General features: G+C 41.4%; 55 protein-coding genes and 4 pseudogenes (1 of these 59 running past the window's edge). 55 read left to right on the top strand and 4 right to left on the bottom strand.

Annotation, left to right across the window (positions count from 1 at the left end):
• From asnS to FJR77_RS02755, 13 genes are all read left to right on the top strand, one after another.
• Nucleotides 1-2, top strand: a 2-nt sliver of a protein-coding gene (gene asnS / locus FJR77_RS02815) for an asparagine--tRNA ligase (RefSeq protein WP_023943275.1). 1,342 nt of this gene lie to the left of the window's left edge; just 2 of its 1,344 coding nucleotides fall inside the window; the start codon falls outside the window, past its left edge; only part of the stop codon is in view: it crosses the left edge, with 2 bases visible at nt 1-2.
• A gap of 152 nt (nt 3-154) precedes the next feature.
• The gene (gene rpsF, locus FJR77_RS02810; protein ID WP_001151784.1) at nt 155-445 is read left to right on the top strand and encodes a 30S ribosomal protein S6; all 291 of its coding nucleotides are present in this window, start codon (nt 155-157) and stop codon (nt 443-445) included.
• 11 nt (nt 446-456) lie between these two features.
• Nucleotides 457-927 carry a single-stranded DNA-binding protein SsbA gene (ssbA, locus tag FJR77_RS02805; protein WP_000609602.1) on the top strand — a complete coding sequence of 157 codons (471 nt, stop codon included), beginning with the start codon at nt 457-459 and terminating at the stop codon, nt 925-927.
• Nucleotides 928-958: 31 nt separating this feature from the next.
• Nucleotides 959-1,198 (top strand): 30S ribosomal protein S18, encoded by a 240-nt coding sequence (gene rpsR / locus FJR77_RS02800; RefSeq protein ID WP_000068664.1) that lies wholly within the window; start codon nt 959-961, stop codon nt 1,196-1,198.
• Nucleotides 1,199-1,347: 149 nt separating this feature from the next.
• A complete protein-coding gene (locus tag FJR77_RS02795) occupies nt 1,348-1,851 on the top strand; it encodes a GNAT family N-acetyltransferase (protein WP_033680529.1) in 504 nt (167 codons plus the stop codon).
• Nucleotides 1,852-1,932: 81 nt separating this feature from the next.
• Nucleotides 1,933-3,333: a bifunctional Cof-type HAD-IIB family hydrolase/peptidylprolyl isomerase gene (locus FJR77_RS02790; protein WP_140833060.1), complete on the top strand. Its 1,401-nt coding sequence runs from the start codon at nt 1,933-1,935 to the stop codon at nt 3,331-3,333.
• Nucleotide 3,334: 1 nt separating this feature from the next.
• A complete protein-coding gene (locus FJR77_RS02785) occupies nt 3,335-3,697 on the top strand; it encodes a S1 RNA-binding domain-containing protein (RefSeq protein WP_023943268.1) in 363 nt (120 codons plus the stop codon).
• A 52-nt stretch (nt 3,698-3,749) separates the two neighbouring features.
• The gene (locus FJR77_RS02780) at nt 3,750-4,499 is read left to right on the top strand and encodes a tRNA1(Val) (adenine(37)-N6)-methyltransferase (RefSeq protein WP_000390771.1); all 750 of its coding nucleotides are present in this window, start codon (nt 3,750-3,752) and stop codon (nt 4,497-4,499) included.
• Nucleotides 4,489-4,773, top strand: a complete 285-nt coding sequence (locus FJR77_RS02775) for a GIY-YIG nuclease family protein (RefSeq protein ID WP_000349610.1) — start codon at nt 4,489-4,491, stop codon at nt 4,771-4,773. The genes FJR77_RS02780 and FJR77_RS02775 overlap by 11 nt, the downstream gene beginning before the upstream one ends.
• Before the next feature lie 85 nt (nt 4,774-4,858).
• Entirely contained in the window at nt 4,859-5,794 is a 936-nt protein-coding gene (locus tag FJR77_RS02770) for a manganese-dependent inorganic pyrophosphatase (protein WP_000036049.1), read from the top strand.
• 54 nt (nt 5,795-5,848) lie between these two features.
• Nucleotides 5,849-6,361, top strand: a complete 513-nt coding sequence (locus FJR77_RS02765) for a YiiX/YebB-like N1pC/P60 family cysteine hydrolase (protein ID WP_140833062.1) — start codon at nt 5,849-5,851, stop codon at nt 6,359-6,361.
• On the top strand, nt 6,345-6,995 hold the full coding sequence (locus FJR77_RS02760) for a DUF1803 domain-containing protein (RefSeq protein ID WP_140833064.1): 651 nt from the start codon (nt 6,345-6,347) through the stop codon (nt 6,993-6,995). The genes FJR77_RS02765 and FJR77_RS02760 overlap by 17 nt, the downstream gene beginning before the upstream one ends.
• Nucleotides 6,996-7,094: 99 nt before the next feature.
• Nucleotides 7,095-7,286: a CsbD family protein gene (locus tag FJR77_RS02755; RefSeq protein WP_000051184.1), complete on the top strand. Its 192-nt coding sequence runs from the start codon at nt 7,095-7,097 to the stop codon at nt 7,284-7,286.
• A gap of 44 nt (nt 7,287-7,330) precedes the next feature.
• Here the strand turns inward: FJR77_RS02755 and FJR77_RS02750 are convergent, their stop codons facing one another.
• Nucleotides 7,331-8,776: a UDP-N-acetylmuramoyl-L-alanyl-D-glutamate--L-lysine ligase gene (locus FJR77_RS02750; protein WP_140833066.1), complete on the bottom strand. Its 1,446-nt coding sequence runs from the start codon at nt 8,774-8,776 to the stop codon at nt 7,331-7,333.
• Between the two features lie 105 nt (nt 8,777-8,881).
• Here FJR77_RS02750 and FJR77_RS02745 point away from each other — a divergent pair, with 105 nt between their 5' ends.
• The 33 genes and pseudogenes from FJR77_RS02745 to FJR77_RS02590 all read left to right on the top strand — a co-directional run bounded on the left by FJR77_RS02745 (nt 8,882) and on the right by FJR77_RS02590 (nt 48,093).
• Entirely contained in the window at nt 8,882-10,504 is a 1,623-nt protein-coding gene (locus FJR77_RS02745) for a putative polysaccharide biosynthesis protein (RefSeq protein ID WP_140833068.1), read from the top strand.
• Nucleotides 10,505-10,707: 203 nt separating this feature from the next.
• Entirely contained in the window at nt 10,708-12,666 is a 1,959-nt protein-coding gene (locus FJR77_RS02740) for a peptide ABC transporter substrate-binding protein (protein ID WP_140833070.1), read from the top strand.
• A gap of 141 nt (nt 12,667-12,807) precedes the next feature.
• Nucleotides 12,808-13,902 carry a cystathionine gamma-synthase gene (locus FJR77_RS02735; protein ID WP_140833072.1) on the top strand — a complete coding sequence of 365 codons (1,095 nt, stop codon included), beginning with the start codon at nt 12,808-12,810 and terminating at the stop codon, nt 13,900-13,902.
• A 7-nt stretch (nt 13,903-13,909) separates the two neighbouring features.
• The gene (locus FJR77_RS02730; protein WP_140833074.1) at nt 13,910-15,076 is read left to right on the top strand and encodes a MalY/PatB family protein; all 1,167 of its coding nucleotides are present in this window, start codon (nt 13,910-13,912) and stop codon (nt 15,074-15,076) included.
• A gap of 92 nt (nt 15,077-15,168) precedes the next feature.
• Nucleotides 15,169-18,267 carry a DEAD/DEAH box helicase gene (locus tag FJR77_RS02725; RefSeq protein WP_140833076.1) on the top strand — a complete coding sequence of 1,033 codons (3,099 nt, stop codon included), beginning with the start codon at nt 15,169-15,171 and terminating at the stop codon, nt 18,265-18,267.
• Between the two features lie 47 nt (nt 18,268-18,314).
• On the top strand, nt 18,315-18,932 hold the full coding sequence (locus FJR77_RS02720; protein WP_140833079.1) for a cystathionine gamma-synthase: 618 nt from the start codon (nt 18,315-18,317) through the stop codon (nt 18,930-18,932).
• Nucleotides 18,933-18,942: 10 nt separating this feature from the next.
• Nucleotides 18,943-20,277, top strand: coding sequence for a UDP-N-acetylmuramate--L-alanine ligase (murC, locus tag FJR77_RS02715; protein WP_140833080.1), 1,335 nt, complete (start codon nt 18,943-18,945; stop codon nt 20,275-20,277).
• A gap of 9 nt (nt 20,278-20,286) precedes the next feature.
• Nucleotides 20,287-20,736, top strand: a complete 450-nt coding sequence (locus FJR77_RS02710) for a GNAT family N-acetyltransferase (protein WP_140833082.1) — start codon at nt 20,287-20,289, stop codon at nt 20,734-20,736.
• A gap of 8 nt (nt 20,737-20,744) precedes the next feature.
• The gene (locus tag FJR77_RS02705) at nt 20,745-21,239 is read left to right on the top strand and encodes a GNAT family N-acetyltransferase (RefSeq protein WP_140833084.1); all 495 of its coding nucleotides are present in this window, start codon (nt 20,745-20,747) and stop codon (nt 21,237-21,239) included.
• Between the two features lie 79 nt (nt 21,240-21,318).
• Nucleotides 21,319-21,652 (top strand): annotated as a pseudogene (locus FJR77_RS10495) (endolytic transglycosylase MltG); the annotation flags it as partial.
• A gap of 71 nt (nt 21,653-21,723) precedes the next feature.
• A pseudogene (mltG, locus tag FJR77_RS02700) lies at nt 21,724-23,061 on the top strand (endolytic transglycosylase MltG); the annotation flags it as partial.
• A gap of 61 nt (nt 23,062-23,122) precedes the next feature.
• The gene (gene greA, locus FJR77_RS02695) at nt 23,123-23,605 is read left to right on the top strand and encodes a transcription elongation factor GreA (RefSeq protein ID WP_000818750.1); all 483 of its coding nucleotides are present in this window, start codon (nt 23,123-23,125) and stop codon (nt 23,603-23,605) included.
• A 76-nt stretch (nt 23,606-23,681) separates the two neighbouring features.
• Complete coding sequence (locus FJR77_RS02690; RefSeq protein ID WP_181146649.1) at nt 23,682-25,046, top strand: amino acid permease; 1,365 nt, start codon at nt 23,682-23,684, stop codon at nt 25,044-25,046.
• A gap of 100 nt (nt 25,047-25,146) precedes the next feature.
• Entirely contained in the window at nt 25,147-25,557 is a 411-nt protein-coding gene (locus FJR77_RS02685; RefSeq protein ID WP_140833088.1) for a GNAT family N-acetyltransferase, read from the top strand.
• A 197-nt stretch (nt 25,558-25,754) separates the two neighbouring features.
• Nucleotides 25,755-25,964, top strand: coding sequence for a helix-turn-helix transcriptional regulator (locus tag FJR77_RS02680; RefSeq protein WP_001107501.1), 210 nt, complete (start codon nt 25,755-25,757; stop codon nt 25,962-25,964).
• Nucleotides 25,954-26,427, top strand: coding sequence for a DUF6773 family protein (locus FJR77_RS02675; RefSeq protein ID WP_000797309.1), 474 nt, complete (start codon nt 25,954-25,956; stop codon nt 26,425-26,427). Before FJR77_RS02680 ends, FJR77_RS02675 begins: the two co-directional genes overlap by 11 nt.
• On the top strand, nt 26,417-26,905 hold the full coding sequence (locus FJR77_RS02670) for a DUF6773 family protein (protein ID WP_140833090.1): 489 nt from the start codon (nt 26,417-26,419) through the stop codon (nt 26,903-26,905). Before FJR77_RS02675 ends, FJR77_RS02670 begins: the two co-directional genes overlap by 11 nt.
• Nucleotides 26,906-27,020: 115 nt before the next feature.
• Nucleotides 27,021-28,481, top strand: a complete 1,461-nt coding sequence (locus FJR77_RS02665) for a nicotinate phosphoribosyltransferase (RefSeq protein ID WP_140833092.1) — start codon at nt 27,021-27,023, stop codon at nt 28,479-28,481.
• Nucleotides 28,478-29,302, top strand: coding sequence for an ammonia-dependent NAD(+) synthetase (gene nadE, locus FJR77_RS02660; RefSeq protein ID WP_140833094.1), 825 nt, complete (start codon nt 28,478-28,480; stop codon nt 29,300-29,302). Before FJR77_RS02665 ends, nadE begins: the two co-directional genes overlap by 4 nt.
• 155 nt (nt 29,303-29,457) lie before the next feature.
• Entirely contained in the window at nt 29,458-30,009 is a 552-nt protein-coding gene (locus tag FJR77_RS02655; protein ID WP_140833096.1) for a GNAT family N-acetyltransferase, read from the top strand.
• A gap of 237 nt (nt 30,010-30,246) precedes the next feature.
• On the top strand, nt 30,247-31,122 hold the full coding sequence (locus FJR77_RS02650) for an Rpn family recombination-promoting nuclease/putative transposase (protein WP_000603343.1): 876 nt from the start codon (nt 30,247-30,249) through the stop codon (nt 31,120-31,122).
• A 318-nt stretch (nt 31,123-31,440) separates the two neighbouring features.
• Entirely contained in the window at nt 31,441-32,151 is a 711-nt protein-coding gene (ccdA2, locus tag FJR77_RS02645) for a thiol-disulfide oxidoreductase-associated membrane protein CcdA2 (RefSeq protein ID WP_140833098.1), read from the top strand.
• A gap of 13 nt (nt 32,152-32,164) precedes the next feature.
• On the top strand, nt 32,165-32,728 hold the full coding sequence (locus FJR77_RS02640; RefSeq protein WP_140833100.1) for a redoxin family protein: 564 nt from the start codon (nt 32,165-32,167) through the stop codon (nt 32,726-32,728).
• Nucleotides 32,729-32,737: 9 nt separating this feature from the next.
• Nucleotides 32,738-33,850 carry a peptide-methionine (R)-S-oxide reductase MsrB gene (msrB, locus tag FJR77_RS02635; RefSeq protein ID WP_140833102.1) on the top strand — a complete coding sequence of 371 codons (1,113 nt, stop codon included), beginning with the start codon at nt 32,738-32,740 and terminating at the stop codon, nt 33,848-33,850.
• A gap of 70 nt (nt 33,851-33,920) precedes the next feature.
• Nucleotides 33,921-34,655 carry a response regulator transcription factor gene (locus FJR77_RS02630; protein WP_140833104.1) on the top strand — a complete coding sequence of 245 codons (735 nt, stop codon included), beginning with the start codon at nt 33,921-33,923 and terminating at the stop codon, nt 34,653-34,655.
• The gene (locus tag FJR77_RS02625) at nt 34,655-36,346 is read left to right on the top strand and encodes a cache domain-containing sensor histidine kinase (RefSeq protein ID WP_140833106.1); all 1,692 of its coding nucleotides are present in this window, start codon (nt 34,655-34,657) and stop codon (nt 36,344-36,346) included. The genes FJR77_RS02630 and FJR77_RS02625 overlap by 1 nt, the downstream gene beginning before the upstream one ends.
• A gap of 114 nt (nt 36,347-36,460) precedes the next feature.
• Nucleotides 36,461-37,024, top strand: coding sequence for a TIGR01440 family protein (locus tag FJR77_RS02620; protein ID WP_061759378.1), 564 nt, complete (start codon nt 36,461-36,463; stop codon nt 37,022-37,024).
• A 2-nt stretch (nt 37,025-37,026) separates the two neighbouring features.
• Nucleotides 37,027-43,449: a ZmpA/ZmpB/ZmpC family metallo-endopeptidase gene (locus tag FJR77_RS02615; protein WP_140833108.1), complete on the top strand. Its 6,423-nt coding sequence runs from the start codon at nt 37,027-37,029 to the stop codon at nt 43,447-43,449.
• Between the two features lie 60 nt (nt 43,450-43,509).
• Complete coding sequence (gene pabB, locus FJR77_RS02610; RefSeq protein ID WP_061759161.1) at nt 43,510-45,231, top strand: aminodeoxychorismate synthase component I; 1,722 nt, start codon at nt 43,510-43,512, stop codon at nt 45,229-45,231.
• A pseudogene (locus tag FJR77_RS10255) lies at nt 45,232-45,330 on the top strand (alpha/beta fold hydrolase); the annotation flags it as partial. It lies immediately after the preceding gene.
• Between the two features lie 58 nt (nt 45,331-45,388).
• Nucleotides 45,389-46,075 (top strand): annotated as a pseudogene (locus tag FJR77_RS02600) (excalibur calcium-binding domain-containing protein); the annotation flags it as partial.
• A gap of 117 nt (nt 46,076-46,192) precedes the next feature.
• On the top strand, nt 46,193-47,152 hold the full coding sequence (locus tag FJR77_RS02595) for an ROK family glucokinase (protein WP_140833110.1): 960 nt from the start codon (nt 46,193-46,195) through the stop codon (nt 47,150-47,152).
• Nucleotides 47,153-47,253: 101 nt separating this feature from the next.
• Nucleotides 47,254-48,093, top strand: coding sequence for a thymidylate synthase (locus FJR77_RS02590; RefSeq protein ID WP_140833112.1), 840 nt, complete (start codon nt 47,254-47,256; stop codon nt 48,091-48,093).
• 49 nt (nt 48,094-48,142) lie between these two features.
• Here the strand turns inward: FJR77_RS02590 and FJR77_RS02585 are convergent, their stop codons facing one another.
• The gene (locus tag FJR77_RS02585; RefSeq protein WP_001051777.1) at nt 48,143-48,313 is read right to left on the bottom strand and encodes a DUF3042 family protein; all 171 of its coding nucleotides are present in this window, start codon (nt 48,311-48,313) and stop codon (nt 48,143-48,145) included.
• 120 nt (nt 48,314-48,433) lie between these two features.
• On the opposite strand from FJR77_RS02585, the gene miaA reads away from it, so the two are divergent.
• From miaA to FJR77_RS02560, 5 genes are read left to right on the top strand one after another with little or no spacing between them, the layout of a single operon-like run.
• Nucleotides 48,434-49,318, top strand: coding sequence for a tRNA (adenosine(37)-N6)-dimethylallyltransferase MiaA (gene miaA, locus FJR77_RS02580; protein WP_140833114.1), 885 nt, complete (start codon nt 48,434-48,436; stop codon nt 49,316-49,318).
• The gene (gene hflX, locus FJR77_RS02575; protein ID WP_140833116.1) at nt 49,311-50,549 is read left to right on the top strand and encodes a GTPase HflX; all 1,239 of its coding nucleotides are present in this window, start codon (nt 49,311-49,313) and stop codon (nt 50,547-50,549) included. The genes miaA and hflX overlap by 8 nt, the downstream gene beginning before the upstream one ends.
• The gene (locus FJR77_RS02570; RefSeq protein WP_140833118.1) at nt 50,542-51,165 is read left to right on the top strand and encodes a cystathionine beta-lyase; all 624 of its coding nucleotides are present in this window, start codon (nt 50,542-50,544) and stop codon (nt 51,163-51,165) included. Before hflX ends, FJR77_RS02570 begins: the two co-directional genes overlap by 8 nt.
• 14 nt (nt 51,166-51,179) lie before the next feature.
• Complete coding sequence (rnz, locus tag FJR77_RS02565) at nt 51,180-52,109, top strand: ribonuclease Z (protein WP_140833120.1); 930 nt, start codon at nt 51,180-51,182, stop codon at nt 52,107-52,109.
• Nucleotides 52,110-52,129: 20 nt separating this feature from the next.
• Entirely contained in the window at nt 52,130-52,885 is a 756-nt protein-coding gene (locus FJR77_RS02560) for an SDR family NAD(P)-dependent oxidoreductase (RefSeq protein ID WP_140833122.1), read from the top strand.
• 53 nt (nt 52,886-52,938) lie between these two features.
• Here the strand turns inward: FJR77_RS02560 and FJR77_RS02555 are convergent, their stop codons facing one another.
• Nucleotides 52,939-53,847 (bottom strand): LysR family transcriptional regulator, encoded by a 909-nt coding sequence (locus FJR77_RS02555; protein ID WP_001222592.1) that lies wholly within the window; start codon nt 53,845-53,847, stop codon nt 52,939-52,941.
• Between the two features lie 63 nt (nt 53,848-53,910).
• Here FJR77_RS02555 and FJR77_RS02550 point away from each other — a divergent pair, with 63 nt between their 5' ends.
• Together FJR77_RS02550 and FJR77_RS02545 are read left to right on the top strand one after the other, a co-directional pair.
• A complete protein-coding gene (locus FJR77_RS02550) occupies nt 53,911-54,180 on the top strand; it encodes a YqgQ family protein (RefSeq protein ID WP_000051783.1) in 270 nt (89 codons plus the stop codon).
• Entirely contained in the window at nt 54,180-54,563 is a 384-nt protein-coding gene (locus tag FJR77_RS02545) for a rhodanese-like domain-containing protein (protein WP_140833124.1), read from the top strand. The genes FJR77_RS02550 and FJR77_RS02545 overlap by 1 nt, the downstream gene beginning before the upstream one ends.
• Before the next feature lie 34 nt (nt 54,564-54,597).
• On the opposite strand, the gene FJR77_RS02540 is transcribed toward FJR77_RS02545, so the two are convergent.
• On the bottom strand, nt 54,598-55,323 hold the full coding sequence (locus FJR77_RS02540) for a 16S rRNA pseudouridine(516) synthase (protein ID WP_140833126.1): 726 nt from the start codon (nt 55,321-55,323) through the stop codon (nt 54,598-54,600).
• A 161-nt stretch (nt 55,324-55,484) separates the two neighbouring features.
• Here FJR77_RS02540 and typA point away from each other — a divergent pair, with 161 nt between their 5' ends.
• Both typA and FJR77_RS02530 read left to right on the top strand, forming a co-directional pair.
• The gene (gene typA, locus FJR77_RS02535; protein ID WP_000164108.1) at nt 55,485-57,326 is read left to right on the top strand and encodes a translational GTPase TypA; all 1,842 of its coding nucleotides are present in this window, start codon (nt 55,485-55,487) and stop codon (nt 57,324-57,326) included.
• A 19-nt stretch (nt 57,327-57,345) separates the two neighbouring features.
• The gene (locus FJR77_RS02530; RefSeq protein WP_061759174.1) at nt 57,346-57,600 is read left to right on the top strand and encodes a DUF3165 family protein; all 255 of its coding nucleotides are present in this window, start codon (nt 57,346-57,348) and stop codon (nt 57,598-57,600) included.
• The last annotated feature ends 71 nt before the right edge of the window (nt 57,601-57,671 follow it).

The following is a 57,671-nucleotide window of genomic DNA, read 5'->3' as shown; positions in this document are numbered from 1 at the left end:
AAGAACAGGAAAACGCCCATGTGGCGTTTTTTCGCATTTCAGTGTTTTTACTTGCGTAAAAAATTGTTTTCTAGTATAATAGTTTATTGTGAGCGAACCTCACTTACCCCTTGCAAAGTCTGGGGGTCATTAGACCAAAAGGAGGAACATATCAATGGCTAAATACGAAATTCTTTATATCATTCGTCCAAACATTGAAGAAGAAGCTAAAAACGCTTTGGTAGCACGTTTTGACTCTATTTTGACTGACAACGGTGCAACTGTTGTTGAATCAAAAACTTGGGAAAAACGTCGTCTTGCATACGAAATCAAAGATTTCCGTGAAGGACTTTACCACATCGTTAACGTTGAAGCAAACGACGACGCTGCTCTTAAAGAGTTTGACCGTCTTTCAAAAATCAACGCTGACATTCTTCGTCACATGATCGTCAAAACTGACGCGTAAGAAGGTAAACTATGATTAACAATGTTGTACTTGTAGGGCGTATGACACGTGACGCTGAGTTACGTTATACCCCATCAAATGTAGCAGTTGCGACTTTTACTCTTGCAGTAAACCGTACATTTAAGAGTCAAAATGGCGAACGTGAGGCTGATTTTATCAATGTCGTTATGTGGCGCCAACAGGCTGAAAACCTTGCTAACTGGGCTAAAAAAGGCTCACTTATCGGGGTGACAGGTCGTATCCAGACTCGTAGTTACGATAACCAGCAAGGACAACGTGTCTACGTGACAGAGGTCGTGGCTGAGAATTTCCAAATGTTGGAAAGCCGTAGTGTGCGTGAAGGTCATACAGGTGGAGCTTATTCTGCACCAAGTTCAAACTATTCAGCGCCTACAAATTCAGTACCAGACTTTTCACGTGATGAAAATCCATTTGGAGCAACAAATCCATTGGATATTTCAGATGATGATTTACCATTCTAATGGACAACTAAAATTATAAAGGAGAAAAAACATGGCTCAACAACGTCGTGGCGGATTCAAACGCCGTAAAAAAGTTGATTACATCGCAGCAAACAAAATTGAATATGTTGATTACAAAGATACTGAGCTTCTTAGCCGTTTCGTTTCAGAACGTGGGAAAATCCTTCCACGTCGTGTAACAGGAACTTCAGCTAAAAACCAACGTAAAGTAACAACAGCTATCAAACGCGCTCGCGTAATGGCTTTGATGCCTTTCGTAAACGAAGATTAAAAAAGAGGTCCGGGTGGACCTCTTTTTCATGAGCTTGGAAACAAGAAAGCGAATTAAGACCCGGGTGGGTCTTTTTTCACGAGATAGTTTTTTTCTGACCTTGGCGTGCTATAATGGTAATAAAAAGAGTAAAGGTGGGTAAGTCAAAGATGAATTGTACGATTAGAAATATGATTAAGTCTGATATTGAATCCTTATCTCATGGATTTATGAATCAAGGTTGGCCTGGTAGAGAGGAAATTTTGGCTAGATATTTTCTGGAACAGGAAAGTGGGGAGAGAGAAGTCTTAGTTGCAGAGATTGATGGTGCTGTAGCGGGCTACGTTACCATTTTGCCCTCTGCTAAACATGGTCCTTTTGCAGAAGTCTATCCAGAATTATCAGATTTTAATGTGTTTGAGCCTTTTCGAAATCAAGGGATTGGGAATCAACTGCTAGAAGAAGCAGAAAAACGAGTCAAGGTTGTTTCGAGTAAGGTTACTCTTGGTGTAGGTTTGCACTTAGGCTATGGCCCTGCCCAGAGATTGTATATCAGACGGGGCTACATTCCAGATGGGACAGGTGTCTGGTATAGAAATCAACCCTTGGAAATGAATGCAACTAGCCAAAATAATGATGATTTGGTTTTGTATCTAGTAAAGGAATTCGGATAAGAGACAAGGATTTTATTGGGGATGTGGGATTTAGCTACTTTATGGTATAATGGAAAGAGTTAGATTGAAAGAGGTAGTGATATGGATGCGAAATTAAGATACAAGGCAAAAAAGATTAAGATTGTCTTTTTTGATATTGATGATACATTGAGAAATTCCAAGACAGGTTTTATTCCAGCTTCAATCCCAACTGTTTTTAAGCAATTACGTGAGAAAGGAATTTTGACAGGTATTGCTTCTGGACGAGGGATTTTTGGTGTCGTGCCAGAGATTCGTGATCTCAAGCCTGACTTTTTTGTGACCTTAAATGGGGCTTATATCGAAGATAAAAAAGGTCATGTCATTTATCAGCATCAGATTGAGAAGTCAGATGTTGAGGAGTATATCTCTTGGGCTAAGCAAGAGGGAATTGAGTATGGCTTGGTTGGGAGTCATGATGCCAAGTTGTCGACTCGCACCGATATGATTAGTGAAGCGATCAATCCAATTTATTCTGATTTGGATGTAGATCCCGATTTCCATGAAAAAGAAGATATCTATCAAATGTGGACTTTTGAAGATAAGGGAGATGACTTGCACTTGCCTGATAGTCTCTCAGACAAACTTCGCATGATTCGTTGGCACCAACATTCGTCTGATATTGTTCCGATTTCAGGCTCCAAAGCGATGGGTGTGGAAATGGTTGTAGAACACCTTGGCTTGAAACCAGAGAACGTCATGGTTTTTGGAGATGGACTCAACGACTTGGAACTCTTTGATTATGCTGGAATCAGCGTTGCAATGGGAATTTCTCATGATAACATCAAAGAAAAAGCAGATTATATTACAAAAACATTAGAAGAAGATGGCATTTTTGATGCCTTAGAAGGATTTGGTATGGTAGAAAAAGAATTGCATTTCCCACAAGTAGACATTGAAACAGTAGAAGGTCCTCTTGCGACTATTAAGACTAATCATGGAGACTTGCGTATTAAGCTCTTCCCTGAACATGCTCCTAAAACAGTAGCTAACTTTGTAGCTCTTTCAAAAGATGGCTACTATGATGGTGTCATTTTCCATCGTATTATCAAGGACTTTATGATCCAAGGTGGAGATCCAACTGGAACTGGTATGGGTGGCGAGTCAATCTACGGCGAATCATTTGAGGATGAATTCTCAGAAGAACTTTACAATATCCGTGGTGCTCTTTCCATGGCCAATGCTGGTCCAAATACCAACGGCAGCCAGTTCTTTATCGTGCAAAATCAACATTTGCCTTATTCTAAGAAAGAAATTGCTCGTGGAGGTTGGCCAGAACCGATCGCAGAAATCTATGCCAACCAAGGTGGGACACCTCACCTAGACCGTCGTCATACTGTTTTTGGTCAGCTAGCTGATGAAGCTTCTTACGCTGTCTTGGATACCATTGCTGCTGTTGAGACAGGGGCTATGGACAAGCCAGTTGAAGATGTTGTGATTGAAACAATTGAAATCGAGGACTAAGATGAAAATCGGTGATAAGCTAAAGGGCCGTATTACAGGGATTCAGCCCTACGGTGCCTTTGTTGAGCTAGAGACGGGTGATACGGGGCTGATTCACATTTCAGAGATTCGGACAGGCTTTATTGAAAATATCCATGAAGCCTTGAAAGTCGATGAAGAGGTTCAGGTTCAGGTAGTGGATTTAGATGAATTTACAGGGAAAGCTAGTCTTTCTATCCGCACTTTGGAGGAAGAAAAGCACCAGTTTCCGAGACGGAGACGCTTTTCAAGCGACCGCTTTAACTACGGCTTTGCGCCTCTCAAAAGAATGATGCCAATTTGGACCAAGGAAGCCCTTCAACATTTGAAGAAGCAGAAGAATTAGTTAGAAATCTATATTATTTGTAATGTTAATATAAATTTGCTATAATAGAACCATGGAAGAAGAACAATTATTAAAATCAGGAGAGCGCATTAACCAGCTCTTTTCGACAGATATTAAAATCATTCAAAATAGAGAGGTTTTTAGCTATTCGGTGGATAGTGTTCTCTTGTCACGATTTCCACGTTTTCCTAAAAAGGGCTTGATAGTGGATTTCTGCGCTGGGAATGGAGCAGTGGGGCTTTTTGCCAGCACCCGTACTCAGGCACAGATTTTGGCTGTTGAGATTCAGGAGCGTTTGGCGGATATGGCTGAACGCTCTGTCCGTTTGAATGGTTTGGAAGAGCAGATGGAGGTCATCTGTGATGATTTGAAAAATATGCCTTCTCGTATACAGGGAAGTAAGGTGGATATGATTTTGTGTAATCCGCCTTATTTCAAGGTGGATCCTCATTCAAACCTGAACGAGAGCGAACATTATCTCTTGGCGCGCCATGAAATCACGACCAATTTGCAGGAAATCTGTCGTAGTGCCCAGAGTATTCTCAAGTCTAATGGACGGTTGGCCATGGTTCATCGTCCTGATCGACTTCTGGATATTTTGGATACCTTACAACGGCATAATCTAGCCCCTAAGCGCCTGCAGTTTGTTTATCCAAAAAGAGAAAAGGAAGCCAATATGCTTTTGATTGAGGCTATCAAGGATGGCTCAACAAGCGGTTTTAAGGTCTTGCCACCTCTCATTGTCCACAATGATGATGGCTCTTATACGCCGGAACTCGAAGAGATTTATTATGGATCATAAGGCTTATATGTACGTGCTGGAGTGTCGTGATGGATCTTACTATACAGGCTATACGACTGATGTGAGAAGACGCCTCGCTGTCCACAATAGTGGGAAGGGAGCCAAATACACACGAGCACGCTTGCCAGTCAAACTCATCTATGCTCAAGGTTTTGCCAGTAAGGCAGAAGCCATGTCGGCTGAAGCCCTTCTAAAGCGTAAGAAGAGGTTACAGAAGGAGCAATTTTTATCTGAAAATCAAGATAGAAATTTGCTCAGTTATTTTGAAGAGTAGCGGGGAGTCCTTTGACTCCTCTTACTTTTGTCAAAAAGCGAAAAAAATGCTACAATAAAGAGAATAAACAAAATGAGGTATTATCATGTCTAAGATTCTAGTATTTGGTCACCAAAATCCAGACTCAGATGCCATCGGGTCATCTGTAGCCTTTGCCTACCTTGCAAAAGAAGCTTACGGTTTGGATACGGAAGCTGTTGCCCTTGGAACTCCAAATGAAGAAACAGCCTTTGTCTTGAACTATTTTGGTGTGGAAGCACCGCGTGTTATCACTTCTGCTAAAGCAGAAGGCGCAGAGCAAGTTATCCTGACTGACCACAATGAATTCCAACAATCTGTATCAGATATCGCTGAAGTAGAAGTTTATGGTGTTGTAGACCACCACCGCGTGGCTAACTTTGAAACTGCAAGCCCACTTTACATGCGTTTGGAGCCAGTTGGATCAGCGTCTTCAATCGTTTACCGTATGTTCAAAGAACATGGTGTAGCTGTGCCTAAAGAGATTGCAGGTTTGATGCTTTCAGGTCTGATTTCAGATACCCTTCTTTTGAAATCACCAACAACACACCCAACGGATAAAGTGATTGCTCCTGAATTGGCTGAATTGGCTGGTGTGAACTTGGAAGAATATGGTTTGGCTATGTTGAAAGCTGGTACCAACTTGGCTAGCAAATCTGCTGAAGAATTGATTGACATCGATGCTAAAACTTTTGAATTGAACGGAAATAATGTCCGTGTTGCTCAAGTAAACACAGTTGATATCGCTGAAGTTTTGGAGCGTCAAGCAGAAATCGAAGCTGCAATGCAAGCTGCTAACGCAGCAAATGGTTATTCTGACTTTGTCTTGATGATTACAGATATCGTCAACTCAAACTCAGAAATCTTGGCTCTTGGTGCCAATATGGATAAGGTTGAAGCAGCCTTCAACTTCAAACTTGAAAACAATCATGCCTTCCTTGCTGGTGCTGTTTCACGTAAGAAACAAGTGGTACCTCAATTGACTGAAAGCTTCAATGCTTAAGAGTTTGAATTATATCGAAAGGAGTTTCGGCTCCTTTTTTTCTAGGAGTGAAGCATGTTAGAAAATGGAGATTTGATTTTTGTGAGAGATGGGTCGGACATGGGACAGGCAATTCAGACTTCCACAGGTAACTATAATCATGTTGCCATTTATTTGGATGGGATGATTTACCATGCTAGTGAACATGCTGGTGTGGTTTGTCAAGAACCGGCAGACTTCTTTGAGTCTAATCATTTGTACGACATTTATGTCTATCCAGAATTAGATATCCAGTCTGTGAAGGAAAAAGCTTGCAAACATCTGGGAGCACCCTACAATGCTTCTTTCTATCCAGATGGAATTGGTTTTTATTGTTCTCAGTATATGGTAGAAATCCTCCCCATTTTTGAAGCGATTCCTATGAAATTTGGAGATGGGGAGCAGGTCATTAGTGATTTTTGGAGGGAATATTACAGAGAAATAGGTCTTCCTGTTCCTCTGAACCAAGCTGGGACCAGTCCTAGTCAGTTGGCAGCATCGCCTCTGTTAGAATGTAAAGAAAGGAATCTTCATGATTCAGATTTTTAATCCATCTCGTTTGACGAGACAGCCATTTTTTAGAGAATTGATCCGCTATCTGGACCAGCATGAGGATGTTATTTTGCGAGAAATTAAGGCTCAATTTCCAGATGTTGCAGTTGATAAACTCATGGAAGAGTATATAAAGGCTGGCTTGATTCTAAGGGAAAATAAGCGCTATTATCTCAATCTTCCTATGCTTGAATCACTCAATAGTCTCGAACTGGATCAAGAGATTTTTGTCAGCGAAGATAGCCCGATCTATCAAGCCTTGTTGGAGCAGCGTTTTGAGACGGAATTGCGCAATCAAACCAATGCAGCTATTTTAGTTGAAAAGACGGACTTTGCGCGAACTAAAATGACCCTTTCCAATTATTTCTACAAGGTCAAACATCAGTATCCTTTGACAGAAAAACAGCAGGAACTCTATGCCGTTTTAGGAGATGTTAATCCTGAGTATGCTCTCAAATATATGACGACTTTTTTGCTAAAATTTCTCAAAAAAGACCAACTGATGCAGAAACGCCGTGATATCTTTGTGGATAGTTTAGTTATCTTAGGCTATATTGTGCAAAAGGAAGATGGAAAGTATGAGTTAGTCGTCGATTTTGACAAGGAGAGTCTAAGTTTTTATCTAGCATAGAATTCTGCTCTGAGCAGTTTGTTTGACTTGATGACATAATAAGTATATACTTAAAGCAACGATAACACTTATCGGAATAAAGCAAAAGGAGACAATCATATGTCACTTGAAAACAAATTGGAACAAGCAACAGGCGCTATCAAAGAAGGATTTGGTAAAGTTACTGGGGATAGCAAGACTGAAGCAGAAGGCGCTGTAGAAAAGACAGTTGCTAAGGCAAAAGAAGTAGTTGAAGATGCTAAAGGTGCTGTAGAAGGTGCCGTTGAAGGTTTGAAAAACGCTTTTAAATAAAGATAGAAAAAATCAAGGGTTTCATTTCCCTTGATTTTTCTATCTTATAAATAATTTTCTGCGACGGCTGCATCTCCTGGATAGGCTTCTTTCTTGCCTTGAACGATTTGGTAGCAATCAGCTCCCTTACCTGCAATAATCACAGCGTCTAATTCGTGATTTGTGATAGCCATTGCCGCCTTGATGGCTTCTTGGCGATCCGCAATCTTTTCAACAGGATGATTGATGTAGCTACTAATTTCATCCGCAATGGCCATTGGGTCTTCATAGTTGGGGTCATCAGCAGTCAGAAAGACTTGAATCTCAGGGTGTTGATTAAGGAGGAGGCCAAAGTCCTTACGACGGCTTTCTCCCTTGTTTCCTGTCGAACCCAGAACCAGAGCAATTTTTCCAGTTTGATGAGTTTCAACCACATTGATGAGTTTTTTCAGACTATCACCATTGTGGGCGTAGTCGATGAAGACCTTAGCTCCATTTTTCTGAGTGAGGACTTCCATACGACCAGGAACTCGGGTTGTAGCGATTCCTTTTTTGATGTCCTCAAGACTAGCTCCGAGACGGAGGCAAGCAAGTCCAGCAGCAACGGCATTTTCTTGGTTAAAGTGGCCAATGAGTTGAATATCATAATCTCCAGCGAGTTTACCCGTAGCTGAAAAGCTAAAGGCTTTGGAATTCTTGATTTGGTTATCAGACTGGCTACCGTAGAAATCATGGTCTTGATCTGCGACTTGTTCTTTTAGTACAGAGAAGTGGTCCATGTCACTGTTAATGATGACTGCTCGGCTATTTTTCATCAAGAGACGCTTGTGGTAGAAGTAGTCTTCAAAGCTAGGGTGTTCAATCGGGCCGATATGGTCGGGGCTGATATTGAGGAAAACTCCCACATCAAAGGTTAGACCATAGACACGTTTGACCAGATAGGCCTGACTGGATACTTCCATGATGAGGTGAGTACGGCCATTTTGCACAGCTTGATTCATCATATCAAAGAGGTCAATACTCTCAGGGGTTGTTAATGCAGACTTAAAGAAAGTCTTGCCATCTAGAGTTGTATTCATGGTCGAGAGCATAGCAGGTCGATGCCCTTGAGATAAAATGTTATAGGCGAAGTAGGCTGCTGTTGTTTTACCCTTAGTACCAGTAAAGGCAAGGAGTTTGAGTTTTTTCTGTGGATTGCCATAAAATTCCATAGCTACCAAACTCATGGCTTTCTTGATATCACTGACGATGATGGCAGGAATACCAACCTCATAGTCTTTTTCAGCCACATACCAACCGAGGCCTTGAGAGATGGCGGAAATCAGAAATTCCTTCTTAAAGGCAGCACCTTTAACGAAAAAGAGGCTCTTTTCTTTAGCCTTGCGGCTGTCATAGCAGATGGTGTCAAATATGACATGGCTGTAGTTGTAGTGATAATGTCCTTGGTCGATAATCTCACGGAAGAGATCATCTTTCTTTAAAATATCTAATACGGTTTCAATCTTAATCATACTTTCTATTGTAAACCGAAAGTCGTAAATTTACAAGTGACAAGGAAAAGTTTATAATGGAAGATGAGGAATTTTTCCTAGTGATTAAAATTAAATGAGGAATCTATGTCTAACGAAAACAATCACCAGCAGGCCCAGATGTTACGGGGGACTGCTTGGCTAACGGCTAGTAACTTTATCAGTCGTCTACTCGGTGCCATTTATATTATCCCTTGGTATATCTGGATGGGATCTTATGCGGCTACAGCAAATGGTCTCTTTACTATGGGCTACAATATCTATGCCTGGTTCTTGCTGGTTTCAACAGCGGGTATTCCAGTTGCGGTGGCCAAGCAAGTGGCCAAGTACAATACCATGCGAGAAGAAGAGCATAGCTTTGCCCTGATTCGGAGCTTTTTGGGCTTTATGACTGGGCTAGGTCTGGTTTTTGCCTTAGTCTTGTATGTCTTTGCTCCTTGGCTAGCAGACTTATCTGGCGTGGGCAAAGACTTAATCCCAATCATGCAGAGCTTGGCTTGGGCAGTATTGATTTTCCCATCTATGAGTGTGATCCGAGGTTTCTTCCAAGGGATGAATAACCTGAAACCTTATGCTATGAGCCAAATCGCTGAGCAGGTCATTCGTGTTATCTGGATGCTCTTAGCTACCTTTATCATTATGAAAATTGGCTCAGGAGATTATCTAGCAGCGGTTACCCAATCCACCTTTGCTGCCTTTGTCGGCATGGTAGCTAGTTTTGCAGTTTTGATCTATTTCCTTGCCAAAGAAGGTTTACTTAAAAGAGTTCTTGAAACAGGAGACAAGATAAACAGCAAGCGTCTTTTGGTCGACACCATTAAGGAAGCCATTCCTTTTATCCTTACAGGGTCTGCTATCCAGCTTTTCCAGATTTTGGACCAGATGACCTTTATCAATAGTATGAGCTGGTTTAGCAACTATAGTAATGAAGATTTGGTTGTCATGTTTTCTTATTTCTCAGCCAATCCTAATAAAATCACTATGATTTTGATTTCTGTTGGGGTTTCGATTGGGAGTGTCGGTTTGCCACTTTTGACTGAAAACTATGTCAAGGGAGACTTGAAGGCAGCTTCTCGTCTAGTTCAGGACAGCATTACCATGCTTTTCCTATTCTTGCTACCAGCAACGGTTGGAGTGGTCATGGTAGGAGAACCTCTCTATACTGTCTTCTATGGCAAGCCAGATAGTTTGGCTATGGGATTGTTTGTATTTGCAGTTTTGCAGTCTACTATTTTAGGCTTGTACATGGTCTTGTCTCCAATGCTTCAAGCCATGTTCCGCAACCGCAAGGCAGTTCTCTATTTTATCTATGGTTCTATTGCCAAGCTAGTCTTGCAAATACCTACCATCGCTCTCTTTCACAGTTACGGGCCTTTGATTTCTACAACAATTGGTCTAATCATTCCTAATATTTTGATGTATCGGGACATTTGCAAGGTAACTGGTGTTAAGCGCAAGGTGATTTTGAAACGAACCATTTTAATCAGTTTGTTAACTCTTTTCATGTTCCTAGTAGTTGGGATATTGCAGTGGATTTTAGGATTTGTCTTCCAACCAAGTGGACGTTTGTGGAGTTTTCTTTATGTAGCCCTTGTCGGTGCCATGGGTGGAGGAGTTTACGGAGTCATGAGTCTTCGTACCCATTTGTTGGATAAGGTGATTGGAAAAACCCAAGCAGATCGCTTACGAATCAAATTAAAGTTAACTTAAAAAATATTTATAAATAAAAGGGATAATTTGAACGTTTCTATCATGAAATGTTCAAATTATCCCTTTTTTATTAATTTATAGAATAATAACTAAATTTTGTAGATGGTAATTTTATTTTTCTTAAATTTTACTTAAAAAACTATTGACTAAATAAAACATGAGTTGTATAATAAGACAAATATTTAAATCAGGAGGTTCTAGAGATGAAAAAGTCTAAGGCCAAGTATGCAACACTTGCAGGTATCGTTTTAAGTGCAGGTATTTTATTAAGTGCGTGTGGAAATTCAAGTACAGGGTCAAAAACATATAGCTATGTTTATACCAGTGATCCGTCTAGTTTGAACTATCTAGCAGAAAACCGTGCCACTACCAATGATATCGTGGTTAATCTGGTAGATGGGCTCATGGAAAATGACCAGTATGGGAACTATATCCCATCCTTGGCAGAGGATTGGAGTGTATCCAAGGATGGTTTGACCTATACCTATAAACTGCGTAAAGATGCTAAATGGTATACTGCAGATGGGGAAGAATATGCTCCTGTAACTGCCCAAGATTTTGTGACAGGTTTGAAATATGCGGCTGATAAAAAATCAGAAGCCTTGTACTTAGTGCAAGAATCCGTTGCTGGTTTAGATGACTATATCACTGGTAAAACAAGCGACTTTTCAACTGTTGGAGTTAAGGCTCTTGATGACCAGACAGTTCAATATACTTTGACTCGACCAGAACCTTACTGGAACTCAAAAACAACTTCAACGATTCTATTCCCTGTTAATGCGGAGTTCTTGAAATCAAAAGGAGATGATTTTGGAACAGTTGATCCTTCAAGTATTTTGTACAATGGACCTTTCTTGATGAAATCCTTTGTTTCAAAATCTGTCATCGAATTCAAGAAAAATCCTAACTACTGGGATGCTAAAAATGTCTTTGTAGATGATGTGAAATTGGCCTATTATGATGGTAGTGACCAAGATGCACTGGCTCGTAACTTTGTGGAAGGTGCTTATAGCTACGCTCGTCTTTATCCAAATAGTTCAAGTTTTGAAGGAATTAAAGAAAAGAATAAGGACAATATCATTTATAGTTTACAAGATGCTACTTCTTACTTCTTAAACTTTAACCTTGATAGAAAATCTTATCAATTTACTTCAAAAACAAGTGATGCTGAAAAGAAATCGACTCAGGAAGCGGTTCTTAATAAAAACTTCCGTCAAGCTATTAATTTTGCCTATGATCGTACAGCTTATGGCGCTCAATCTCAAGGAGAAGATGGTGCAACTAAGATTTTGCGTAACCTAGTAGTCCCACCAACATTTGTAAGTATTAACGGAAAAGACTTTGGTGAAGTAGTAGCCTCTAAGATGGTGAATTATGGTAAGGAATGGCAAGGAATCAACTTTGCGGATGCCCAAGATCCATACTACAATGCTGAAAAAGCCAAGGCTAAATTTGCAGAGGCTAAGAAAGAACTCCAAGCTAAAGGAGTTCAATTCCCTATCCACTTGGACATGACAGTTGACCAAGCTGCTAAAAAGGGTGTCCAAGAGGCAAATTCTATGAAACAATCTATTGAAGCAGCCTTAGGTGCAGATAATGTTGTAATTGATATTCAACAACTCTCCACTGAAGACTATGATAGTACAAGCTATCTGGCTCAGACTGCTGCTCAGAAAGATTATGATCTTTACAATGGTGGTTGGGGATCTGACTATCAAGATCCATCAACTTATCTTGATATTTTCAATGTGAAGAGCGGTGGAGTGTTGCAAAATCTGGGTATAGAGCCTGGTGAATCTAATGATAAGGCTAAAGCTGTTGGACTGGATATCTACACTCAAATGCTGGAAGAAGCCAATAAGGAGCAAGATCTTGCAAAACGCTATGAAAAGTATGCTGAGATCCAAGCATGGTTGGTAGATAGCGCTTTAGCGATCCCGAATGTTTCTAAGGGTGGAACACCAGTATTGAGAAAAACAGTTCCTTTCTCAGAACCATATTCATTAGCTGGTAATAAAGGTATCGAATCATATAAATACCTCAAAGTACAAGATAAAACAGTCACAAAAGATGAATATGAAAAAGCCAAAGAAAAATGGTTGAAAGAAAAAGAAGAATCTAATAAAAAAGCCCAAGAAGAATTGGCAAAACATGTCAAATAAGAATTTTTCAAGAAAAACGATGGTTTCGAAGGAAACTGTCGTTTTTTATATAGTTTGAAACTATAACTAGCTCTTGAAAAGAAGAAAATGAGTTGATGAAAATAAGTGGTACAATAGTTACTATAGATTTGGAGGAATTGTATGAGCAAGGAATTACACATTAACACAATTTTGGCCCAGGCGGGTATTAAGTCAGATGAAGCGACAGGTGCATTGGTGACACCGCTTCATTTTTCAACGACCTATCAGCATCCAGAGTTTGGTCGATCTACTGGGTTTGACTATACGCGTACTAAAAACCCAACTCGTAGTAAGGCTGAGGAAGTCTTGGCAGCTATTGAGTCAGCAGATTATGCCCTAGCTACTAGCTCAGGGATGTCAGCTATTGTACTGGCCTTTAGCGTCTTTCCAGTAGGAAGTAAAGTCTTGGCTGTCCGTGACCTTTATGGTGGTTCTTTCCGCTGGTTTAATCAAGTGGAACAGGAAGGCCGTTTCCATTTTACCTATGCCAATATAGAAGAAGAATTGATTGCTGAGTTGGAAAAGGATGTTGACGTTCTCTATATCGAAACGCCAACCAATCCTTTAATGTTGGAATTTGACATCGAAAAACTGGCAAAATTGGCTCATGCTAAGGGTGCCAAAGTGGTGGTAGACAATACCTTCTACAGCCCTATCTACCAACGTCCAATTGAAGATGGAGCGGATATCGTTCTTCATTCAGCAACCAAGTATCTAGCAGGTCACAATGATGTCTTGGCTGGAGTGGTTGTGACCAATAGTTTAGAACTATACGAGAAGCTCTTTTACAATCTCAATACGACAGGGGCAGTTTTGTCTCCATTTGACAGTTATCAATTGATTCGTGGTCTCAAGACCTTGTCTCTTCGTATGGAGCGCTCAACAGCTAACGCTCAAGAAGTGGTTGCCTTTTTGAAGGATTCTCCAGCGGTTAAGGAAGTTCTCTACACTGGGCGTGGAGGGATGATTTCCTTTAAAGTAGCAGATGAAAAACGCATTCCTCATATTTTGAACAGCCTCAAGGTCTTCTCTTTTGCGGAAAGTTTGGGTGGGGTGGAAAGTCTCATTACTTACCCAACGACACAAACTCATGCTGATATTCCAGCAGAAGTGCGCCATTCTTATGGTTTGACAGACGACCTCTTGCGCTTGTCAATTGGAATTGAAGATGCTAGGGATTTGATTGCAGATTTGCGCCAAGCCTTGGAAGGATAAGACGAAGATGGGAAAATATGATTTTACAAGCCTGCCCAATCGTTTAGGACACCATACCTATAAATGGAAAGAGGCAGAAACGGATAGCGAAGTCTTACCAGCTTGGATAGCGGATATGGACTTTGTGGTCTTGCCTGAAATCCGCCAAGCCGTGCAAACTTACGCTGATCAACTGGTTTATGGTTATACTTATGCCAGTGAAGAGTTAATTAAGGAAGTTCAAAAGTGGGAAGCCACACAGCACGGTTACCACTTTGACAAAGAGGATCTTGTCTTTATCGAGGGTGTAGTTCCAGCCATCTCAACAGCTATTCAAGCCTTTACAAAAGAAGGCGAGGCGGTTCTGATTAACACACCTGTCTACCCACCATTTGCTCGCAGTGTCAAGTTGAATAATCGCAGATTGATTACCAATTCTTTGGTGGAAAAGGATGGTCTGTTTGAGATCGACTTTGACCAACTTGAGAAGGATTTGGTGGAAGAGGATGTCAAACTCTATATTCTTTGCAACCCTCACAATCCTGGTGGACGTGTTTGGGAAAAAGAAGTGTTGGATAAGATTGGCCAACTCTGCCAAAAACACGGTGTTTTATTGGTTTCGGATGAGATTCACCAAGATTTGACCCTCTTTGGTCACAAACATCAGTCTTTCAATACCATCAATCCTGCCTTTAAAGAATTTGCAATCGTCTTGAGCAGTGCCACTAAAACTTTTAATATTGCTGGGACAAAAAATTCCTATGCCGTTATTGAAAATCCTAAGTTGAGACTGGCCTACCAGAAACGCCAGTTGGCCAATAACCAGCATGAAATTTCAGGTTTGGGCTATTTGGCGACAGAAGCTGCTTATCGCTATGGGAAGGATTGGTTAGAGGAACTCAAGCAAGTCTTTGAAAACCACATAAATTATGTAGTGGATTTATTTGGAAAAGAGACTAAAATTAAGGTCATGAAGCCGCAAGGAACCTACTTGATTTGGCTTGATTTTTCAGCCTATGATCTGACTGATGAAACATTGCAAGAGCTGTTGAGAAATGAAGCCAAGGTTATCCTCAACCGTGGTTTGGATTTTGGGGAGGAAGGAAGTCTCCATGCCCGCCTCAATGTAGCTATGCCTAAATCTCTGCTGCAAGAAGTGTGTCAGCGAATTGTGACGACTTTTGCCAAACTTTAAAAATCCAGCCTTCTAGGAGAAAAGTCTTCCTAGAAGGCTATTTTCATAGGGGAAAATATGGTATAATAAAAAGATAAGGTAAAGGTAAAAATATGGCTAAATTGATTCCAGGGAAAGTCCGTATCGAAGGCGTTGCCCTTTATGAAACTGGTAAGGTTGACATTATCAAGGAAAAGAACAATCGGCTCTACGCTCGCGTTGCAGAAGAAGAACTGCGCTATAGTTTAGAGGATGATTTGGTTTTTTGTGCCTGCGATTTTTTCCAAAAGAGGGGCTACTGCGTGCATTTGGCAGCTCTGGAGCATTTTCTGAAAAATGATGAGCGTGGTCAAGAAATCTTGCAGAGTCTGGAAGAAGGTCATGAAGAAAAAGAGGCCGTTGAAACCAAGGTGACCTTGGGTGGTAATTTTTTGGACCGAATCTTGTCTCCAAAAGCAGAACGCGCCTATGAATTGTCGGCTGTAGGACAAGTGGAAGCAGGGAGCAATCATATCTTGTGGACCCTGAGAATCGGGCAAACCAATAGTCAAAAATACTATGTCATTCGGGATATCCCACTCTTTTTAAAAGTTGTTGAGAAGAGAAAACCTTATATGATTGGGAAAACCTATGAGGAGTCTCTGTCTTGGGAATCCTTTGATGAGGCAAGTCAAGAGCTTCTGACTTTCTTGCGCGGACTAATGGAGGAAGGACAGGCTTCAGATCTCTTTTTCCAAAACCAAGGTCGGCACCTCTTTTTTCCTCTGACCTTTTTTGAGCAGGGTGTGAATTTACTGATGGCCTTGCCCCATTTTCAATTTGACCATCAAGTGGATAGTTACCAAACCCTGCTCTTTCAGGATTTGCATGCGAATGCTAATCTATTTGCCTTTACAGTAACAGCATACTCGGATTATTTTGAAATGGAAATCAGTGAGAGTCCAAGGGTCAATGTCTTTTATCAGGGAGCTGTGCTTTTCCATAAAGGACAGGTTTATTTTCTAACAGACCAGCAGATGCGTCTTCTCAAGGAAATTAAAGCGTTGCCCTTGGATCAGCATGGAAAGAAATACCTGCAATTTGATAGCAGTGACCGCGATAAGTTGGCTTCTTGTTTAACTCTTTTTAGCCAGATGGGGACCGTTTCAGCTCCAGAACGTTTACAAATTAAATCCTTTGCACCCTCTTTTTACTTTGACAGGGAAGAGGATAATCGGATTCGTTTAGAAATTCAGTTTGATTATGGGGATAGACAGGTATCTAGCCGACAAGAGCTAGAAGAATTGCCATTTTCGAGTGATGCTGAATTAGAAGAAAGAGTTTTCCAAGCCTGTTTGGTAGCTGGCTTTGAAGCAGATTTTCAATCTTGGCGACAGGCCCTAAAAGCGGAGTATATCTATCATTTCTTCTACGAAATCATTCCAACCTTTGAAAAACTCGGGAATGTTGACCTATCAGATAAGCTCGAAGAACTTTATAGTCTAGCGAGTCCCCAAGTGCAGATTGCTTCCAAGGGAGGTCTCTTGGAAATCCAGTTTGATTTTCAAGATATTGCCCAAGAGGAAATTGACCAAGCCATGCAGGCCTTGGTTGCCAACAAGGATTTTTATATTGATTCGTCCAATCAAGTTTACTTTTTTGATGAAGAAACCAAGAAAATTCGCCAAAATCTACAGGAACTGGGGCAATTTGAATTAAAAGATGGGTCCTTGCAGGCTCGAAAATCTTTGGCTTATAGTTTAGCTCATCTTTTTGAAGGGCGTGACCGTGTTTCTTTTTCACAAGAATTCCAGAATCTGGCCCACGATTTGACGCATCCAGAAGATTTTCCTCGACAGGCAACTCAGGTTAAGGCTGACCTGCGTGATTATCAGGAAAAGGGAATCGGCTGGCTGCAGATGCTCCATCATTATGGTTTTGGTGGGATTTTGGCTGATGATATGGGACTTGGTAAAACCCTTCAGACCATTGCTTTTTTGACCAGTCAAGTGACAAAAGAAAGTCGGGTTTTGATTTTAGCACCGTCAGGTTTGATTTACAACTGGGCAGATGAGTTTCAGAAATTTGCTCCACAGTTGGATGTAGCTGTTGTTCATGGTTTGAAAGCTAGTCGTGAAGAGATTCTTGCTGAGAGCCATCAAATCTATGTGACGAGTTATGCTACTTTCCGTCAGGACAGTGAGCTTTATCAGGGGATGGCCTTTGACTTCCTTTTCTTAGATGAGGCTCAGGTTATGAAAAATGCCCAGACCAAGATTGCCCAGACCTTGAGACAGTTTGTAGTGCCGTCGATCTTTGCCTTGTCAGGGACTCCAATTGAAAACCATCTAGGTGAGCTGTGGTCTATTTTCCAAATCGTCATGCCAGGACTTTTGCCAAGCAAGAAAGAATTTATGAAATTGCCAGCTGAGCGCGTGGCTCAGTTTATCAAACCTTTCGTGATGCGGCGCAAGAAAGAAGAAGTTCTGACTGAATTGCCAGACTTGATTGAAGTGGTTTATAAAAATGAACTGGAAGACCAGCAAAAGGCTATCTACCTAGCCCAGTTGCAACAGATGCGAGACCGTTTGGCTCAGGTGTCAGATCAGGAATTTCAGCGTAGTCGAGTGGAAATTTTGTCTGGTCTGATGCGCTTGCGCCAAATCTGTGACACTCCTGCCCTCTTTATGGAAGATTATCAGGGAGCCAGTGGCAAACTGGATAGTCTCCGAGACCTGCTGGTACAGGTGGCAGACGGTGGACACCGTGTCTTGATTTTCTCTCAGTTCAAGGGAATGTTGGAAAAAATTGAACAAGAACTGCCAGACTTGGGCTTGACTTCCTTTAAAATTACAGGTTCGACCCCAGCCAAGGAAAGACAAGATATGACCAAGGCCTTTAACCAAGGGGAAAGAGATGCCTTTCTGATTTCCCTCAAGGCTGGTGGTGTCGGTCTGAATCTGACAGGTGCTGATACGGTTATTTTGGTTGACCTTTGGTGGAATCCTGCGGTGGAAGCGCAGGCTATTGGCCGTGCCCATCGGATGGGACAAGAGGAAATGGTTGAGGTCTATCGCTTGGTAACCAAGGGAACCATTGAAGAAAAAATCCAGGAACTACAAGAACAAAAGAAACATTTGGTGTCACAAGTATTGGACGGAACAGAGTCACGTGGCAGTCTGACCCTAGCAGAAATTAGAGAAATTTTGGGAATTTCTGAAGTCAGCACTTGAAAAATCAAGACAATACGCTATAATGAAGTGTTGAAAGGAAATAGAAAATGAAACAAGAACGATTTCCATTGGTGTCAGATGACGAGGTCATGTTGACTGAAATGCCAGTCATGAATCTCTATGATGAGTCTGATCTGATCAGTAATATCAAGGGTGAGTATCGAGATAAAAATTATTTAGAATGGGCTCCTATTGCTGAAGAAACACCAGTCAAACCGATTGAAAAGCAAGTAGAGAAAACTAAAAAGGCTCCTTTAGGGGTAAAAAAAGAAGGAAAGAGCTATGCGGAGGTGGCGCGTGAAGAAGCGCGTGCGGATTTGAAAAAGAAACGCTCGGCAAGTTATCTGACTAAGGACATCACTCCTACAAGACGCCATTCTCAGTCAAGTCTAGTTAGAAAGGGCAACCAACCTACCGCGCCTTTCCAAAAGGAAAATCCTGGTGAATTTGTCAAATATAGTCAAAAAATGACCCAGTCTCATTACATCTTGGCAGAAGAAGTTAGCAATATTTCGACTCAAGCTGAGACAAAAGAAACTTCAGGCCCAAAGAAAAACAACTATGATTTTCTAAAGAAGAGCCAAATCTACAATAAAAAAAGTAAACAAACAGAACAAGAACGTCGGGTTGCCCAAGAGTTGAATCTGACCAGAATTACAGAATAGGGGAGGAAACATGTCAAAGACATATCATTTTATCGGAATTAAGGGATCAGGGATGAGTGCCTTGGCCTTGATGTTGCACCAAATGGGTCATAAGGTACAGGGATCAGATGTTGAAAAGTACTACTTTACTCAACGTGGTCTTGAGCAGGCAGGAATTACCATTCTTCCTTTTGATGAAAAGAATCTAGACGGTGATATGGAAATTATCGCTGGAAATGCCTTCCGTCCAGATAACAACGTCGAAATTGCCTATGCAGACCAAAATGGCATCAGTTACAAACGTTATCATGAGTTCCTTGGTAGCTTTATGCGTGACTTTGTTAGTATGGGGGTAGCAGGAGCACATGGAAAAACTTCAACGACAGGTATGTTATCTCACGTCTTGTCTCACATCACAGACACCAGCTTCTTGATTGGAGATGGAACAGGTCGTGGTTCGGTCAATGCCAAATATTTTGTCTTTGAATCTGACGAATATGAGCGTCACTTCATGCCTTACCATCCAGAATACTCTATTATCACCAACATTGACTTTGACCATCCAGACTATTTCACAAGTCTAGAGGATGTTTTCAATGCCTTTAATGACTATGCCAAACAAATTACCAAGGGTCTTTTTGTCTATGGTGAAGATGCAGAATTGCGTAAAATTACAGCCAATGCTCCGATTTATTATTATGGTTTTGAAGCTGAAGGCAATGATTTTGTAGCTAGCGATCTTCTTCGTTCAACAACTGGTTCAACCTTCACAGTTCACTTCCGTGGACAAGAATTGGGTCAATTCCATATCCCAACCTTTGGTCGTCACAATATCATGAATGCGACTGCCGTTATTGGTCTTCTTTACACAGCAGGATTTGATTTGAACTTGGTGCGTGAACACTTGAAAACATTTGCCGGTGTTAAACGTCGTTTCACTGAGAAAATTGTCAATGATACAGTTATTATCGATGACTTTGCCCACCATCCAACAGAAATTATTGCGACCTTGGATGCGGCTCGTCAGAAATACCCAAGTAAGGAAATTGTAGCAGTCTTCCAACCTCATACTTTTACAAGAACCATTGCCTTGTTGGATGACTTTGCCCACGCTTTGAACCAAGCAGATGCGGTTTACCTAGCGCAAATTTATGGATCTGCGCGTGAAGTAGACCATGGTGACGTTAAGGTAGAAGACCTAGCTAATAAAATCAACAAGAAACACCAAGTGATCACTGTTGAAAATGTTTCTCCACTCCTAGACCACGACAATGCTGTTTATGTCTTTATGGGTGCAGGAGATATCCAAACCTATGAATATTCATTTGAGCGTCTCTTGTCTAACTTGACAAGTAATGTTCAATAGGATGTTCTCATGGAGATTCCAATTAAGATTGTTCAGGTAAGTAAGTCTGATTTGACTGAGATAGAGGCACTTCAGGCCTCGTCTTTTCCAGCTGAAAAGCAGCAACCTTCCCATATCTTAGAAGAAAGTATCCGTAAGTCTGCGGATACCTTTCTTCTAGCTGGGGATGAAAATCAACTTCTGGGCTATGTTCTAGGAAGTCCTCATCCCCACAATCCGCAATGTCTAGAAATTCGTTCTTTAGTCATCAAGGCTGACCATCAGAGACAGGGATTGGGAACGCTTCTTCTTGCGGCTTTGAAAGATGTGGCAGTTGAGCTGGATTACAAAGCTATTCGTTTGAAGAGTCCGGAAGAGTTGCTTTCCTATTTTGAAATGAACGGTTTTATTGATGAAGAAACCTCGCTTTATGCAACTAACCAGGGGTTTAGTATGATTTGGTTTAATCTCTTTTTTTAGGAGGCACAATGGAAATTAGGAAAGCAAGATTAGAAGATTTGGATCGTATCGTTGAGATTGAACTAGAAAATTTCTCGATTGAAGAAGCCATTCCTCGCTCTGTTTTTGAGGCGCATTTGCGAGAAATTCAGACCTCGTTTCTGGTTGCAGAAAAAGAGGGTAAGATTATTGGGTATATAGAAGGACCAGTTGGCCTCCAACGCCATCTGCAAGATCACTCTTTTACAGAAGAGATAGAAGATCATAGTCATGAGCCTGGTGGCTATATCTCTGTGACCTGTCTGTCTATTGCCAAGGAGGCACAGGGACTTGGACTTGGTAAGAAATTACTAACAGCCTTGAAAGAGTTGGCTCTTGAACACGAAAGAGAAGGTATTAACCTAACCTGTCATGACTATCTCATCGCTTACTACGAAAAGCATGGATTTGTCAACGAAGGCTTGTCCCAGTCAACCTTTGCAGGGGAAACCTGGTATGATATGGTCTGGAAAGCTAAAAAATAAGCTAGAAAAGCATGCTAGGTTGCTTTTCTTTCGTTTTTAAGATATAATATTATGGATTGTCAACGAGGAGGAAAAACTTTTGAGTGAAAAATCAAGAGAAGACGAAAAATTAAGCTTTAAAGAGCAGATTTTACGTGATTTAGAACGAGTTAAAAAACATGAAGAAGATCAGGAAGAAGTTAATTTAGCTTCAATAAAACCCCAACTTTCTTCTAAAAATGATCAGTCAATAGAAGATTTGATGGAAGATTCTCTATCAGCTGTAGAGGATATTATGAGAAACGCTCCTACCGTGCCGACTCACCCCAGCCAAGATTTACCAGCTTCTCCATCAGATGAGATAAAAAGAGAAACTCTTACTGTTCCAAGCCATCCAAGTCAAGATGTTCCTTCTTCTCCAGCAGAAGAGGCTGCAAGACAAGCTTCACTTACTCCTAGTCACCCGAGTCAAGAAGGACCTTCTACTCCATCAGCGGAAGGAGTATCAAGACCAACTCCAGGACCTGTTAGTCCTAGAAACGTAGAGAAGGAATTTAATGAAATCCCAACAAGGGTAGCTGTTTCTTATAAGACAGAAGGTCAGAGAGAGGTAAAAAGAGAAGTTCCTATTTCAAAACCAGTAGTGGAAAAGAAAGCTGTAGAAGAAATGTCTGCAACTCCACGTCGTAGCCGTCGAGAGACAGTTCAGCCTACTAAGAAGAAAAAATCAGGATTCAAAGCTTTCTTCATTTCTCTGCTGATTTTCCTAGGTTTGATTTCAGCAGGTGGTTACTTTGGTTATCAGTATGTTCAGTCATCTTTACAGCCTGTGGATGCTTCATCTAAACAATATGTGACAGTGCAAATCCCAGAAGGAGCTAATGTTCAAACAATTGGTTCAACTCTTGAAAAGTCTGGTTTGATTAAACACGGAGTGATTTTTGCTTTCTATGCGAAATATAAAAATTATTCAGATTTGAAGTCTGGCTATTACAGTTTGCAAAAGAGTATGAGTACAGAAGATATCATCCATGAATTACAAAAGGGTGGAACAGCTGAAGCTCAAGAACCTGCGCTTGCGACGTTGACAATTCCAGAAGGTTATACGATTGATCAAATGGCACAAGCGGTAGGTCAATTGCAAGGTGACTTCAAAGAGCCTTTGACCGCGGATGCTTTCCTAGCAAAAGTTCAAGATGATAGCTTTATCAGCCAAGAAGTTGCCAAATATCCTAGTCTACTTGAAAGCTTGCCAACGAAAGAAAGTGGCGTTCGTTATCGTTTAGAAGGTTTCCTCTTCCCAGCGACCTACTCTATCAAAGAAAGTACAACGATTGAAAGCTTGATTGATGAGATGCTGGCAACTATGGATAAGACTTTGGCACCTCATTATAGTGCGATCAAGTCTAAAAATTTGACAGTTAATGAATTGTTAACGATAGCTTCACTAGTCGAAAAAGAAGGTGCTAAGACTGAAGATCGTAAGTTGATTGCAGGTGTATTCTACAATCGCTTGAATCTTGGTATGCCACTTCAAAGCAATATTGCCATCTTGTATGCCCAAGGAAAACTTGGTCAGAAGATTAGTCTTGCTGATGATGCTGGAATTGATACGACAATTAATTCACCGTATAATGTTTATACGAAAGCTGGTTTAATGCCAGGTCCAGTAGATAGTCCAAGTTTGGATGCCATTGAGGCAAGTATTAATCAAACTAAGAGTGATAACCTATACTTTGTAGCTAATGTTACAGATGGCAAGGTCTATTATGCTGCTACTCAGGAGGAGCATGATCGTAATGTCGCTGAACATGTCAACAGTAAATTAAACCAAACAAACTAAAATTATGTGATGATTCACATAATTTTCTTTAGAGAATATCATTAGAAGAAAGTTGAGAAAAATGGCAGAAAAAACATATCCTATGACCCTTGCGGAAAAGGAAAAACTTGAAAAAGAATTAGAAGAATTGAAATTGGTCCGCCGTCCAGAAGTGGTAGAACGCATTAAGATTGCCCGTTCATACGGTGACCTTTCTGAAAACAGTGAATACGAAGCAGCTAAGGATGAACAAGCCTTTGTCGAAGGACAAATCTCTAGCTTGGAAACAAAAATCCGTTATGCTGAAATCGTCAATAGTGACTCAGTTGCTCAAGATGAAGTAGCGATTGGTAAAACAGTTACTATCCAAGAAATTGGTGAGGACGAAGAAGAAGTTTATATTATCGTAGGTTCAGCTGGTGCGGATGCCTTTGCAGGTAAGGTTTCAAATGAAAGCCCAATTGGACAAGCCTTGATTGGCAAGAAAACAGGTGACACAGCAACCATTGAAACACCTGTTGGTAGCTATGATGTAAAAATCTTGAAGGTTGAAAAAACAGCCTAAAAACAGAAAAGAAGGAGTGGGGAGGCAGTGCGCTTCACTCACTCCTTTTTCCATTTTAAATTGAATTGGAGACGTTATGAGTTCAAAGAAGAAAAAAAATAAGATGGAGCGTGGTCTGACTAATCGTCACGTGCAGGTTATGGCCATTGCTGGAACAATCGGAACAGGGCTCTTTTTGGGAGCAGGTCGCTCTATCAGCCTAACAGGTCCTTCCATTGTACTGATTTATATGATTACTGGGGCTTTTATGTTCCTCATGATGCGTGCGGTTGGGGAAATGCTCTACCAAGACCCTGAGCAACACACCTTTATCAACTTTATCACACGCCATTTGGGTAAGGGCTGGGGATATTTTTCAGTCTGGTCTTACTGGCTATCCGTTGTCTTTATCGGTATGGCGGAAATCACAGCTATCGCTCACTATGTTCAGTTCTGGTTCCCTAGCTGGCCAAGTTGGATGATTGAGATTGGATTTTTGACCATTCTAGCCTTGGTCAATTTGATTGCGGTGAAGCTCTTTGGGGAAGTTGAATTTTGGTTTGCTATGGTCAAGATTGTGGCTATTTTAGCCATGATCGCCACAGGAGTCTTTATGGTCTTGACAGGCTTTAAGACGCCTCATGGAGTAGCAAGTTTAGCTAATATTGCTGACAATTTCTCCCTCTTCCCAAATGGTGGAGTCAACTTTGTCATGGCCTTCCAGATGGTTTTCTTTGCCTACCTCATGATTGAGTTTATCGGCGTAACAACTTCAGAAACAAAAAATCCACGTCAAGTTTTGCCAAAAGCCGTTAAGGAAATTCCTTTGCGAATCGTCTTTTTCTATGGTGGTGCCCTCTTAGCCATCATGGCTATCATTCCATGGCGTGAACTTGCATCGGCTGATTCTCCTTTTGTTACAGTATTTGAATTGGCAGGTATCAAATGGGCAGCAGCCTTGATTAACTTCGTTGTTTTGACCTCAGCAGCATCTGCTCTTAACTCAACCCTTTATTCAACAGGACGTCATTTGTACCAGATTGCCCATGATTCGCCAAATCGCTTCCTAAAAGCAATTAAGGCAGATACTCTCTCTAGACACAATGTGCCACAAAATGCTATCATCGCTTCAGCGGTTCTGATTGCCCTAGCAGCCTTTATCAATGTCTTGCCAGGTGTTTCGGATGCCTTTGCCTTGATTACGGCATCGTCGTCTGGTGTCTATATTGCCATTTATATCTTAATCATGGTGGCCCACCTTAAATACCGCAAGTCACCAGACTTTATGGCAGATGGCTATCTCATGCCCCACTATCGTTTCCTAAATCCTCTAACCATGCTCTTCTTTGCCTTTGTCTTTGTAACCCTCTTTTTACAAGAGTCTACATTTGTCGGAGCAATCGGATCAGCTATCTGGATTATCGGTTTTGGGATTTATAGCCAGTGGAAATTTAGAAAATAGATTTTAAATTCATCAACTCAGGTTGGTGAGTTTTTGTTAGTTTGACAGTCTATTGAAATAGGACTATAATCAAGCTGTAACAGTGTTTAAGGAGGTTTAGATGTACTTTAGATTGGATAATAAGGAATCTCATAAATCACAAGAAATAGGGAATCTGATTCGTGCTTATAACCGTTCAAAAAGAGAAGAGGCTGAAAGTGAGCCACTTAATCTTTATGTCGAAGATGAAAAGGGTAATCTTCTGGCAGGTTTGATAGCCGAGACTTTTGGAAATTGGCTAGAAATCGAGTATTTATTTGTAAAAGAGGAACTGCGAGGGCAAGGAATCGGTTCAAAACTATTGCAGCAAGCAGAAACTGAAGCTAAGAATCGAAACTGTCGTTTTGCTTTTGTCAATACCTATCAGTTTCAAGCTCCAGATTTTTATAAAAGGCATGGCTACAAGGAAGTCTTTACCTTACAAGACTATCCCTACATTGGGCAAAGATATTATTATCAAAAGGATTTGTGACCTAGACTTCTTTACTTTGAAGAGGAGCTAAGCTAAGTAGAAAAAAGAACGAATACTCTTTATCATGTAAGATGATAGAGAGTTTTTTGTTAATAAAATATTACAAAATGACATTTATATATTGCATTAAGTTAGATATATGGTAGAATATTTTTGAAAAGAAGCGCAACTTTTTAAAAAATAGAAGGAGGATGCTAGTGGCTAAAAATTTAAAGTTAAAACTAGCTCGTGTGGAGCTTGATATGACACAAGGTGATTTGGCAGAAGCTGTGGGTGTTACGAGGCAGACTATCGGCTTGATAGAAGCAGGGAAATATAATCCTAGTCTCTCGCTCTGTCAGTCCATATGCAGATGCTTAGGCAAAACGTTAGACCAACTATTTTGGGAGGAAGAAGATGAAAAATAGAAAAAAACTTGTTATCAAAGATGAACGTACGGAAAAATTGGATGGAAATATTTCAGGAGAAATTCTCTTGGGTATGTACCTATTTTTGGCACTGGAAATTTTTGCCAAAGTTTATATTTTTAATTTAACGCTTCTATCCTATTTACCAGAATTACTTTTATTGATTGGAGTCGGTTTGTATGCCATTATTCGCCGCATGTATGTAGGAATTGATATTCGAGATATTGTTGAGAATACTGGAAAAGAAAGAATTTTATCTGCTTTGGGATTTTCTATAGTGATTTTATTGATTGATATCGTAGGAAATCGCGAGGAACTGGTCAATCTATTGACTTGGAAGTACTCCCTAAAAGTGGTTCTAGCAGTTATCATCTATCTCGTTGGGAGTTATTCTATGGACCGAGTTATCCTATACTTGAATCGCAGAAATCAGCAAGTTTGGGAGGAAGAAGATGAAAAATAGATTTTTTTATTATCAATTACTAGACGAAAGAGAAGAACAACTGATGAATAAAGCGGGGGCTGAAAGTTTCTATATCTCTATAGCTTTCTTGCTTTTATCTTATATGATTGCAGTATTAGCACCAAGTCTTTTTAATCCGAGAATGATTCTCATCATTATCATTATTGGAACTTTTTACTTTTTCGGCCGTGCTCGAGATTTGGGTGTGAACTACTATAGTCGTTTTCATTTTACAATTTTAGGGTGTTTGCTGGTAACTCTCGCTATTACGACTCTTTTGATGTTGCAGAATTATCAATTTAACATAGAAATTTATCAGCACAATCCTTTGAACGTTAAATACCTATCTGCTTGGGCAATTACTTATGTCATTTACCTTCCCTGGGTCTTTATTGGCAATCTTGGTCTTAAGAGCTATGGCGAATGGGCTCAGAAAAAATTTGAGCAAGACATGGATGAACTGGAGAGTGGAGAATAGCTTGTTGCTCTTTTCTCAATACAGCTAAAATGTGATATAATAGTACTAATTTATTGGAATATGTGAAAGTTCTTGAAAATTTTCATGGGTTTCTAGCTAAGGAAGTAGGAAAAGTATGTATCCAGATGATAGTTTAACATTGCACACGGACTTGTACCAGATTAACATGATGCAGGTTTACTTTGACCAAGGGATTCACAATAAAAAGGCGGTTTTTGAGGTCTATTTCCGTCAGCAACCGTTCAATAATGGCTATGCGGTTTTTGCTGGTTTGGAAAGGATTGTGAAGTATCTTGAAGATTTGCGCTTTTCAGATAGTGATATCGACTACTTAGAGTCGCTTGGCTATCATGGGGAATTCTTGGATTACCTTCGAAATTTCAAGTTGGAGTTGACCGTTCGTTCTGCTCAAGAAGGGGACTTGGTCTTTGCCAATGAACCGATTGTACAGGTGGAAGGCCCTCTAGCCCAATGTCAATTGGTTGAAACGGCTCTTTTGAATATTGTCAACTACCAGACCTTGGTGGCGACTAAGGCAGCTCGTATTCGCTCGGTCATTGCGGATGAACCACTGATGGAATTTGGGACTCGTCGTGCACAAGAAATGGATGCTGCTATCTGGGGAACACGCGCAGCGGTGATTGGTGGCGCTAATGGAACTAGCAACGTGCGTGCGGGTAAACTCTTTGACATTCCTGTCTTGGGGACCCATGCCCATGCCTTGGTACAGGTTTATGGTAACGATTATGAGGCTTTCAAGGCTTATGCTGCGACCCACAAAAATTGTGTCTTTCTTGTGGATACCTATGATACCCTTCGTATCGGTGTGCCAGCTGCTATTCAGGTTGCGCGTGAACTTGGTGACAAGATTAATTTCCTTGGTGTCCGCATTGACTCTGGAGACATTGCCTATATTTCTAAAAAAGTTCGTCAACAACTGGACGAGGCAGGATTTACTGATGCTAAGATTTATGCATCAAATGACCTTGATGAAAATACCATCCTTAACCTCAAAATGCAACACGCTAAGATTGATGTTTGGGGAGTAGGTACTAAGCTGATTACAGCATATGACCAACCAGCTCTTGGGGCGGTTTATAAGATTGTTGCGATCGAAGATGAAAATGGTAATATGCGTAATACCATCAAGCTGTCTAATAATGCAGAAAAAGTGTCGACGCCAGGTAAGAAGCAGGTGTGGCGCATTACCAGTCGTGAAAAAGGCAAGTCAGAAGGAGACTATATCACTTATGACGGCGTAGATGTTGCCAGCATGACAGAAATCAAGATGTTCCATCCGACCTATACCTACATCAAGAAGACCGTTCGTAATTTTGATGCTGTTCCTCTCTTGGTGGATATCTTCAAAGACGGAAAATTGATTTACAACCTGCCTAGCTTGACTGAGATTCAGGATTATGCTCGTAAGGAATTTGACAAGCTTTGGGATGAGTACAAGCGTGTGCTCAATCCGCAGCACTATCCAGTGGATTTGGCGCGTGATGTATGGCAAGACAAGATGGACTTGATAGACAAAATGCGTAAGGAAGCTCTTGGTGAAGGAGAAGAAGAATGAGTTTGCAAGAGACTATTATTCAGCAACTGGGTGTCAAACCAGTGATTGATGCCCAGGAAGAAATCCGTCGTTCCATTGATTTCTTAAAAAGATACTTGAAAAAGCATTCCTTCCTAAAGACATTTGTACTAGGGATTTCTGGGGGACAAGATTCAACCTTAGCAGGTCGATTGGCTCAATTAGCTATGGAAGAACTACGAGCAGAGACGGGCGATGATAGCTACAAATTTATCGCTGTCCGCCTGCCTTATGGAGTACAAGCTGATGAAGCAGACGCTCAAAAAGCCCTAGCCTTCATCCAGCCAGATGTCAGTTTAGTGGTGAATATCAAGGAGTCTGCAGATGCTATGACAGCTGCAGTTGAAGCGACAGGAAGCTCTGTTTCAGACTTTAACAAAGGCAATATTAAGGCTCGTTGCCGTATGATTGCTCAGTATGCCCTTGCTGGTTCCCATAGCGGAGCGGTCATTGGAACAGACCATGCTGCGGAAAATATCACAGGTTTCTTTACCAAGTTTGGTGACGGGGGTGCTGATATTCTCCCTCTTTACCGCCTCAATAAGCGTCAAGGAAGACAACTCTTGCAGGAACTTGGTGCAGATTCAGCCCTTTATGAAAAAATCCCAACGGCAGACCTAGAAGAAGACAAACCAGGCCTAGCTGACGAAGTTGCACTTGGAGTCACTTATGAAGAGATTGATGATTACCTAGAAGGAAAAACAATCAGCCCAGAAGCTCAAACAAGAATCGAAAACTGGTGGCACAAAGGCCAACATAAACGCCACCTACCAATCACCGTATTTGATGACTTTTGGGAGTAAAAACCTCCAGTGGAGGTTTTTACCCTGAGCCTAGAAATAAGAAAGCTAGGAAGGTCCAGGGGACCTTTTTAGCTTATTGTCTTGAGATTCAAAAGCAAAACAAGTTTCAATGGAGATTGGACATCGAATCATCTATCAGAAAGTGAGGCGACATAATGAAAGCAATCGGTACGCAAATTTTGCAGACAGACCGTTTGATTTTGAGACGATTTGTGGAGAGTGATGCAGAAGCTGTGTTTCAGAATTGGGCTTCATCCGCTGAGAATCTGACCTATGTCACTTGGAATCCCCATTCTGATGTCGAGGTGACTCGAAATTCGATTCGTAACTGGGTTGCCTCCTATACAAATCTCAACTATTACAAATGGGCTATTTGTCTCAAAGAAAATCCTGAGCAGGTGATAGGGGATATCAGCATCGTTGAAATGGATGAGAACGATTCTTCTTGTGAAATTGGCTATGTGCTAGGTAAGAAATACTGGGGTCATGGTATGATGACAGAGGCCTTAAAAACTGTCTTAGATTTTTGTTTTACTCAAGCAGGCTTTCAAAAAGTTAGAGCACGATATGCCAGTCTCAATCCAGCTTCAGGTCGTGTCATGGAGAAGGCTGGAATGTCCTATCTCAAGACTATTACCAATGGTGTAGAGAGAAAAGGCTATCTTGCTGATCTTATTTATTACCAGGTAAGTAGGGAAGACTGTTAAGCTTAAAATTTATTGCTTATCCGCTGTTCTTATTTTTTTCATTTATCCTTTCTTTTCCGAATAAATAGATAGAGTCAGTGAATCTAGTAAAACTAGATTTAATACTCTTCGAAAATCAAATTCAAACAACGTCAACGTCGCCTTGCCGTACTCAAGTACAGCCTGCGGCTAGTTTCCTAGTTTGCTCTTTGATTTTCATTGAATATAAAACTGTGGTATAATAAAAGGAGGAAAAGGATGATTCTCAGACATCCGGGCATCAGCCCAACTAATGATTTGGTAGCTAAAAAAATCTTTAGCAATCCAGAAATCACTTGTCAATTTATTCGCGATATGCTGGACTTACCAGCAAAAAATGTGACTATTTTGGAGGGAAGTAACATTCATGTCTTACCTTCCCTGCCATACTCGGCGCAGGATTTCTATACCAGTATAGACGTCTTAGCGGAGTTGGATAATGGCACGCAGGTTATTATCGAAATCCAAGTTCATCATCAGAATTTTTTCATTAATCGTTTGTGGGCTTACCTGTGCAGTCAGGTTAATCAAAATCTTGAAAAAATTCGCCAACGTGAAGGTGATACACACCAGAGTTACAAACATATTGCACCTGTTTACGCAATAGCTATTGTAGATAGTAATTATTTCTCAGATGATTTGGCTTTTCATAGCTTCAGTATGCGAGAGGACACGACAGGTGAAGTTTTAACCATTACCAACAATGGTCAGGAAAACCATCTAGTCAAGATGGCATTCTTGGAATTAAAAAAATACAGAGAAACCAGCAAAGACGAGGTTCGCAAGCCGTGGTTGGAGTTTTTCGGTAACAAGCCCTTTACCCAAGAACCCGAGCGAGCCATCAGCCAGGCAGACCAACTGCTGGACTATAAGAGCTGGTCCGAGGAGGACAGGAAAATGTTTAGTGAACAACGCAGACGCGAAGAACAAGCCTTGTTAGCGCAGGACTATGCCTTGGAAACAGCTAGGGCAGAAGGTATTGAACAGGGACTAAAAAAAGGGTTAGTAAATCTTGTTCGCCAGCATCTTTTAACAGCAGAGGTTGCGAGTGCGCAATTAGGCATGACCGTCGCTGAGTTTGAGGCACTATTGTAAGAACTTCACAATAATGGCATTCTTGGAACTAAAAAATACAGAGAAACCAGCAAAGACGAGGTTCGCAAAGCGTGGTTGGAGTTTTTGTAAATCAATAAATCAATGACAGATTTTTCCGCGATAGATGGAAGAATCTGTTTTTTAGTTTACTAGATGTTGGCTCGAAAACGTAAGATAGCTTACCCTTTTACTCATGTTTTTTTGATTTCTTTGAAGTATTACCTGATTAAATTCCTATTTTTCCCTATCATTGTCCCTGTTTTTTCTGGAGTTTTGGGGCTATAATAGTCCTATCAAATCAAAGAATGGAGGAAGGCAATGGATAATATAATCTTTTTTATCAGTGTTTTTCTTGCTGGAATTCTTTCCTTCTTTTCTCCTTGTATCTTACCCTTGTTACCGGTTTATGCAGGGGTCTTACTGGATGACAAAGATAGTTCTCAGGCTTCTAGTGGCAAATTTTCAATCTCAGTTGTCAGTTTATTGCGAACTCTGGCCTTTATAGCGGGTATTTCTTTTATCTTTATCTTACTGGGATATGGTGCTGGTTTTTTAGGAGACCTTTTGTATGCCTCTTGGTTTCAGTATGTGACGGGTGCGGTTATCATTCTCTTGGGCTTACACCAGATGGAAGTCTTACATTTTCAGGGACTATACAAGGAAAGAAGGATAAAATTAAAGAGACAGGGGCAAAAGGGTAAGGGCTATAGTCAGGCATTTTTACTGGGCTTGACCTTTAGTTTTGCTTGGACGCCTTGTGTGGGGCCGGTTCTTGGCTCTGTTTTAGCCTTGGCGGCTTCAGGTGGTTCAGGTGCTTGGCAGGGAGCTGGTCTCATGTTGATTTACACGCTGGGTTTGGCGCTACCATTTTTGGTTCTAGCTCTAGCCTCCAGCTATGTTTTGAAACATTTTCGAAAACTCCATCCTTATCTAGGAACCCTCAAAAAAGTGGGTGGTTTCCTCATTATTGTGATGGGAATCTTAGTGCTTTTGGGAAATGCTTCCATTTTGACTACATTATTTGAATAGAGAGGAAGAAGAAATGAAAAAATGGCAAACATGTCTACTTGGAGTAGGCTCAATCTGTTGTTTGGCAGCCTGTTCGGCTAAAAATATGTCAGACGAATCTACTATGAAGGAGCAAACAAAAACAGAACAAGTTAGTTCGCAAACTGCGACTAAAGGTCAGGCAGTTGCTGATTTTGAACTAACGGGAGTAGATGGCAAGACTTACCGTTTATCTGATTACAAGGGTAAGAAAGTCTATCTCAAATTCTGGGCTTCTTGGTGTTCCATCTGTCTAGCCAGTCTTCCAGATACAGATGAAATTGCTAAGGATGCTGGTGATGACTATGTAGTTTTGACAGTAGTGTCTCCTGAACACAAGGGGGAACAAGCTGAAGCAGAATTTAAGAACTGGTACAAGGGCTTGGATTATAAAAATTTCCCAGTCCTAATTGATCCATCAGGTAAACTCTTGGAAAGTTATGGTGTCCGTTCTTACCCAACTCAAGCCTTTATAGACAAGGAAGGCAAGCTGGTCAAAACGCAACCTGGTTTTATGGATAAGGATATGATTTTAAAAACATTGAAAGAAATGGGGTAGAGAAAGGTCATGAATGATAAAGTAAAATTGTTTGTCTTGGCAGGAATCTTTTTCCTAGCCATAACCGGTTTCTATTTTCTATTGATGCGAAATGCAGGGCAGACAGATAGCTCGCAAATTGAGAAAGCGTCAGTTAGCCAAGGAGGAAAAACAGTGAAAAAAACAGAAATTAGTAAAGATGCAGACTTGCACGAAATTTATCTAGCTGGGGGATGTTTCTGGGGAGTTGAGGAGTATTTCTCACGCGTGCCTGGAGTAACAGATGCCGTATCAGGCTATGCAAATGGTAGAGGGGAAACAACCAAGTACGAATTGATTAACCAAACAGGTCATGCGGAGACTGTTCATGTCACCTATGATGCCAAGCAAATTTCCCTCAAGGAAATCCTGCTTCACTATTTCCGCATTATCAATCCAACCAGCAAAAATAAACAAGGAAATGATGTGGGGACCCAGTATCGTACCGGCGTTTATTACACAGATGACAAGGATTTAGAGGTGATTAACCAAGTCTTTGATGAGGTGGCTAAGAAATACAATCAACCTCTAGCAGTTGAAAAGGAGGCTTTGAAGAATTTTGTAGTGGCAGAGGATTACCACCAAGACTACCTCAAGAAAAATCCAAATGGCTACTGTCATATCAATGTCAATCAGGCGGCCTATCCCGTCATTGATGCCAGCAAATATCCCAAACCAAGTGATGAAGAATTGAAAAAGACCCTGTCACCTGAGGAGTATGCAGTTACCCAGAAAAATCAAACAGAACGAGCTTTTTCAAATCGCTACTGGGATAAATTTGAATCTGGTATCTATGTGGATGTAGCAACTGGCGAACCCCTCTTTTCATCAAAGGACAAGTTTGAGTCTGGTTGTGGTTGGCCTAGTTTCACCCAGCCCATCAGCCCAGATGTTGCCACCTACAAGGAAGATAAGTCCTACAATATGACGCGCATGGAAGTGCGGAGCCGAGTTGGAGATTCTCACCTTGGCCATGTCTTTACGGATGGACCACAGGACAAGGGGGGCTTGCGCTACTGTATCAATAGTCTTTCCATCCGCTTTATTCCTAAAGACCAAATGGAAGAAAAAGGCTATGCTTATTTACTAGATTATGTCGATTAAGTAACCTTTCCTAAGCAGTTAGAGGAGAATTTTGCTATACTGATACTAGTAAGTGACAAAGGAGCAGAGCATGACCTACACAATCTTAATCGTAGAAGATGAATATCTGGTAAGACAAGGCTTGACCAAGCTGGTCAATGTAGCAGCCTACGATATGGAAATCATCGGTCAGGCTGAAAATGGAAGGCAGGCTTGGGAGCTGATTCAAAAGCAGGTGCCAGACATTGTTTTAACCGATATCAACATGCCCCAGCTAAATGGCATCCAGTTGGCCAGTCTGGTCCGAGAAACCTATCCTCAGGTTCATCTAGTTTTTTTGACAGGTTACGATGATTTTGATTATGCCCTTTCTGCTGTCAAACTCGGTGTGGATGACTACCTGCTCAAACCCTTTTCTCGTAAGGATATTGAGGAAATGTTGGGGAAAATCAAGCAAAAATTGGACAAGGAAGAGAAAGAAGAACAGTTACAAGATTTACTAACTGATAAGTTTGAAGGAAACATAGCCCAGAAAATCCAGTCTCATCTAGCTGATAGCCAATTTAGTTTAAAGTCTTTAGCCAGTGACTTGGGCTTTAGTCCGACTTATCTGAGTTCTTTGATTAAGAAAGAGTTGGGCCTGCCTTTTCAGGATTATCTGGTGAGAGAACGTGTCAAACAAGCCAAGCTCTTGCTTTTAACTACAGACCTGAAGATTTACGAGATAGCAGAAAAGGTTGGCTTTGAAGATATGAATTACTTTACCCAACGCTTTAAACAGATTGCGGGTGTGACACCTCGTCAGTTTAAGAAGGGAGAAGGTTGATGAATCGTTCTTCTCTCCTAGTCAGAATGGTTATTTCCATCTTTCTAGTTTTTCTCATTCTCCTCGCTCTGGTTGGGACTTTCTATTATCGATCTAGTTCATCAGCCATTGAGGCAACCATTGAAGGCGATAGTCAAACGACTATCAGCCAAACTAGCCACTTTATCCAGTCTTATATCAAAAAATTAGAAACCACCTCGACCAGTTTGACCCAGCAGACGGATGTCCTAGCCTATGCTGAGAATCCTAGTCAAGACAAGATTGAGGGAATCCAAAATCTGTTTTTGACCATCTTAAAGGCAGATAAGGACTTGAAAACGGTGGTACTGGTAACCAAATCTGGTCAGGTCATTTCTACTGATGACACTGTACAGATGAAAACTTCCTCTGATATGATGGCTGAGGATTGGTACCAAAAGGCCATTCATCAGGGGGCTAAGCCAGTTTTGACCCCAGCTCGTAAATCGGACAGTCAGTGGGTCATTTCTGTTACTCAGGAACTTCTTGATGCAAAGGGAGCCAATCTGGGTGTGCTTCGTTTGGATATTTCTTATGAAACTTTGGAAGCCTATCTCAATCAACTCCAGTTAGGTCAGCAGGGCTTTGCCTTTATCATCAATGAAAACCATGAATTTGTCTATCATCCTAAACATACAGTCTATAGCTCAGTTAGCGAAATGGAGGCCATGAAACCCTATATTGAAACGGGGCAGGGCTATACGCTAGACCATCAATCCTACGTCAGTCAGGAAAAGATTGCAGGAACTGATTGGACGGTGCTTGGCGTGTCATCATTGGAAAAGTTAGACCAGGTTCGGAGTCAACTCATGTGGACCTTGCTTGGAGCCAGTGTCACATCTCTTCTTGCCTGTCTCTGCTTGGTTTGGTTCAGTCTCAAACGCTGGATTGCCCCTTTGAAGGATTTGAGAGAAACCATGCTGGAAATTGCTTTTGGTAATCAGAATCTTCGTGCCAAGGAAGCTGGTGCCTATGAACTGAGAGAGGTGACTCGCCAGTTCAATGCCATGTTGGATCAGGTTGATCAGCTCATGGCAGATATTCGCAGGCAGGAAGAAGCGACCCGTCAGTACCAACTTCAAGCACTGTCGAGCCAGATTAACCCCCATTTCCTCTATAATACCTTGGATACCATCATCTGGATGGCTGAATTTCAGGACAGTCAGCGAGTGGTGCAGGTGACCAAGTCCTTGGCAACCTATTTCCGCTTGGCGCTCAATCAAGGTAAGGACTTGATTTCCCTGTCTGACGAAATCAATCATGTCCGTCAATATCTCTTTATCCAGAAACAACGTTACGGAGATAAGCTGGAATATGAGATTGAGGAGAATCCTGCCTTTGATAATCTAGTATTGCCCAAGCTGGTCCTACAACCCCTTGTAGAAAATGCTCTTTACCATGGCATCAAGGAGAAAGACGGTCAGGGTCATATTAAAATTACTGTCCAGAAACAGGATTCAGGATTGATCATCCGCATTGAGGATGATGGCGTTGGTTTCCAAGCTGCGGGCGATAGTAGTCAAAGTCAACTTAAACGTGGAGGAGTTGGTCTTCAAAATGTTGACCAACGGCTCAAACTTCATTTTGGAGAAGATTACCAAATGAAGATCGATTCTGTCCCCAAAAAAGGGACGACGGTTGAAATATACATAAATAGAATAGAAACTAGCTAACTCCCAGTTCATTCTGGGAGTTTTATGCGTAATTGGGCAAGCTTTCTAGGTTGTCCATCTTGCTAAAAACCAGAAAAAACGATATGATAGATAGTGACAAAAGAGGTATCAAATATGAAGGAAAAAGACATTCAAAGAGAAACAAGCCAGATTGTAAAAGATGTATTAGAAAAGACCAATTTGAAGCAGGGATCAATCTTTGTTTTGGGCCTTTCTTCTAGTGAGGTGATAGGTGGTCAGATTGGCAAGGAATCCAGCCAAGAAATTGGCGAAATCATTGTGAAGACCATCCTAGATATCCTAGAGGAAAAAGGAATTCATCTAGCCGTTCAAGGCTGTGAACATGTCAATAGGGCTCTCGTTGTTGAACGTCAGGTTGCAGAGCAGTTTGGTCTGGAAATCGTCAGTGTCCTTCCTACCCTTCATGCAGGAGGTTCGGGTCAGTTGGCAGCCTTCAAGTTTATGAAGGATCCAGTTGAGGTTGAATTTATCAAGGCTCATGCTGGATTGGATATCGGAGACACTGCAATTGGCATGCATGTTAAGCATGTTCAGGTTCCGATTCGCCCTCTTTTGAGAGAGATTGGTCATGCCCACGTAACGGCGTTGGCTAGTCGTCCAAAATTAATTGGAGGTGCGCGTGCGCACTATCCGCAAGATTCTATTAGAAAGTCGTGAAAATGAGAAAAACAAAACAACAACTAGAAAAGATTACCAAATATTCGATTCGTAAACTAACTGTTGGGGTAGGTCCTGTAGCCATCGGGGCCTTCCTTTTTGGTGCTAGTCCCCTTTTAGTGGATAAGGTGCAAGCCAATGAAGTTGGCGGTGCTCATAGCGTTCATTACCGTTATTTGGCGGAGCAGGAATTGACCGAGTCTGAAAAAGCCCTGATTCACCATGAAGTTCCTACAGAATTTCAAGATGATGATATTCTTTATGTAGTTTATCGTAAGAAGGCGACTACCAGTCAACAACTTCCCTATACAGGAAGTAAGGAACTAGCTTTGGCAGGTCTTGGTTTGGCAACAGCCTCGCTAGCAGTCTTTTTGGTGTCCAAAAAAGGTCGCAAAGAGGTTCTAGGTGTTCTTTTGATTGGTTCTTTAGGAGCTAGCACCTTTGTACCTTACGGGACATTTGCATTTGAAAATAAAGAATTACTTTCTTATAACCAAACTATTTCAGCCTCTACACATGAAGGTTTGGCTGAAGGGATTATCCATATTGATGGCTATGAATACATTGGCTACTTTAAGGAAGCAGAACTCCATCCATCAAAACCAGCTTCATCTGAGAAGCCTCAGACTAGACAGGAAGAGAGCTTGGTGGAGATTCCGTTTGAAACGATCACAAGCCTAGATGCGAATCTAGCAGAAGGACAGACTCGTATCGTCACAGCTGGAGTAAATGGTAAGCGTCGCCTTGTAACCAAAGTATCGATGGTTAATGGTCAGGAAGTTAGAGAAGTCATCGAAGACCAAGTGGTTCAAAAACCTGTTTCGCAGGTTATTGCAGTCGGAACGAAGAAAGAGGTGCAACCTACTCCAAACCCACAAGCTGAACCAACTCATCAAGTAGCTAAAGGGACGCAAGAGGAAGGTAAGGAAGGTCAATCTTTAACGCAACCAAGCTTACCAGAGGCTCCAATCGAAGCAAAAGGAACCCAAGAGGAAGGCAAAGCAGGCCAAGCCTTAACGCAACCGGCCTTACCAGAAGCTCCAGTAGATGCCAAAGGAACCCAAGAAGAAGGAAAAGCAGGTCACTCTTTAATCCAACCGGCCTTACCAGAAGCTCCAGTAGATGCCAAAGGCACTCAAGAAACAGGCAAGGAAGGTCAGTCCTTAACGCAACCAGAATTGCCAGAAGCTAGGGTAGAGGCTAAAGGCACCCAAGAGGCAGGTAAGGAAGGTCAATCCTTAACGCAACCAGAATTGCCAGAAGCTAGGGTAGAGGCTAAAGGTACCCAAGAGGCAGGTAAGGAAGGTCAGTCCTTAACGCAACCAGAATTGCCAGAAGCTACAGTCGCAGTAAAAGGAACCCAAGAGGCAGGCAAGGAAGGTCAGTCCTTAACGCAACCAGAATTGCCAGAAGCTACAGTCGCAGTAAAAGGAACCCAAGAGGCAGGCAAGGAAGGTCAGTCCTTAACGCAACCAGAATTGCCAGAAGCTAGGGTAGAGGCCAAAGGCACTCAAGAGGAAGGCAAGGAAGGCCAATCCTTAACGCAACCAGAATTGCCAGAAGCTACAGTCGCAGTAAAAGGAACCCAAGAGGCAGACAAGGAAGGTCAGTCCTTAACGCAACCAGAATTGCCAGAAGCTAGGGTAGAGGCCAAAGGTACTCAAGAAACAGGTAAGGAAGGTCAATCTTTAACCCAACCTGCATTACCAGAAGCTACGGTAGAGGTCAAAGGTACACAAGAGGAAGGCAAAGCAGGCCAGTCCTTAACCCAACCCGAATTACCAGAGGCTACAGTAGAGTCTAAAGGAACTCAAGAGGCAGGTAAAGAAGGACAAGCTCTTGTACAAGAACAGTTACCTGAGTATAAAGTAACTGAGGGAACCCTTGTTGAAACATCAACTACAGACTTAGACTACAAAACTGAAACGATTGAGGATCCAACCAAGTATACGGACGAAGAAACTGTCGTAAGAAATGGTGAAAAAGGAAGTCAAGTTACTAAAACAACTTATAAAACAATAGAAGGTGTTAAAACTGATCAAGTTCTTTCAACTAGCACAGAAGTCACCAAGGAACCTGTTGACCAACAGGTAAGTCGTGGGACAAAACCAATTGAAGGAACTCTTGTAGAAGAAAGTCTGGAAAAGATTCCATTTAAGGAAGTTATTAAAGAAGATGACCAACTGAAAAAAGGCTTAGAAGTTGTAGCTCAAGAAGGGAAAGAAGGTCAGAAAAAAATCACCAAGACCTTTAATACCATCAAAGGAGTTAAAACAGAGGACGCTCCAAAAGTTACAGAGGAAATCATTGAGGCACCTCAAGACAAAATTTTGAAACGTGGTACAAAGAGTTTTGAAAAACCAGTATTGACCATCACAGCAGTTGAACCTAAAGATTTGAAGCGTACTTCAGATGTTAAATACAGTCTAGAAAATCCAAGTAAGGCGGCCATTAAATCTATCACCCTAACTCTGAAAAAAGGTGATGAGATTGTGAAAACCTTGAGTGTTTCACCTGACAACTTGACAGCTAGCCTGACAGATTTGCAGTACTACAAGGATTATAAACTTGAAACTAAGATGGTTTATGACCGTGGTGAGGGTGATGAGGAAGAAGTTCTGAAAGAAGAACCTCTAAGAATTGACCTCAAAAAAGTCGAAATAAAAAACATCAAAGAAACAAGCTTGATGAGTGTGGACGCTGACGGTAACGAAACAGATACTAGTTTGCTGACAGAAAAACCAGCTGATGTTGCTCCGCTTTACCTACGAGTGACAACTCACGACAACAAAGTTACAAGACTTGCAGTTGACAAGATTGAAGAAGTAGAAAAAGACGGAAAAACTTTATACAAAGTCACTGCCAAAGCACCTGATTTGATTCAACGTAATGCTGAAAACACACTTAGCGAAGAGTATGTTCATTACTTTGAAAAACAAAAAGCCAAAGAAGGTAATGTTTACTACAACTTCAACGAGCTTGTAAAAGATATGAAAGCTAATCCTAGCGGTGAGTTTAAACTTGGTGCAGATCTAAATGCAGCCAATGTACCAACTCCAAATAAAGAGTATGTTCCTGGTACATTTAAAGGTAAGTTATCAAGTGTTGACGGGCAACGTTATTCAATCCACAATATGTCTCGTCAATTATTTGGTGGTATTGAAGGTGGTTCAGTTAAAGATGTTAACTTGGCTAATGTTGATATTAATATGCCTTGGATTGACAATATTTCTGCTCTTGCTAGAACTGTCAAAAATGCTACGGTTGAAAACATTAAAGTAACTGGTAGTATCCTCGGTAGAGATGGAATTGCTGGTATTATTAATAAAGGCGATACTGGAGCTCAATTAACAAATGTTGCATTCATCGGTAATCTTACTGGTGTTGGTAACAGAGGTTGGGATTTCGGTGGAATTGCCGGAGAACTTTGGAAAGGTAATATAGATAAAGCTTATGTAGAAGCTAATATGGTAGCTAATAAAGCTCGTATCGGTGGTCTTGTTGCTAGAACGGACAACAGTGGCGACCCTAACGGAATCGGAAAATACGGAGCTGTACGTAATGCTGTTACAAAAGGAACTATTAAAGTAAAAGATCCTGTTGAAACAGGTGGATTCATCAGTAAAAACTGGGCATGGGGTAAAGTTGCTGACTCTGTATCTATGATGAAAGTTGAAAATGGTGAAGTGTTCTATGGATCTAAAGATATTGACGAAGATGGTGGATATTTCTCAAATAACGCATTAGAACGTAACTTCATCGTGAAAGATGTAAGTACAGGTAAGCGTTCATTTAAATTCTCTGTTTCTAACCGAATTAAAGAAGTTTCTCAAGAAGAAGCTGACCAGAAAATTGCAACTTTAGGAATTACAGCTAATGATTATGTTATCAATCCTCTTGTTTCAGACACACTAAATAATGTAAAACCAAAATCTGACACTTACAAAGATACTCAAGACTACGATGCATCTCGTGAGCTTGCTTACCGTAACATCGAAAAACTTCAACCATTCTATAACAAAGAATGGATCGTCAACCAAGGGAACAAGCTTGCAGCTAATAGTCCATTAATGACTAAAGAAGTCTTGTCTGTTACGGCGATGAAAGGCAATGCCTTTGTCACAGACCTTACAGATGCGGACCATATTTTTGTCCACTACGCAGATAAGACAAAAGACATCTTTACAATTTCACCGAAAGAATCTAAAGTTAAACAAGTGAAAGAATACAGTGTCGCTGAGCTTGGTGAAGTTGTTTATACACCAAATATGGTGGTTAAAGATCGTGCAGATTTAATCAGCGCTATCGAAAGCAAATTAAGCCCTGTTGAATTGCAATCTGACCCGATTTATCAACACTTGGGTAGAACTGGTGGTAACAAAGTCAATGCAATTAAGGACTTGTACCTAGAAGAAAGCTTCAAGTATGTGAAAGATAATCTTACTAAATTCGTTACGAAGTTAGTAGAAAATGAAGATCACCAGCTTAACACAGATGAAGCCGCTAAACGTGCCTTGATTAAGAAAATCGATGACAACAAAGCAGCAGTTCTTCTTGGTTTGTCTTACCTCAACCGTTACTACGGCGTTAAATTCGATGATTTTAACATTAAAGAATTAATGCTATTCAAACCTGATTTCTACGGTAAGAATGTTAATGTGTTAGACTTCTTGATTAAGATTGGTTCTAAAGAAAGTAACATTAAAGGTGATAGAACTTTAGAAGCTTATCGCGAAACTATCGGTGGAACTATCGGTATAGGTGAGTTAAACAGTTTCTTAGACTATAACATGCGTCTATTCACAAGTGATACTGACTTAAACGATTGGTTCATAAAAGCAACTAAAGATAATGTATATGTCGTTGAACCAAAAACAACAACTCCTGAATTTGCCGATAAGAAACACAGAGCATACGAAGGATTAAATAATGATGTTCACGGTAAGATGATTCTGCCACTTCTTAACTTAAAAGATGCTCACATGTTCTTAATCTCAACATATAACACTATGGCTTACAGTTCATTTGAGAAATATGGTAAGAACACAGCAGCAGAGCGTGAAGCATTCAAGAAAGAAATCGATAAAGTAGCAAAAGCTCAACAAAATTATCTAGACTTCTGGTCTCGTTTATCATTAGATAAAGTTCGTAACCAACTGCTTAAGAGCAACAACATGGTACCAACACCAGTACTAGATAACCAAAACTATCCAGAAGGTACTGACAAATACGGTCACACTAACAGCGGTAAAGATGTCGCTCCAGTTCGTGAATTGTACGGACCAACAGGTCGTTACCATGCTACTGACTGGCGTATGGGAGCTGTAGCTCGTATCTACGGTAATCCTTATAAAGATGATTCAGTTTTCTTCATGGTTACCAATATGATTAGTGACTTTGGTATCTCTGCATTTACTCACGAAACGACTCACGTAAACGACCGTATGGTTTACTTAGGTGGTTCAAGACACCGTGAAGGAACTGATTTAGAGGCATTCGCACAAGGTATGTTACAATCACCTGCTGAAACAAGTCCAAACGGTGACTTTAAAGCACTAGGATTGAACATGGCCTACGAACGTCCAAATGATGGAAATCAATGGTATAACACTAATCCAAACGACCTCACTTCTCGCGCTGAAATCGATCATTACATGAAAGGTTTCAATGATACGCTCATGCTTCTTGACTACCTTGAAGGTGAAGCCGTTCTTGATAAACAGGATAAAGCCTTAAATAGTGCTTGGTTCAAGAAAGTGGATAAAAAATTACGTAACGCTAATACGAAGAACCAGTATGATGAGGTTCGTGATTTGAATGCAGAAGAAAAAGAATATAACTTAACTTCTGTTAACGATCTAGTAGACAAGAATTTCATGACCAAGCACGGTCCTGGTAATGGTACTTATGACCCAACTGGATTTGGCTCTGCCTATGTAACGGTGCCTATCACTGCTGGTATCTATGGTGGTAATACAAGTGAAGGAGCTCCAGGAGCAATGTCATTCAAACATAACACCTTCCGTATGTGGGGTTACTTTGGATATGAGAAAGGCTTCCTAAATTATGCTTCTAACATGTTGAAAAATGAGTCTAAAAAAGCTGGTCATGCTACTCTAGGTGATGACTTTATCATTAAGAAAGTTTCTGATGGTAAATTTAATACTCTAGAAGATTGGAAGAAAGCATACTTCAAAGAAGTTGTTGATAAGGCTAAAGCAGGATTTAATGCTGTTGAAATCGATGGAACAACTTATAATAGTTACGATGAATTAAAACAAGCATTTGCTGCAGCTGTTGATAAAGATAAAGCAACTCTTAATAATGGCTCAGTTAAATTTGATAATACCGTATCACTTAAAGAGAAGCTCTTCAAGAAACTTCTTCAACAAACAAACAGCTTTAAAACTTCAATCTTTAAATAATTGAACTCTCTCATCTGCTTTGCGGATGAGGGTTTTCTTATTTTGTGCTATACTTAAGGTATGCATAGAAAAACAGTGATTGATTTTAGGGCTTTGGGGGAGAGATACATCTTTACCCAGCCCATTAAAGAGTTGAAAACGAGAAATGTAGCAGAAGTAACAGCCTTATTGGCACAAGTGGAAAGCTACCAAGAGCAGGGCTACTATGTGGTGGGCTATGTCAGCTACGAGGCTGCACCTGCTTTTGAGGAGAAATTAGCAGTTCACAAGGCTCCTTTATTGGACGAGTATTTGCTTTACTTTACTGTTCATGATAGGGTGGAAACATCCCTTATTCCTCTGATTTATGACGAGGTTAATTTGCCGTCTGATTGGCAGGAAGTAACGTCTGCAGCAAACTATGAAAAGGCTATTGCTCAGATTCACCATCATTTGCGGCAGGGAGACACCTATCAGGTCAACTATACCGTCCAACTCAAGCAAGATTTAAGCGCTAATCCTTTTGCCATCTACAATCGCATGGTGGTAGAGCAGGAGGCGGGCTACAATGCCTATGTTGAACATGACGAGATGGCAGTGATTTCCATGAGTCCAGAACTCTTTTTTGAGCAAAATGACCGTGAGTTGACAACGCGACCAATGAAGGGAACGACTCAGCGTGGCATGACTGACCAAGAAGACTTGGAGCAGGCCAGTTGGTTAGAGCAGGATCCCAAAAATCGCTCTGAAAATATGATGATTGTGGACCTCTTGCGCAACGATATGAACCGTATTTCTGAAGTGGGAAGTGAGCATGTGGAGCGTTTGTGTCAAGTGGAGCAATATTCGACTGTCTGGCAGATGACTTCGACCATCAAGAGTCAGTTGCGAGAGGATGTGGATTTGGTTACCATTTTTCGCTCTCTCTTTCCTTGTGGTTCCATAACGGGCGCACCGAAAATTGCGACTATGGAAATCATTAAGGACTTGGAACCACAACCGCGTGGAGTCTACTGTGGAACCATTGGTCTCTTGCTTCCAAATGGACGACGGATTTTCAATGTCGCCATTCGGACCATTCAACTGTATCAAGGGAAAGCCATCTATGGAGTTGGCGGAGGCATTACATGGGATAGCACTTGGGAATCTGAATACCGCGAGGTTCATCAAAAGGCAGCCGTTCTTTATCGTAAACAAGCTCGTTTCAAACTGATTACTACAGGGAAAATCAGCCAGAAGAACTTGTTGTTTGAGAATCAACATATAGAAAGGCTGAGAAAAGCTAGTCGATATTTTGCCTTTCCTTTTGATGCAGAAGACTTAAGACAAAAGATAGAGGAAGAGTGTCAGGCTTGTGATGCTAATCAAGATTACCGCTTGCGAATTTCTCTCAGCAAGTCTGGAGAGATAGAAGTCGATCGCCAAGTATTAACACCCCTTAGTACAAGCTTTTGTCAGGTCCAACTCTGCCTTCAGGAAGCCAATTTGCAGCAAGCCTTTACCTACTTCAAAACCACTCACAGACCGCATTTGAACCTAGGGGAACAAGAGAAGATTTACCACAATAAGTCAGGAGAACTGCTTGAAACCTCTATCGGAAATTTGGTTTTGAAAATCTCTGGTAAACTCTACACACCGCCTATCAGACTTGGTATCTTACCAGGAATTTATCGTCAGCACTTGCTGGAAACAGGACAGGTAGAAGAGAAAGTCTTGACTTTAAAAGACTTAGCCCGAGCGGAAGCTATTTACGGCTGTAATGCAGTGAGAGGTTTGTATGAATTAAGACTTGAGGAAAACTAGGTGAAACTGATATTTTTACACGGGTTAGGGCAGTCAGCAGAGAGTTGGAAAGAAGTTCGGAATAAAACGAAGGATAGGCTTACAAAGACTCTTGAATTGCTGAAATAAGTTTGATAAAATAATATTGAAAACGATATCATAATTATGGGAGAAAGAAATGAACAAACGTCTATTTTTAAAAATGAGTCTGGCTACCCTGCCAGCTTTAGCCTTGTTTTCACAACCTGTGTTAGCAGAAGAAAACGTTCATTTTTCTAGTTGTAAGGAAGCTTGGGCGAATGGATACTCGGATATTCACGAGGGAGAACCAGGATATTCTGCCAAGTTAGACCGTGATCATGATGGTGTGGCTTGCGAATTGAAAAGTGCTCCTAAGGGTGCTTTTAAAGCAAAACAAGCGGCTACAACTCAAACTGATACAAATTCATCCACAGCAAGTGGTTGGGTTAAGCAGAACGGTGCTTGGTACTATTTTAATGGAAATGGAAATCTAGTGAAAAATGCTTGGCAGGGAAGCTATTACCTTAAAGCCGATGGTAAAATGGCACAGAGCGAATGGATTTATGACTCTTCTTATCAAGCTTGGTATTATTTGAAATCAGATGGTTCTTATGCAAAGAATGCATGGCAAGGAGCTTACTACCTTAAGTCACACGGTAAAATGGCACAAGGTGAGTGGGTTTATGACTCTTCTTATCAAGCCTGGTATTACTTGAAATCAGATGGTTCTTATGCTCGCAATGCATGGCAAGGAAACTACTATTTGAAATCAGATGGCAAAATGGCTAAAAATGAGCGAGTTGATGGAGGTCGCTACTATGTAGATGCCTCAGGTCTCTGGAAACCATAAGTTGGAATAAAATCTAGAAAGTTAATGCAAACCTTTGCATAAACGATTAGTTTTTGTTATACTAATACTGTAAGCATTTTCAATTAATTCATAATGAAAAAGGAGAATATGATGAGTCAAAAGATTATTGGGATTGACCTTGGTGGAACTTCTATCAAATTTGCAATCTTGACAACAGCAGGAGAAATCCAAGAAAAATGGTCTATCAAGACTAATATTTTGGATGAGGGAAGTCATATCGTTGATGATATGATTGAGTCTATTCAACATCGTTTGGACTTGCTTGGATTGGCAGCAGCAGACTTCCAAGGTATTGGAATGGGATCACCAGGTGTGGTTGACCGTGAAAAAGGAACAGTTATTGGTGCCTACAACCTAAACTGGAAAACCCTTCAACCAATCAAAGAAAAAATGGAAAAAGCCTTGGGCATTCCATTCTTCATCGATAATGATGCTAACGTGGCAGCTCTTGGTGAGCGCTGGATGGGGGCTGGTGATAACCAACCAGACGTTGTCTTTATGACACTTGGTACAGGTGTTGGTGGTGGTATCGTCGCAGAAGGCAAATTGCTTCACGGTGTGGCTGGTGCAGCAGGTGAGCTTGGCCACATCACTGTTGATTTTGACCAACCAATCGCATGTACTTGCGGTAAGAAAGGTTGCCTTGAGACAGTTGCTTCAGCAACAGGTATTGTCAACTTGACTCGTCGTTATGCCGATGAATACGAAGGCGATGCAGCCTTGAAACGCTTGATTGATAATGGAGAAGAAGTAACTGCTAAGACTGTCTTTGACCTTGCAAAAGAAGGAGACGATCTTGCCTTGATCGTTTACCGTAACTTCTCACGTTACTTGGGTATTGCATGTGCCAACATTGGCTCGATCCTAAACCCATCAACAATTGTTATCGGTGGCGGTGTGTCAGCTGCAGGAGAATTCCTTCTACAAGGTGTTCAAAAGGTTTACGACGAAAATACCTTCCCACAAGTACGCACAACAACTAAATTGGCTCTTGCAACTCTAGGAAATGATGCTGGAGTGATTGGTGCTGCATCACTTGTCTTGCAATAAATAAACATAAAAAGGAGAAAATTGCTTTCTGTAAGCGAGTGATTTTCCTCCTTTCTTTTTTTATGCTATACTAGTTAAGACAATAATTGAGGTGAGAGTAAATGACAAAAGCAGACACGATTTTTAAAGAAAATATCGAGCGAATCTTGAATGAGGGTGTGTTTTCCGAGCAAGCTCGTCCTAAGTACAAGGATGGAACAGTGGCTAACTCTAAGTATGTAACGGGTGCTTTTGCCGAGTATGACTTGGCAAAAGGGGAATTCCCCATCACGACCTTGCGTCCCATTGCCATCAAATCCGCCATCAAGGAATTGCTCTGGATTTACCAAGACCAGTCCAACAGCCTAGAAGTGCTTAATGACAAGTACAATGTTCATTATTGGAATGACTGGGAAGTGGGAGATACAGGAACCATTGGTGAGCGCTATGGGGCTGTTGTTAAGAAACACGACATCATCAACAAGCTTCTCAAACAGTTGGAAGTTAACCCTTGGAACCGTCGCAATATCATCTCCCTTTGGGATTACCAAGCTTTTGAGGAGACAGACGGCCTTCTTCCATGCGCCTTTCAGACCATGTTTGATGTCCGTCGTGTAGATGGGGAAATCTATCTGGATGCGACTTTGACCCAGCGCTCGAATGATATGCTGGTGGCCCACCACATCAATGCTATGCAGTATGTGGCTCTTCAAATGATGATTGCCAAGCATTTTGGCTGGAAGGTTGGGAAGTTCTTCTACTTCATCAACAACCTCCATATCTATGACAATCAATTTGAACAAGCTCAGGAATTGCTTCGTCGTGAGCCTTCAAACTGTCAACCACGTTTGGTCTTGAATGTTCCAGATGGGACCAATTTCTTTGATATTAAAGCAGAAGATTTTGAGTTGGTGGATTATGACCCTGTTAAGCCGCAGTTGAAGTTTGACTTAGCTATTTAAAAGAATAGGAAAAAGAAGTTGAGAAATAAATCCCAACTTCTTTTGTTGCTTAACGTGATACGCGACGACGAGCTGCTTTTTTACGGTTTTCTTCGATGAAAGCTGCTTTTTGCTCTTCTGGTTCGATTACTTTCTTTTTAAATGCGTATACTGCACCTGCAAGTGCAGCGACAGTTCCTGCGACACCTGTTACAAGACCTTTAGCGAATCCTTTAGCCATGAGTCTTCCTCCTTTATATTCTCAATCAGCCAGCCTCCTCAAGAGGTCACATTTTTCTGACTGACCTTTTTGTGTTATAATAATAGTAACGAAAAAATGGGAATTTTTCAAGGAAAAAAGATGAAAACAAAAATAATTGTGATTGTTGGACCGACTGCTGTTGGAAAAACAGCCCTTGCCATTGAAGTGGCCAAGCGTTTTAATGGCGAAGTGGTTAGTGGAGATAGCCAGCAAGTCTATCGAGGACTTGATATTGGGACGGCTAAGGCTAGTCCAGAAGAGCAGGCAGCTGTTCCCCATCATTTAATCGATGTTAGAGAGGTAACCGAGTCTTACTCGGCTTTTGATTTTGTTTCAGAAGCTAAGATGGCTATTGAAGATATTCACAGCCGTGGTAAGCTAGCCATTATCGCTGGTGGAACTGGGCTTTATATCCAGAGCTTGTTAGAAGGCTACCATCTGGGTGGAGAGACCCCCCATGAGGAGATTTTGGACTATCGAGCTAGTTTAGAGCCTTATACAGATGAGGAATTAGCTCATCTTGTGGACCAAGCAGGTCTTGAAATTCCCCAGTTTAATCGTCGTCGTGCGATGCGTGCCTTGGAAATTGCCCATTTTGGTCAGAATTTGGAAAATCAAGAGACCTTGTATGAACCATTGATTATCTGCTTGGATGATGAGCGCAGTCAATTATATGAGCGTATCAATAACAGAGTGGACCTGATGTTTGAGGCTGGGCTTTTGGATGAGGCTAAGTGGCTCTTTGACCATTATCCAGATGTGCAGGCTGCTAAAGGAATTGGTTACAAGGAACTCTTCCCCTATTTTCGCGGAGAGCAGACCTTGGAAGAAGCCAGTGAGAGTCTCAAACAGGCTACCCGTCGTTTTGCCAAGCGTCAGCTGACCTGGTTCCGTAATCGCATGCAGGTCACCTTTTATCAGATCGGAGAGTCTGGTGTAAAAGATCGCATTTTAAGCCAGATAGAGGAGTTTTTAGATGATTGATACGGAGAAAAAAGAGGAGCGAGTCCTGCTAATTGGTGTTGAGCTACAAGGCATGGATAATTTTGACGTCTCCATGGAAGAGTTGGCCAGTCTGGCTAAGACAGCTGGGGCAGTTGTTGTAGATAGCTACAGACAAAAACGTGAAAAGTATGACTCCAAGACCTTTGTCGGCTCTGGTAAGTTGGAAGAAATTGCGCTCATGGTGGATGCAGAAGAGATTACTACTGTCATCGTTAACAACCGTCTGACTCCACGGCAAAATGTCAATATAGAGGAAGTTTTGGGTGTCAAGGTCATTGACCGTATGCAGTTGATTTTGGATATCTTTGCCATGCGGGCTCGAAGCCATGAAGGCAAACTTCAAGTCCACCTAGCTCAGCTCAAGTACCTCCTACCTCGTCTAGTCGGTCAAGGTATTATGCTCAGTCGTCAGGCAGGGGGAATTGGTTCCCGTGGACCTGGTGAAAGCCAGCTGGAGCTGAACCGTCGTAGTGTTCGCAATCAAATCACAGATATAGAGCGTCAGCTCAAGGTGGTTGAGAAGAATCGGGCGACTGTCAGAGAAAAACGTCTGGAGTCTAGCACCTTTAAGATTGGTTTGATTGGTTACACCAATGCTGGGAAATCAACTATCATGAACACTTTGACCAGTAAGACCCAGTATGAGGCTGACGAGCTCTTTGCGACTCTGGATGCGACGACTAAGAGTATTCATCTAGGGGGCAATCTTCAGGTAACTTTGACAGATACCGTGGGCTTCATCCAAGATTTGCCGACAGAGTTGGTGTCTAGTTTCAAATCAACCTTGGAAGAAAGCAAGAATGTGGACCTTCTGGTTCATGTCATTGATGCCAGCAATCCTTACCACGAGGAACATGAGAAAACAGTTCTTTCCATCATGAAAGACTTGGACATGGAGGATATTCCTCGCCTGACCCTTTATAATAAAGCGGATTTGGTGGAGGATTTTACGCCGACCCAAACGCCTTATGCCCTCATTTCTGCCAAGGCTGAGGATAGTCGTGAGAATTTGCAGGCACTATTTTTAGAGAAAATCAAGGATATTTTTGAATCTTTTACTCTGCGCGTGCCTTTTTCTAAGTCCTACAAGATTCATGATTTAGAAAGTGTTGCGATTTTGGAAGAACGTGATTATCAGGAGGACGGAGAAGTCATTAGAGGCTATATTTCTGAGAAAAACAAATGGAGGTTAGAAGAATTTTATGACTGATATTAAAACTTTAGCTCTAAAGTATGGAGGTTATACAAGTCTGGATAAGGTCTATCTGGATCAACTTCTAGCTGGTAAAACAGAGCAAGAGCAGTTGGCACTGATCACTCCTCCACCTAGCGTGGTCAATGCCTACTTTGCAGAACTCTACCAGAAAAAGAGTCCTGAAGCAGCGACGGATTATTTTGCGGAACTCAGTCAGGAACTGAATTTCTACAATGTTGAGCCAAGTTTCACTCTCGAAAACAAACCTTTTATTCGTCTTAATCTGTCTGGTAAATCCTTTGGTTTTTGTTATGAGAGTGAGGGACTGGGTCGGATTTTCTCTGAAAATGAAGAGAAAATTTCGGATGACTTGCTTTTTGAAATTGCGCAAATTTTCCCCCATCAACTGGTCTTTGAAGAGTCTGGTAAGATTTACATGAAGGCTGTTGTAGATGAGGAAGTTGTTAGCGTGGAAAGTCTGACAGCTTTGACTGATTTGGAAAGCTTGGCTGATGGTCACAAACGTCTTAAAGGCTACAGCCAAGAGGATTTACTGCAAGAAGCCACAGCTTTTTCTGGCAAGCGCTATTTCCGATCGGAAAACCGCACAGCTATGTTATATATTGATTAATTAGAAAGTATCGAATGGATATTCAATTTTTAGGAACGGGGGCTGGTCAGCCCTCTAAAGCCCGCAATGTTTCAAGTCTCGCTCTGAAACTTTTGGATGAGATTAACGAAGTTTGGCTCTTTGACTGTGGAGAAGGAACGCAAAATCGCATTCTAGAGACCACGATTCGACCACGTAAGGTCAGCAAAATCTTTATCACCCATCTGCATGGCGACCACATTTTTGGCTTGCCTGGTTTCCTTTCTAGTCGTGCCTTTCAGGCCAATGAAGAGCAGACAGATTTGGAAATCTATGGACCTCAAGGCATCAAATCTTTTGTATTGACCAGTCTACGAGTGTCAGGTTCACGCCTGCCCTATAAGATTCATTTCCATGAATTTGACCAAGATTCTCTAGGGAAAATTCTTGAAACAGATAAATTCACGGTGTATGCGGAAGAGTTGGACCACACTATTTTTTGTGTTGGTTATCGTGTCATGCAAAAGGACCTAGAAGGAACGCTAGATGCTGAAAAACTCAAGTCTGCTGGTGTCCCATTTGGCCCGCTTTTTGGGAAAATCAAAAACGGTCAGGACGTTGTTCTTGAAGACGGTACTGAAATCAAGGCAACAGACTATATCTCAGCTCCCCGTCCAGGTAAAATTATCACTATTTTAGGAGACACTCGAAAAACGGATGCCAGTGTGCGTCTAGCTGTCAATGCTGATGTCCTTGTCCATGAATCTACTTATGGCAAGGGTGATGAAAAGATTGCTCGTAACCATGGTCACTCAACCAACATGCAGGCAGCGCAGGTCGCAGTAGAAGCAGGTGCTAAACGCCTCTTGCTCAACCATATCAGTGCCCGTTTCCTCTCAAAGGATATCAGCAAGCTCAAAAAAGACGCTGCTAGTGTTTTTGAAAATGTCCATGTGGTCAAAGACTTGGAAGAAGTGGAAATCTAAAAGATTGGGAAAGGATAAGTATGCCTACTATTCTTATTACAGGAGCTAGCGGTGGTCTAGCCCAAGAAATGGTCAAACTCTTGCCAAATGACCAACTCATCTTGCTTGGTAGAAATAAGGAAAAATTAGTCCAACTCTACGGAAACCATCCCCATGCAGAATTGATTGAAATCGATATTACCGATGACTCAGCCTTAGAAACTCTGGTAACAGACCTCTATCTCCGCTATGGCAAGATTGATGTCTTAATTAACAATGCTGGTTACGGGATTTTTGAAGAATTTGACCAGATTTCTGACCAAGATATTCACCAGATGTTTGAGGTCAATACCTTTGCCCTAATGAATCTGTCTCGTCGCCTTGCGGCTCGAATGAAGGAAAGTCGAAAAGGCCATATTATCAATATTGTTAGCATGGCAGGTTTGATTGCTACTGGCAAGTCTAGTCTCTACTCAGCCACTAAGTTTGCAGCCATTGGTTTTTCAAATGCTCTGCGCCTCGAACTTATGCCATATGGAGTCTATGTGACAACAGTCAATCCAGGACCTATCCGTACAGGATTTTTTGACCAAGCGGACCCAGATGGAACCTATCTCAAATCGGTTGACCGTTTCCTACTAGAAGCAGATGTAGTGGCTAAAAAGATTGTTAAGATTATAGGGAAAAACAAACGAGAACTCAATCTCCCGATTTTGTTGAACCTAGCCCATAAGTTTTATACTCTCTTTCCCAAGCTAGCTGATAAGTTGGCAGGGGGAATCTTTAATTATAAATAAAAAGAACCAATGTGTAGGTTATTGCTAGCCTACATATTGGTTCTTATCCTTTCTCAACTATCAAATTGGACTTCTTCTAGTAGATAGTCAATAAAGCGTTCGCCCATCTTAGATAGGCTGGTTTTCTCATGCTGGATATAGACCAGCTCAATTGGGTCATCAATATCCAGTGGGATAGAAACGATATTGTCTCCGTTGAGGTTGCTGTTCAAAATCCCTGTCGCAATGGTGTAACCATCTAAACCAATCAAGAGATTAAAGAGGGTAGCACGGTCACTGACCACGATAGATTTTTTGTGGTGTTCTTGAGAAAGAATTTCCTCTGAAAAGTAGAAGGAGTTGTGTGTCCCTTGGTCATAACTAAGGTAAGGGAAATTTTCCAAGTCAGACAGTTTTACCTTGTCTTTCTTTGCCAGAGGATTGGTCTTGCTGACAAAGATATGGGGCTGGGCGGTAAAGAGATGGTGAGCCAGCAGGTGGTTGTCATCCAGCATTTTGGTTAAAACATCACGGTTGTAGCTGTTTAAGAAGAGGACACCGACCTCACTACGGAAGTTCTTGACGTCGTCGATAATCTCCCAAGTACGAGTTTCACGAAGGAAGAGCTCGTATTTCTCCATATCGCTTTTCTTGAGCAGAGAGACAAAGGCATTGACCACAAAGGCATAGTGTTGAGACGAAACGCTAAAGAGTTCGCGGTGGGCGACAGGGTTTTTATAGCGTTCCTCTAGAAGCTGGGTCTGCTCGACAACCTGACGGGCGTAAGAGAGAAACTCCATCCCATCACGGGTCAAGGTGATTCCCTTGGGATTGCGGATAAAGATCTCAATGCCCATTTCATTTTCCAAATCTCTCACAGCATTGGAAAGACTAGGCTGAGTGATAAAGAGTTGCTTGGCTGCTTCATTCATGGAGCCAGTTTCGACGATTTTGATAATATAGTGTAATTGTTGAATTCTCATGTTTTTATTGTACCACACTTGCGTCAGAATCGCCAAAGAAGATAGGAAAATCAGGGGCATTGTGTGAGTCTCTTCTTGAAAAAAACACAAAATTTTGCTAGAATGGGTCTTATGAAAACATTCTATGATGTGCAGCAATTCCTCAAACGATTTGGTATTATTGTTTACATGGGAAAACGCTTATATGATATTGAACTGATGAAGTTGGAACTCTCTCGGATTTACGATGCAGGGTTGATGGATAAATTAGACTATCTAGAGGCAGAAGCAGTTCTTCGCAGAGAGCACAAGGTAGAATTGGATTATATTGAGAAAAATGGAGAAAAGAACTAATGGTTACTTGGATTTTGTGGGCACTTATACTAGCAATGTTGGCGTGGATGGGCTTTAACTATCTTCGTATTCGTCGTGCGGCTAAAATTGTAGACAATGAAGAGTTTGAAGCCTTGATTCGTACGGGTCAATTGATTGATTTGCGCGACCCAGCAGAATTCCACAGAAAGCATATCCTTGGAGCTCGCAATATTCCTTCAAGTCAGTTGAAAACTAGTCTTGCAGCCCTTCGTAAAGATAAATCTATCCTTCTTTACGAAAACCAACGTGCGCAACGGGTCACAAATGCAGCCCTTTACTTGAAAAAACAAGGCTTTTCTGAGATTTATATCCTTTCTTATGGTTTGGATTCTTGGAAAGGTAAAGTCAAAGTTGAGAAATAAGAAAACGAGCTTGGATATTTTCCGAGCTCATTTTTTAACCACTTTTTCTGAGAAATTCACGAATGCTTGCCAACTCTTCTGAGTTAAGGGGGCGGTAGTCTCCCTCTTGAAGATGATCATCCAAACTCCAAGGGCCAAAATGGGTACGTTTAAGGGAGGTCACTTTGACACCAACCGAGAGGAACATTTTCTTAACTTGATGAAATTTTCCTTCTGAAATGCTGATAGAGGCTTGACTGAGAGAAGGACTTGCAGATAGAATTTCTAGCCTTGCAGGTTTACAGATAGTGCCATCTAAAAAGACAATTCCCTTTTGAAAGGCTTGAATATGGTCAGGTGTCAGGAGTCCATTAACCTCAACTTGGTAGGTCTTATCGACATGATATTGGGGATGGAGGAGTTGAAAGCCCAAAGGGCCGTTGTCGGTCAAGAGGAGGAGCCCAGTCGTATCTCGGTCCAGTCGGCCAACAGCATAGAGCTTGTCAGACTGGATGTCAGATGGAAGCAGGTCCATGACAGTTGGAAGTTCCTTGTCTTTGTTGGCTGTCACGACACCAGCAGGCTTATGAAGCATAAGATAGGTGTGCTCATAGCCTTGAATGATTCGGCCTTGAAAAAGGAGTTTTTGTAGTCCTGTATCGATATTCTGAGCTAGGGAGCGGGCTGGGCAACCATCGACGAGAATTTCCCCTTTGAAGAGTGCTTGCTTCATAGTCTTTCGACTGATTTTTTCTTGGGCTAATAAATTATCTAAACGCATACTGTGCCTATCTTATCATAAGTCGCTTGCTTTGAAAAGGCTTGACGTGAAAAGAAAAGCAGAGTGAAAACATTTACACTTGCTTGAATTATGTTATTTACTTGAAATTATGGTATAATCGTTCAGTTAGAAAATAAATTTTGAATATTATAGAGGAAATCATGACAAAATTAAGAGAAGATATCCGTAACATTGCGATTATCGCCCACGTTGACCACGGGAAAACAACCCTCGTTGACGAATTATTGAAACAATCAGAAACACTTGATGCACGTACTGAATTGGCAGAGCGTGCTATGGACTCAAACGATATTGAAAAAGAGCGTGGAATCACCATCCTTGCTAAAAATACTGCCGTTGCCTATAACGGAACTCGTATTAACATCATGGACACACCAGGACACGCGGACTTCGGTGGAGAAGTTGAGCGTATCATGAAAATGGTTGACGGTGTTGTCTTGGTCGTAGATGCCTACGAAGGAACAATGCCACAGACTCGTTTCGTATTGAAAAAAGCCTTGGAACAAGACCTTGTGCCAATCGTGGTTGTTAACAAAATCGACAAACCATCAGCTCGCCCAGCAGAAGTAGTGGACGAAGTATTGGAACTTTTCATCGAGCTTGGTGCAGATGATGACCAGCTTGACTTCCCAGTGGTGTATGCTTCAGCTATTAACGGAACTTCTTCGTTGTCAGATGATCCAGCTGACCAAGAAGCGACTATGGCACCAATCTTTGACACGATTATTGACCACATCCCAGCTCCAGTAGATAACTCAGATGAGCCTTTGCAGTTCCAAGTATCACTTTTGGACTACAATGACTTCGTTGGACGTATTGGTATCGGTCGTGTCTTCCGTGGTACAGTTAAGGTTGGGGACCAAGTTACCCTTTCTAAACTTGATGGCACAACTAAAAACTTCCGTGTTACAAAACTCTTCGGTTTCTTTGGTTTGGAACGTCGTGAAATCCAAGAAGCTAAAGCTGGTGACTTGATTGCTGTTTCAGGTATGGAAGACATCTTTGTCGGGGAAACCATTACTCCGACAGACGCAATCGAAGCTCTTCCAATCCTACATATCGATGAGCCAACTCTTCAAATGACTTTCTTGGTTAACAACTCACCATTTGCTGGTAAAGAAGGTAAATGGGTAACTTCTCGTAAGGTGGAAGAACGTTTGCAGGCCGAATTGCAAACAGACGTTTCCCTTCGTGTTGACCCAACTGATTCACCAGATAAATGGACAGTTTCAGGTCGTGGAGAATTGCACTTGTCAATCCTTATCGAAACAATGCGTCGTGAAGGTTATGAACTTCAAGTATCTCGTCCAGAAGTTATCGTAAAAGAAATCGACGGTGTTAAATGTGAACCATTTGAACGTGTTCAAATCGATACTCCAGAAGAATACCAAGGATCTGTTATCCAAAGCCTTTCTGAACGTAAAGGTGAAATGTTGGATATGATTTCAACTGGTAATGGTCAAACTCGTTTGGTCTTTCTTGTTCCAGCGCGTGGTTTGATTGGGTACTCAACTGAGTTCTTGTCAATGACTCGTGGTTACGGTATTATGAACCATACCTTCGACCAATACTTGCCATTGATTCCAGGTGAAATTGGTGGTCGTCACCGTGGTGCCCTTGTTTCTATCGATGCTGGTAAGGCTACAACTTACTCAATCATGTCTATCGAAGAACGTGGTACAATCTTTGTCAACCCAGGTACTGAAGTTTACGAAGGAATGATCATCGGTGAAAACTCTCGTGAAAATGACTTGACAGTTAACATCACTAAGGCAAAACAAATGACCAACGTTCGTTCAGCTACTAAGGACCAAACAGCTGTAATCAAGACGCCTCGTATCTTGACACTTGAAGAATCTCTTGAGTTCTTGAACGACGATGAGTACATGGAAGTAACGCCTGAGTCTATCCGTTTGCGTAAACAAATCCTTAACAAGGCAGAGCGTGAGAAAGCTAATAAGAAGAAAAAATCAGCTGAATAAGAGCTAGAAAGAGATAAAGATGGTTTATTTAATCATAGGAATCCTCTTATTACTACTCTATGTATTTGCGACACCACAAAGCATTAAAGGGACAGTCAATATCGTCCTTGTCGTCTTTGCTTTCGTAGCACTTTTGATTTTGCTGATGCTGTCTGTCCTGCAAATCTTTCAGCTACCGACAGAATTCTTTATCGCAATCGCCATGCTCTTCCTAGCATACTTTAGCTTGCGAGATATTACCCTCATGTCGGTCCATAAAAGTAAAAGAAGATAAAAGAGAGTTTCGGCTCTCTTTTTGCTTGTTAGAATGCCTAATCTGAGCATTTTCATTTAGAATTATTTCCA

This window comes from Streptococcus shenyangsis (assembly GCF_006385785.1).
GTDB classification, from domain to species: domain Bacteria; phylum Bacillota; class Bacilli; order Lactobacillales; family Streptococcaceae; genus Streptococcus; species Streptococcus shenyangsis.
Note: the sequence above shows the minus strand (reverse complement) of the source record. Positions and strands in the feature narration are given on the sequence as shown.

Excerpts from the sequence above, each read along its gene's own strand:
- FJR77_RS02630 (WP_140833104.1), top strand. The coding sequence starts at position 33,921 with ATGACCTACACAATCTTAATCGTAGAAGATGAATATCTGGTAAGACAA.
- FJR77_RS02675 (WP_000797309.1), top strand. The coding sequence starts at position 25,954 with ATGAAAAATAGAAAAAAACTTGTTATCAAAGATGAACGTACGGAAAAA.
- FJR77_RS02540 (WP_140833126.1), bottom strand. The coding sequence starts at position 55,323 with ATGCGTTTAGATAATTTATTAGCCCAAGAAAAAATCAGTCGAAAGACT.
- greA (WP_000818750.1), top strand. The coding sequence starts at position 23,123 with ATGGCAGAAAAAACATATCCTATGACCCTTGCGGAAAAGGAAAAACTT.
- FJR77_RS02530 (WP_061759174.1), top strand. The coding sequence starts at position 57,346 with ATGGTTTATTTAATCATAGGAATCCTCTTATTACTACTCTATGTATTT.
- FJR77_RS02690 (WP_181146649.1), top strand. The coding sequence starts at position 23,682 with ATGAGTTCAAAGAAGAAAAAAAATAAGATGGAGCGTGGTCTGACTAAT.
- FJR77_RS02785 (WP_023943268.1), top strand. The coding sequence starts at position 3,335 with ATGAAAATCGGTGATAAGCTAAAGGGCCGTATTACAGGGATTCAGCCC.
- FJR77_RS02725 (WP_140833076.1), top strand. The coding sequence starts at position 15,169 with ATGGCTAAATTGATTCCAGGGAAAGTCCGTATCGAAGGCGTTGCCCTT.
- msrB (WP_140833102.1), top strand. The coding sequence starts at position 32,738 with ATGAATGATAAAGTAAAATTGTTTGTCTTGGCAGGAATCTTTTTCCTA.
- rnz (WP_140833120.1), top strand. The coding sequence starts at position 51,180 with ATGGATATTCAATTTTTAGGAACGGGGGCTGGTCAGCCCTCTAAAGCC.
- FJR77_RS02665 (WP_140833092.1), top strand. The coding sequence starts at position 27,021 with ATGTATCCAGATGATAGTTTAACATTGCACACGGACTTGTACCAGATT.
- ssbA (WP_000609602.1), top strand. The coding sequence starts at position 457 with ATGATTAACAATGTTGTACTTGTAGGGCGTATGACACGTGACGCTGAG.
- FJR77_RS02790 (WP_140833060.1), top strand. The coding sequence starts at position 1,933 with ATGGATGCGAAATTAAGATACAAGGCAAAAAAGATTAAGATTGTCTTT.
- FJR77_RS02620 (WP_061759378.1), top strand. The coding sequence starts at position 36,461 with ATGAAGGAAAAAGACATTCAAAGAGAAACAAGCCAGATTGTAAAAGAT.
- FJR77_RS02760 (WP_140833064.1), top strand. The coding sequence starts at position 6,345 with ATGATTCAGATTTTTAATCCATCTCGTTTGACGAGACAGCCATTTTTT.
- hflX (WP_140833116.1), top strand. The coding sequence starts at position 49,311 with ATGATTGATACGGAGAAAAAAGAGGAGCGAGTCCTGCTAATTGGTGTT.
- ccdA2 (WP_140833098.1), top strand. The coding sequence starts at position 31,441 with ATGGATAATATAATCTTTTTTATCAGTGTTTTTCTTGCTGGAATTCTT.
- miaA (WP_140833114.1), top strand. The coding sequence starts at position 48,434 with ATGAAAACAAAAATAATTGTGATTGTTGGACCGACTGCTGTTGGAAAA.
- FJR77_RS02755 (WP_000051184.1), top strand. The coding sequence starts at position 7,095 with ATGTCACTTGAAAACAAATTGGAACAAGCAACAGGCGCTATCAAAGAA.
- murC (WP_140833080.1), top strand. The coding sequence starts at position 18,943 with ATGTCAAAGACATATCATTTTATCGGAATTAAGGGATCAGGGATGAGT.
- FJR77_RS02615 (WP_140833108.1), top strand. The coding sequence starts at position 37,027 with ATGAGAAAAACAAAACAACAACTAGAAAAGATTACCAAATATTCGATT.
- FJR77_RS02735 (WP_140833072.1), top strand. The coding sequence starts at position 12,808 with ATGAGCAAGGAATTACACATTAACACAATTTTGGCCCAGGCGGGTATT.
- FJR77_RS02775 (WP_000349610.1), top strand. The coding sequence starts at position 4,489 with ATGGATCATAAGGCTTATATGTACGTGCTGGAGTGTCGTGATGGATCT.
- FJR77_RS02590 (WP_140833112.1), top strand. The coding sequence starts at position 47,254 with ATGACAAAAGCAGACACGATTTTTAAAGAAAATATCGAGCGAATCTTG.
- FJR77_RS02720 (WP_140833079.1), top strand. The coding sequence starts at position 18,315 with ATGAAACAAGAACGATTTCCATTGGTGTCAGATGACGAGGTCATGTTG.
- FJR77_RS02560 (WP_140833122.1), top strand. The coding sequence starts at position 52,130 with ATGCCTACTATTCTTATTACAGGAGCTAGCGGTGGTCTAGCCCAAGAA.
- FJR77_RS02570 (WP_140833118.1), top strand. The coding sequence starts at position 50,542 with ATGACTGATATTAAAACTTTAGCTCTAAAGTATGGAGGTTATACAAGT.
- FJR77_RS02555 (WP_001222592.1), bottom strand. The coding sequence starts at position 53,847 with ATGAGAATTCAACAATTACACTATATTATCAAAATCGTCGAAACTGGC.
- FJR77_RS02705 (WP_140833084.1), top strand. The coding sequence starts at position 20,745 with ATGGAAATTAGGAAAGCAAGATTAGAAGATTTGGATCGTATCGTTGAG.
- FJR77_RS02750 (WP_140833066.1), bottom strand. The coding sequence starts at position 8,776 with ATGATTAAGATTGAAACCGTATTAGATATTTTAAAGAAAGATGATCTC.
- FJR77_RS02740 (WP_140833070.1), top strand. The coding sequence starts at position 10,708 with ATGAAAAAGTCTAAGGCCAAGTATGCAACACTTGCAGGTATCGTTTTA.
- FJR77_RS02730 (WP_140833074.1), top strand. The coding sequence starts at position 13,910 with ATGGGAAAATATGATTTTACAAGCCTGCCCAATCGTTTAGGACACCAT.
- FJR77_RS02710 (WP_140833082.1), top strand. The coding sequence starts at position 20,287 with ATGGAGATTCCAATTAAGATTGTTCAGGTAAGTAAGTCTGATTTGACT.
- FJR77_RS02765 (WP_140833062.1), top strand. The coding sequence starts at position 5,849 with ATGTTAGAAAATGGAGATTTGATTTTTGTGAGAGATGGGTCGGACATG.
- rpsR (WP_000068664.1), top strand. The coding sequence starts at position 959 with ATGGCTCAACAACGTCGTGGCGGATTCAAACGCCGTAAAAAAGTTGAT.
- FJR77_RS02655 (WP_140833096.1), top strand. The coding sequence starts at position 29,458 with ATGAAAGCAATCGGTACGCAAATTTTGCAGACAGACCGTTTGATTTTG.
- FJR77_RS02685 (WP_140833088.1), top strand. The coding sequence starts at position 25,147 with ATGTACTTTAGATTGGATAATAAGGAATCTCATAAATCACAAGAAATA.
- FJR77_RS02670 (WP_140833090.1), top strand. The coding sequence starts at position 26,417 with ATGAAAAATAGATTTTTTTATTATCAATTACTAGACGAAAGAGAAGAA.
- FJR77_RS02770 (WP_000036049.1), top strand. The coding sequence starts at position 4,859 with ATGTCTAAGATTCTAGTATTTGGTCACCAAAATCCAGACTCAGATGCC.
- FJR77_RS02585 (WP_001051777.1), bottom strand. The coding sequence starts at position 48,313 with ATGGCTAAAGGATTCGCTAAAGGTCTTGTAACAGGTGTCGCAGGAACT.
- pabB (WP_061759161.1), top strand. The coding sequence starts at position 43,510 with ATGCATAGAAAAACAGTGATTGATTTTAGGGCTTTGGGGGAGAGATAC.
- rpsF (WP_001151784.1), top strand. The coding sequence starts at position 155 with ATGGCTAAATACGAAATTCTTTATATCATTCGTCCAAACATTGAAGAA.
- FJR77_RS02745 (WP_140833068.1), top strand. The coding sequence starts at position 8,882 with ATGTCTAACGAAAACAATCACCAGCAGGCCCAGATGTTACGGGGGACT.
- typA (WP_000164108.1), top strand. The coding sequence starts at position 55,485 with ATGACAAAATTAAGAGAAGATATCCGTAACATTGCGATTATCGCCCAC.
- FJR77_RS02625 (WP_140833106.1), top strand. The coding sequence starts at position 34,655 with ATGAATCGTTCTTCTCTCCTAGTCAGAATGGTTATTTCCATCTTTCTA.
- FJR77_RS02545 (WP_140833124.1), top strand. The coding sequence starts at position 54,180 with ATGGTTACTTGGATTTTGTGGGCACTTATACTAGCAATGTTGGCGTGG.
- FJR77_RS02780 (WP_000390771.1), top strand. The coding sequence starts at position 3,750 with ATGGAAGAAGAACAATTATTAAAATCAGGAGAGCGCATTAACCAGCTC.
- FJR77_RS02640 (WP_140833100.1), top strand. The coding sequence starts at position 32,165 with ATGAAAAAATGGCAAACATGTCTACTTGGAGTAGGCTCAATCTGTTGT.
- FJR77_RS02795 (WP_033680529.1), top strand. The coding sequence starts at position 1,348 with ATGAATTGTACGATTAGAAATATGATTAAGTCTGATATTGAATCCTTA.
- FJR77_RS02650 (WP_000603343.1), top strand. The coding sequence starts at position 30,247 with ATGATTCTCAGACATCCGGGCATCAGCCCAACTAATGATTTGGTAGCT.
- FJR77_RS02595 (WP_140833110.1), top strand. The coding sequence starts at position 46,193 with ATGAGTCAAAAGATTATTGGGATTGACCTTGGTGGAACTTCTATCAAA.
- nadE (WP_140833094.1), top strand. The coding sequence starts at position 28,478 with ATGAGTTTGCAAGAGACTATTATTCAGCAACTGGGTGTCAAACCAGTG.